This window comes from Embleya australiensis (assembly GCF_051903075.1).
In the GTDB taxonomy this organism is placed as follows: Bacteria; Actinomycetota; Actinomycetes; order Streptomycetales; family Streptomycetaceae; genus Embleya.
In genome coordinates this window covers 115343-173013 of sequence record NZ_CP182425.1, presented here as the reverse complement: position 1 = coordinate 173013, position 57671 = coordinate 115343, and the positions used below count along the sequence as shown (strand labels likewise).

40 protein-coding genes, 2 pseudogenes and 2 CRISPR repeat arrays (2 of these 44 running past the window's edge) are annotated in these 57671 nt (G+C 68.7%); of the genes and pseudogenes, 15 read left to right on the top strand and 27 right to left on the bottom strand.

Annotation, left to right across the window (positions count from 1 at the left end; all coding sequences use genetic code 11):
- Positions 1–791 carry the 5' portion of an outer membrane protein assembly factor BamB family protein gene (locus tag ACMXN5_RS50825; RefSeq protein ID WP_439681786.1) on the bottom strand. 427 nt of this gene lie to the left of the window's left edge, so only the first 791 of its 1218 coding nucleotides appear in the window; it begins with the start codon at positions 789–791; its stop codon lies off the left edge, out of view.
- Between the two features lie 1661 nt (positions 792–2452).
- Here ACMXN5_RS50825 and ACMXN5_RS50820 point away from each other — a divergent pair.
- Positions 2453–8677 carry a DNRLRE domain-containing protein gene (locus tag ACMXN5_RS50820; protein ID WP_439681785.1) on the top strand — a complete coding sequence of 2075 codons (6225 nt, stop codon included), beginning with the start codon at positions 2453–2455 and terminating at the stop codon, positions 8675–8677.
- A gap of 143 nt (positions 8678–8820) precedes the next feature.
- Positions 8821–9159 carry a hypothetical protein gene (locus ACMXN5_RS50815; RefSeq protein WP_439681784.1) on the top strand — a complete coding sequence of 113 codons (339 nt, stop codon included), beginning with the start codon at positions 8821–8823 and terminating at the stop codon, positions 9157–9159.
- Positions 9160–9602: 443 nt separating this feature from the next.
- Positions 9603–10425: a CRISPR direct-repeat array (repeat unit 29 nt; unit sequence CGGCTCACCCCCACCTGCGTGGGGACTTC).
- Between the two features lie 353 nt (positions 10426–10778).
- Here ACMXN5_RS50815 and ACMXN5_RS50810 read toward each other — a convergent pair.
- Positions 10779–11906: a hypothetical protein gene (locus ACMXN5_RS50810; RefSeq protein WP_439681783.1), complete on the bottom strand. Its 1128-nt coding sequence runs from the start codon at positions 11904–11906 to the stop codon at positions 10779–10781.
- Between the two features lie 143 nt (positions 11907–12049).
- Here ACMXN5_RS50810 and ACMXN5_RS50805 point away from each other — a divergent pair, with 143 nt between their 5' ends.
- The 3 genes and pseudogenes from ACMXN5_RS50805 to ACMXN5_RS50795 form a co-directional block, all read left to right on the top strand.
- A complete protein-coding gene (locus tag ACMXN5_RS50805) occupies positions 12050–12325 on the top strand; it encodes a hypothetical protein (protein WP_439681782.1) in 276 nt (91 codons plus the stop codon).
- Entirely contained in the window at positions 12322–12720 is a 399-nt protein-coding gene (locus ACMXN5_RS50800) for a hypothetical protein (protein ID WP_439681781.1), read from the top strand. Before ACMXN5_RS50805 ends, ACMXN5_RS50800 begins: the two co-directional genes overlap by 4 nt.
- Positions 12721–12859: 139 nt before the next feature.
- A pseudogene (locus ACMXN5_RS50795) lies at positions 12860–13694 on the top strand (site-specific integrase); the annotation flags it as partial.
- Between the two features lie 129 nt (positions 13695–13823).
- Here the strand turns inward: ACMXN5_RS50795 and ACMXN5_RS50790 are convergent.
- The 6 genes from ACMXN5_RS50790 to ACMXN5_RS50765 form a co-directional block, all read right to left on the bottom strand.
- Positions 13824–14870 carry a hypothetical protein gene (locus ACMXN5_RS50790; RefSeq protein WP_439681886.1) on the bottom strand — a complete coding sequence of 349 codons (1047 nt, stop codon included), beginning with the start codon at positions 14868–14870 and terminating at the stop codon, positions 13824–13826.
- Between the two features lie 379 nt (positions 14871–15249).
- Entirely contained in the window at positions 15250–16359 is a 1110-nt protein-coding gene (locus tag ACMXN5_RS50785; protein WP_439681780.1) for an MrcB family domain-containing protein, read from the bottom strand.
- Positions 16360–16651: 292 nt separating this feature from the next.
- Entirely contained in the window at positions 16652–17956 is a 1305-nt protein-coding gene (locus ACMXN5_RS50780; protein WP_439681779.1) for a DNA sulfur modification protein DndB, read from the bottom strand.
- Between the two features lie 384 nt (positions 17957–18340).
- Entirely contained in the window at positions 18341–18511 is a 171-nt protein-coding gene (locus tag ACMXN5_RS50775) for a hypothetical protein (protein WP_439681778.1), read from the bottom strand.
- Between the two features lie 84 nt (positions 18512–18595).
- Positions 18596–18982 (bottom strand): hypothetical protein, encoded by a 387-nt coding sequence (locus ACMXN5_RS50770; RefSeq protein ID WP_439681777.1) that lies wholly within the window; start codon positions 18980–18982, stop codon positions 18596–18598.
- On the bottom strand, positions 18975–19439 hold the full coding sequence (locus ACMXN5_RS50765; protein ID WP_439681776.1) for a hypothetical protein: 465 nt from the start codon (positions 19437–19439) through the stop codon (positions 18975–18977). The genes ACMXN5_RS50770 and ACMXN5_RS50765 overlap by 8 nt, the downstream gene beginning before the upstream one ends.
- Before the next feature lie 1817 nt (positions 19440–21256).
- Here ACMXN5_RS50765 and ACMXN5_RS50760 point away from each other — a divergent pair.
- Both ACMXN5_RS50760 and ACMXN5_RS50755 read left to right on the top strand, forming a co-directional pair.
- Positions 21257–22702: an ATP-binding protein gene (locus ACMXN5_RS50760; protein WP_439681881.1), complete on the top strand. Its 1446-nt coding sequence runs from the start codon at positions 21257–21259 to the stop codon at positions 22700–22702.
- Between the two features lie 362 nt (positions 22703–23064).
- A complete protein-coding gene (locus ACMXN5_RS50755) occupies positions 23065–24021 on the top strand; it encodes an IS630 family transposase (RefSeq protein WP_439681775.1) in 957 nt (318 codons plus the stop codon).
- Positions 24022–24029: 8 nt separating this feature from the next.
- Positions 24030–25096: direct repeats of the CRISPR family, unit length 29 nt; unit sequence CGGCTCACCCCCACCCGCGTGGGGACTTC.
- 1107 nt (positions 25097–26203) lie between these two features.
- On the opposite strand, the gene ACMXN5_RS50750 is transcribed toward ACMXN5_RS50755, so the two are convergent.
- The 11 genes from ACMXN5_RS50750 to ACMXN5_RS50700 all read right to left on the bottom strand — a co-directional run bounded on the left by ACMXN5_RS50750 (position 26204) and on the right by ACMXN5_RS50700 (position 39845).
- Positions 26204–27571, bottom strand: a complete 1368-nt coding sequence (locus ACMXN5_RS50750) for a hypothetical protein (RefSeq protein WP_439681774.1) — start codon at positions 27569–27571, stop codon at positions 26204–26206.
- A gap of 308 nt (positions 27572–27879) precedes the next feature.
- Positions 27880–28230, bottom strand: coding sequence for a type I-E CRISPR-associated endoribonuclease Cas2e (gene cas2e, locus ACMXN5_RS50745; RefSeq protein WP_439681773.1), 351 nt, complete (start codon positions 28228–28230; stop codon positions 27880–27882).
- On the bottom strand, positions 28227–29228 hold the full coding sequence (gene cas1e / locus ACMXN5_RS50740) for a type I-E CRISPR-associated endonuclease Cas1e (RefSeq protein WP_439681772.1): 1002 nt from the start codon (positions 29226–29228) through the stop codon (positions 28227–28229). The genes cas2e and cas1e overlap by 4 nt, the downstream gene beginning before the upstream one ends.
- Positions 29225–29869 (bottom strand): type I-E CRISPR-associated protein Cas6/Cse3/CasE, encoded by a 645-nt coding sequence (gene cas6e / locus ACMXN5_RS50735; RefSeq protein ID WP_439681771.1) that lies wholly within the window; start codon positions 29867–29869, stop codon positions 29225–29227. Before cas6e ends, cas1e begins: the two co-directional genes overlap by 4 nt.
- Complete coding sequence (gene cas5e / locus ACMXN5_RS50730; protein WP_439681770.1) at positions 29866–30699, bottom strand: type I-E CRISPR-associated protein Cas5/CasD; 834 nt, start codon at positions 30697–30699, stop codon at positions 29866–29868. The genes cas6e and cas5e overlap by 4 nt, the downstream gene beginning before the upstream one ends.
- Positions 30696–31886, bottom strand: a complete 1191-nt coding sequence (cas7e, locus tag ACMXN5_RS50725) for a type I-E CRISPR-associated protein Cas7/Cse4/CasC (RefSeq protein WP_439681769.1) — start codon at positions 31884–31886, stop codon at positions 30696–30698. The genes cas5e and cas7e overlap by 4 nt, the downstream gene beginning before the upstream one ends.
- Positions 31887–31978: 92 nt before the next feature.
- Positions 31979–32731, bottom strand: a complete 753-nt coding sequence (gene casB, locus ACMXN5_RS50720; RefSeq protein ID WP_439681768.1) for a type I-E CRISPR-associated protein Cse2/CasB — start codon at positions 32729–32731, stop codon at positions 31979–31981.
- A 107-nt stretch (positions 32732–32838) separates the two neighbouring features.
- Positions 32839–34332 (bottom strand): type I-E CRISPR-associated protein Cse1/CasA, encoded by a 1494-nt coding sequence (gene casA, locus ACMXN5_RS50715; RefSeq protein ID WP_439681767.1) that lies wholly within the window; start codon positions 34330–34332, stop codon positions 32839–32841.
- A 262-nt stretch (positions 34333–34594) separates the two neighbouring features.
- Positions 34595–37516: a CRISPR-associated helicase Cas3' gene (cas3, locus tag ACMXN5_RS50710; RefSeq protein WP_439681766.1), complete on the bottom strand. Its 2922-nt coding sequence runs from the start codon at positions 37514–37516 to the stop codon at positions 34595–34597.
- Between the two features lie 221 nt (positions 37517–37737).
- Complete coding sequence (locus tag ACMXN5_RS50705) at positions 37738–38487, bottom strand: hypothetical protein (protein WP_439681765.1); 750 nt, start codon at positions 38485–38487, stop codon at positions 37738–37740.
- Positions 38484–39845, bottom strand: coding sequence for an AAA family ATPase (locus ACMXN5_RS50700; protein WP_439681764.1), 1362 nt, complete (start codon positions 39843–39845; stop codon positions 38484–38486). The genes ACMXN5_RS50705 and ACMXN5_RS50700 overlap by 4 nt, the downstream gene beginning before the upstream one ends.
- Before the next feature lie 246 nt (positions 39846–40091).
- Here ACMXN5_RS50700 and ACMXN5_RS50695 point away from each other — a divergent pair, with 246 nt between their 5' ends.
- The 8 genes and pseudogenes from ACMXN5_RS50695 to ACMXN5_RS50660 all read left to right on the top strand — a co-directional run.
- Positions 40092–41567, top strand: a complete 1476-nt coding sequence (locus tag ACMXN5_RS50695) for an AAA family ATPase (RefSeq protein ID WP_439681763.1) — start codon at positions 40092–40094, stop codon at positions 41565–41567.
- 320 nt (positions 41568–41887) lie between these two features.
- A complete protein-coding gene (locus tag ACMXN5_RS50690; protein WP_380030828.1) occupies positions 41888–42424 on the top strand; it encodes a DUF4365 domain-containing protein in 537 nt (178 codons plus the stop codon).
- Positions 42421–43584, top strand: coding sequence for a hypothetical protein (locus ACMXN5_RS50685; RefSeq protein ID WP_439681762.1), 1164 nt, complete (start codon positions 42421–42423; stop codon positions 43582–43584). Before ACMXN5_RS50690 ends, ACMXN5_RS50685 begins: the two co-directional genes overlap by 4 nt.
- Positions 43585–43889: 305 nt before the next feature.
- Positions 43890–44801 (top strand): hypothetical protein, encoded by a 912-nt coding sequence (locus ACMXN5_RS50680; RefSeq protein WP_439681761.1) that lies wholly within the window; start codon positions 43890–43892, stop codon positions 44799–44801.
- Complete coding sequence (locus ACMXN5_RS50675; RefSeq protein WP_439681760.1) at positions 44798–46270, top strand: hypothetical protein; 1473 nt, start codon at positions 44798–44800, stop codon at positions 46268–46270. The genes ACMXN5_RS50680 and ACMXN5_RS50675 overlap by 4 nt, the downstream gene beginning before the upstream one ends.
- Positions 46271–47012: 742 nt before the next feature.
- A complete protein-coding gene (locus ACMXN5_RS50670) occupies positions 47013–48488 on the top strand; it encodes an AAA family ATPase (RefSeq protein ID WP_439681758.1) in 1476 nt (491 codons plus the stop codon).
- Between the two features lie 850 nt (positions 48489–49338).
- Positions 49339–49746, top strand: coding sequence for a hypothetical protein (locus ACMXN5_RS50665; RefSeq protein WP_439681757.1), 408 nt, complete (start codon positions 49339–49341; stop codon positions 49744–49746).
- Positions 49747–49894: 148 nt separating this feature from the next.
- Positions 49895–50200: pseudogene (locus ACMXN5_RS50660) on the top strand (DUF6245 family protein); the annotation flags it as partial.
- Between the two features lie 97 nt (positions 50201–50297).
- Here ACMXN5_RS50660 and ACMXN5_RS50655 read toward each other — a convergent pair.
- From ACMXN5_RS50655 to ACMXN5_RS50620, 8 genes are all read right to left on the bottom strand, one after another.
- Positions 50298–51098: a hypothetical protein gene (locus tag ACMXN5_RS50655; RefSeq protein WP_439681755.1), complete on the bottom strand. Its 801-nt coding sequence runs from the start codon at positions 51096–51098 to the stop codon at positions 50298–50300.
- 131 nt (positions 51099–51229) lie between these two features.
- Positions 51230–52342, bottom strand: a complete 1113-nt coding sequence (locus ACMXN5_RS50650; protein ID WP_439681754.1) for a DUF262 domain-containing protein — start codon at positions 52340–52342, stop codon at positions 51230–51232.
- Complete coding sequence (locus ACMXN5_RS50645) at positions 52335–52934, bottom strand: hypothetical protein (protein WP_439681753.1); 600 nt, start codon at positions 52932–52934, stop codon at positions 52335–52337. The genes ACMXN5_RS50650 and ACMXN5_RS50645 overlap by 8 nt, the downstream gene beginning before the upstream one ends.
- A 371-nt stretch (positions 52935–53305) precedes the next feature.
- The gene (locus tag ACMXN5_RS50640) at positions 53306–53557 is read right to left on the bottom strand and encodes a hypothetical protein (RefSeq protein WP_439681752.1); all 252 of its coding nucleotides are present in this window, start codon (positions 53555–53557) and stop codon (positions 53306–53308) included.
- Positions 53558–53590: 33 nt separating this feature from the next.
- Positions 53591–55018 carry a peptidoglycan DD-metalloendopeptidase family protein gene (locus ACMXN5_RS50635; RefSeq protein WP_439681751.1) on the bottom strand — a complete coding sequence of 476 codons (1428 nt, stop codon included), beginning with the start codon at positions 55016–55018 and terminating at the stop codon, positions 53591–53593.
- A 192-nt stretch (positions 55019–55210) separates the two neighbouring features.
- On the bottom strand, positions 55211–55846 hold the full coding sequence (locus ACMXN5_RS50630) for a hypothetical protein (protein WP_439681749.1): 636 nt from the start codon (positions 55844–55846) through the stop codon (positions 55211–55213).
- Positions 55843–56412 carry a hypothetical protein gene (locus ACMXN5_RS50625; protein WP_439681748.1) on the bottom strand — a complete coding sequence of 190 codons (570 nt, stop codon included), beginning with the start codon at positions 56410–56412 and terminating at the stop codon, positions 55843–55845. The genes ACMXN5_RS50630 and ACMXN5_RS50625 overlap by 4 nt, the downstream gene beginning before the upstream one ends.
- On the bottom strand, positions 56409–57671 hold the 3' portion of the coding sequence (locus ACMXN5_RS50620; protein WP_439681747.1) for a type IV secretory system conjugative DNA transfer family protein. Its footprint extends 573 nt past the window's final position; 1263 of the gene's 1836 nt are visible here — the last part of the coding sequence; its start codon lies beyond the right edge, outside the window — the gene reads right to left on this strand; its stop codon occupies positions 56409–56411. The genes ACMXN5_RS50625 and ACMXN5_RS50620 overlap by 4 nt, the downstream gene beginning before the upstream one ends.

The window sequence follows — 57671 nt, the reverse complement described above, 5'->3', positions numbered from 1 at the left end:
CACGCCACCACGACCTGCTCGCCGACCCGGCCCACGACGGCGGGACGCATCCCGTGCGGGTACGCGTTCGGATCGCTGCCCGCCGGCCCGATGACGCCGTCGGTCGACCACCGTCGCGCTCCGGTCGCGACGTCGTAGGCCGTCACACGTCCCGGCGCGTCGATCTCGGGCCCGCTCTGGTCGGGGAGGAACACCGTGTCGCCCAGCACGAACGGCGACTCCGAGTAGGCCGAGGTCGGATCGCAGTTGCCGAGCGCACACGGCAACACGACCCCGGTATCGCCGCCGCCCGCCGCCGAGATGCGCACCGCGCGACGCCCCCGGTCGTGGACGCCGGTGACGACCCAGCCGTCCACGACCGCGACGCCGCCCGCGCTGTCCTCGTTCGGCGGCAGGTCCACCCCGCCGATCCGCGCGCCCTGTTCGTCGTAGGCATCGACCCGCCAATCACGCTTCTCCCGCGTCAGCCCCTCGGCGGGGATGACGCGGCGGCCGCGCACCACGATTGCCGGACGTCCCCGCCACGTCTCCGCCGACACCGCCCCGAAGACCGCGAAGCTCGCCCGCACCACGCCGGTCGCCGCGTCCCGCAACTCGGCCCGCTGCGGCCGAGTTGCCCGTCGTGGGACGCCGTACTCGTATCCCCCGGACGCCGGACCGGTCGGCGTCACCACCACGACCGTCGCACCCACGACGACGACCTGCGGCGCGTCGTCCTCGTACCCCTTGGGCGGCATCGCGATCGACCAGGCCGCCTCCCCACCCAACCCGGGCAGGGACAGCGGCGCCACACCGGATCCCGGCCCCGAATCCCGAACCGCCGACCCCCGCGAAGCAGAAGCCGCAGACACACCCGTACCGGAGCGCCCCGGCACGGAAGGCCCACCGGAGTCACATCCCCCGACCAACCCAGACCCCAGGACGACGAACGCCGACACCACCGCAACCCGCCTCCGCCACCCGCGAGCAGCACGCGGCGGACGCCGACGAACGCCCAACCCCTCACCACCACACCCCCGGCGATCCGACACACCCCCACGGGCAACGACCGAAACGACACCCGCGCCGAAACGGGACCCAGGACCGCACCCCACCCCCGAGCGAAACGGCTTATCCCCGCGCCCCCATCGCTGCACATCCATACGAGCGAAGGTGCGGCCGAACGCACCGGTGTGACCAATGAAAGCCACCCGCCCCGGACGCGCCCGCAAACAGGGGTCACATGTCCCACAGCCGAACACTTCTCGTGTCCGCCGCCCGGCAGCGGACACGACCGGACACCCGGCTGACAACAGCACGAAAGGTCGAACTGACGAACCCTGCCAGGTGGTTGGTCGAGCGGAACCACTCCATGGCCCGGTGCGGCAGCCCCGCATCGGGCCCACCCTCACCAACCGCTTGTGCACACTTGTTGGAGCCCGCAGGACCGATGTAGAGGCGCCACCCGTGACCGTGCCGACGGCGGCACGAACCAGCCCCCCAACCTGACTACGGCTTCTCCTGGTCGTGCTCGCGGTTCCAGATTCCGGCCGGCTCACCTGCACCAGCGTGGGGACTTCGCGGCTACGGGTGCCCGATCTCGCGTCGAGCGAGAAGTCCCCACGCGAGTGGTGTGGACGCGGTGTCGATTCAGCGGGAGTCCCTTCCGCGCGGGTCGCATCAACTCGGGCCCAACACTTTTCCTCGTCGGCGACCTTGAACGGATTCACCGCCCTATTTGGCAATATCCCGCCCGCCGGTGGCCATGGGAAACGGTTCGCGATGCCCCATCGCGACGTGGACTCGGCTTGCGACGGAACACCTGCCTTCACGCCCGTTGCCACTACCGGCTGTTCCCTTTTTGCCGACGCACCGCCCCGGGACGTATCGATCGGCAGGCAACGCTGTTCGTGTCAAAGGATTTGTGGGCGCACCGGTGAGCACATTCGACATATTCGGTGCGCCCGCCGATCCGATGTGATCGTTTTGAACTCGCCGACCCCTTTCCGATCATGAATGCGGCCATGCTCGTCGGATCGAATGTGTGCCGAGCAGCAGCGGGTGTGCTGTCCCCGGAGGGCTCAGGCCGGGAGCAGGCGTAGGGCGCGCACCACCGCGTCGAAGCCGCCGAAGAAACCCCGACCACTGCGGCCTGCGGCGCCACCACGGTTGACGCCGGGAGATGCGGGGCGGCTTGATTTCGACGGTTGTATCGATCGTCGAATTTCTTCGTGACATAGATCATGTCGGTCTTCAATGCGCATGAACTGCCTTTATGGGGCCTTCGGTTGATGTGCGGTCGTGGTCGGTGGCGGGCCGCATTCATATGCTTTCGCGGGACGTGGTCGCAGGTGATCACGCGCCTGAGAATGGATGGTAGAGCGTGTCTGCACGCTTATCCGGGGCTGCCCGGAAACGGAATGCCAACGTCCGGGCTCCCAGCCCTTCGCTGGGAACCCGATGGACCGCGGTGGTGGTCGCCACCGCCATGAGCGTCACGTTGTTGGCCGGGAGCGAATCCGCACTGGCCGCTCCCGTCGTGGGCGAGGCGCCGACCGCGTCCGCGCCCGCGACGGACGCGCCAGTGCAGGATCTCGCGTCCGCGCGCCTCGCGGCGAAACTGCGCGACAGGCCGGTGGAGGCCCTCGGCGCGCGTACGGAGACCTCGACGACGTGGGCGAACCCGAACGGGACGCTGACCACCGAGACATCGGCCGGCCCGATCCGCTTCCGCCGCGGGGCCGACTGGGTGGACGTCGACGTGGCGTTCACGACGCGGCCGGACGGATCGGTGGCGTCGAAGGCGCACCCGCGCGAACTGACTCTCGCGGGTGAACGGGGCAATCGGGCCCGGTCGTTCGCCGAGTCCGCGCAGGCGCAGCCGCAGGCTCTGCTCACTCTGTCCGCCGGGGGCAAGAGTTTGACGATGCGGTGGCGGGGCGGGCTACCGGCTCCTCGACTGGACGGCCCGAAGGCCACGTACGTGGACGCGCTCCCGGGCACCGACGTGGTGATCGACGCCACCCGCAGCGGATACGAACAGTCGCTCGTCCTGAAGAGTCGTCCCTCCGAGGCGGCGACGTTCACCCTCCCCCTGCGGGCGTCGGGCGTGACGGCCCGTCAACAGGCGGACGGCGGTGTCTTGTTCACCGAGACGGCGACCGGACGCGAGCTGTCCACGATGCCCGCGCCGGTGATGTGGGACGCGACCGTGGATACGAAGTCGGGCGAGCACACCCGCAAGGCGCCGGTGGACCTGAAGGTCGTGCAGGTCGGGGACGACATCGAGCTCCGGCTCACCCCGGACGCCGGCTTCCTCGCCGATCCCGCGACGACGTTTCCGGTGACCGTCGACCCTTCGGACACCACGCTGTCCGACGTGTTCGACACGTGGGTCCAGCAGGGCGAGACGATCGACGCCTCGACGGCGACCGAGTTGAAGGTCGGCTGGCCCGGCGACTACGCGGACGCCCCCGGCCGGACCAAACCGCGCATCGCGCGCTCGTACATCTCCTGGAACATGGCGCCGATCAAGGACGCCATCGTCTCCGCCGCGAGCCTGTCCCTGTTCAACTTCCACTCCTGGGACTGCACCAAGCCCACCGCGTGGGAGGTCTGGGACGCCAACACCGCCAACACCGCGACCCGGTGGACGAACCAGCCGGCCTGGCTGCAGAAGTTCGCCACCTCGACCGAGACCAAGGGTCAGAACTGCGCGAACGGCGGCTGGGTCAAGGCCGACGTCACCTCCCTCCTCCAGTACTGGGCCGGGCAGAGCTCGGTGACCAAGCAGGGCATGGGACTTCGGGCCGGCAACGAGGCCGACGTCAACGGATGGAAGAAGTTCTACTCCGGCGACGCCGCCGCGTCCCAGATCCCCAAGCTCTCGGTGACGTACAACTATCGGCCGCGCCCCGGGACGGACCAACAGGCCGGGCCGCCGTTCTTCGCCTACAACGGCGCCTACGTCGTGAACACCCTCACCCCGACCCTGCGCGACACCTTCGTCGACGCGAACAACGACAGGATGACCGGCACCTTCCAGATCTTCGACGCCGCGACCGACACCCAGGTCGGAAACGTGTTGGTCTCCCCATGGGGCTCGTCGGGCGCCCCCGTCGAGGCCACGGTTCCCGCAGGGTTGCTGCAGAACGGGAAGCAGTACAGGTTCCGCACCAACCCCTACGACGGCCTGCACTACAACCTCGGCTGGTCGCCGTGGAAGACCTTCGTCGTGGACACCTCGCCACCCTCCGCACCGACATCGGTGAGTTCCACCGACTATCCGACCGACGCCTGGGTCAAGGGCATCGGGCAGATGGGAACGTTCACCGCCACCCCACCCACCGCGGACCACCAGTGGCTCGAATGGTCGCTGGACGGCACCACCTGGTCGAAGGTCGTGACCAACGGCGCCAACACGGCGCTGAGCTTTCCGGTGACCCCGACCAAGGGCGGGACCAACACCCTGCGGGTCCGGTCGGTCGACCGGGCCGACAACAAGTCCGAGGCCACCTCGTACGTCTTCCACGTCGGCGCGGGCGGCATCACCAGCGTCGCCGACGGTCAGCGCACCCCGGCTCGCCTGCCGCTGGTCGCCGAGGCCGACGCCGCCAGATTCGACACCGTCGCCTTCTCCTGGCGCCGCTCCGACGCAGACCCCTGGACCCCCGTGCCGGTCGCCGACGTCACCGCGGCCGGCCAACCGCTCGCGAACTGGCCGGTGGCCCTCACCGCCGGGGTCGGCCCGCAACTCGTCTGGAACGCCACGAAAACGGTCGACCCCGACGGCGGCGCGCAGATCAAGGCGGACTTCACCGGCGCGAACAACGCGGCCGGTTCCTCGGACCCGCTCAAGATCGTCATCGACCGCACCGCCGACGGCGCCGCCACCGAGACCGTCGGCCCCGGCTCGGTCAACCTCCTCACCGGCGACTACACGATCACCGGCACCGACGTCACGATGTTCGGCATGACCGTGTCCCGCACGGCCTCCTCCCGAAAGCCCGACGCCGGCACCAAGCAGGAGGGCCAGGCCGCGATCTTCGGCGGCGGCTGGGTATCGGGCACCGCGGCCGAAGTCCACGACTCCGAGTACACGGCGATCCGCCGGACCTCACCCAACTCGCTCGACGTCGTACACACCGACGGATCGCTCCTGCACTTCACCGCGAACGCGGCGAACAACGGCTGGGTCGCCGAGACCGGGGCCGAAGAACTCACCCTCACGGGCTCCTTCGCCACCGGCCTGACGCTCGCGGACAACGACGGCACCGTCACCACGTTCGCCAAGAACGATCCGGCCGCCACCTCCTGGCCGGTCGTGAGCACCCTTGCCGACGGTCTCGCGCACTCCACCACCAAGGTCGTCTCCGAAACGATCACCACGCCCGACGGCGGGAAGCAGGCCCGCCCGAAGCGGGTGATCGCCTCCACGAGCGCGGTCGACCTCGCGACCTGCGAGGCGAACCCCGCGACCAAGGGGTGTCGCGTCCTGGAGTTCGCGTACGCCACGACGACCACCGCGACCGCCGGCACGTTCGGCGACTTCACCGGGCAGGTCTCCACCATCCGGCTGTGGGCCACCGCCCCCGGTGCGCAGGTGTCCACGTCGACCGACGTCGCCGCCTACACCTACGACGACACCGGTCGACTGCGCGAGTTCTGGGATCCGCGGATCAGCCCCGCGCTGAAGGTCGGCTACACGTACGACGCATCCGGACGCGTCGTCACCCTCACCCCGGCGGGCCAACTGCCGTGGTCGTTCACCTACGGCCAGGCCGGCGGGTCCGCGGCCGCGGGCGACGGCATGCTCCTCGCCGCCTCCCGCCCGACGCTCGCGCCGGGCAGCGTGGACCAGGTCGACGGCAACGCCACCACCACCGTCGTCTATGGCGTCGCGGTCACGGGCCCGACGGCACCCCACGACCTCGGCGAGGCGGCCGTCGCGACCTGGGGCCAACGGGACCCGGCGAGCGACGCCACCGCCGTGTTCCCGGCCGACCAGGTCCCGGCCTCGAGCAACGGCCAGAATCTCCCCGCCGCGGGCTACGGTCGCGCCTCCATCCACTACCTGGACGCCTCCGGTCGCGAAGTGAACACCGCCGAGCCCGGCGGGCACATCTCCGCGACCGGGTACGACAAGTTCGGCAACACCGTCCGCACGCTGACCGCAGGCAACCGAATCCTCGCGTTGGGCACCACCGACGCCGACAAGGCGATCCTGACCTCACTGGGCATCAACAACCTGTCGAGCGCCGAGCGCGCCCAGCAACTCTCCACAACACAGCGCTACAACGCGACCGGCACCCGGGAGACCGACACCCTCGAACCCCTGCACCACGTCGTCCTCGCGGGCGACCTCGTCGAGGGCCCGAACGTCGTCGCCGCGGCCGGCACCCGGATTCCCGCCCGCAGGCACACCGTGAAGGAGTACGACGCCGGTCGCCCCACGGACGGCACGGCCAAGGTCGAGAACAAGGTCACCAAGGAGACGGTCGGCGCCGAACCACGCGCGAACACCACACTGTTCGCCGACACACGGGTCACCACCACCGCCTACGACTGGCCCAAGGGCGTGCCAACGAGCACCACGCGCGACCCCGGCGGAGTGAACCAGACCACCACGACGGCCCACGACGCCCAAGGACACGTCGTCAAGGCCACCCAGCCCGCGTCCAACGGCACCGACGCCGGCGCCACGATCACCACCTACTACACCGGCACCGGCGCCGGACCGTGCGGCAACAGGCCCGAATGGGCCGACGCCGTCTGCACCGTCGGACCGGCCGGCAACGTCACCGGCGCGGGCGCCAACCCTGCGGAAACCGTCACCAAGACCATGGAGTACGGAGCGTACGGCGAGACCACCAAGGTCAGCGAGCACGCCAACGGCGTCACCCGCGTCACGACCACGGACCACGACGCGGCCGCCCGCCCGACCACCGCCACCGTCTCCGGAGGCATCGGTACCGCGACCCCGGCCGTCACCACCGGCTACGACCCGACGAGCGGCCAGATCACGACGACGACGTCGCCAACGGCCGGGACGATCACCAAGGCGTACGACCGACTCGGCCGCGTCGTCTCCTACACCGACGCGGACGGAGGCGTCACCACCACGCGATACGACGCGCTGAACCGCCCCGTCACCATCACCGACAACGTTCCCTCGACGACCACATACACCTACGACACCGGCATCGACCCGCGCGGACTCGCCACATCGACAACCGACTCCGTCGCCGGCACCTTCACCGCGCGCTTCGACGCCGACGGCACCGTGACCACCGGCGGTCTCCCCGGCGGCTACACCATGAAGCAGGTCAAGGACCCCGCCGGCGCGCTGACCGCCCGCACCTACCTCCGGGACACCGACAGCACGATCCTCCTCAACGACACCATCGGCGAGACCGTCCACGACCAGTGGGCCGTGCACAGCGGCACCTCCGGCCCGTCGTCCAACCAGGCCTACACCTACGACGCCATCGGTCGCCTGACCCGAGTCGCGGACACCGCGAACGGGGTCTGCACCATCCGCGGCTACACCTTCGACGGGAACACCAACCGCACAAGCAAGAGCACGGCCACCGCCGGCCCCGGCGCCGACTGCACGACCGCCGGAGCCGCGGTCGAGACACACGCCTACGACAGCGCCGACCGTCTGGTGGACCCCGGCTACGTCTACGACGCCTTCGGCCGAACGACCGACCGACCCGGCAACACCGCCACGGCCTACCACACCAACGACCTCGTACAACGGCAGACCACCGGCACCAACCGCCAGACCTGGAGCCTGGACCCGGCCCTGCGCTTCCGCGCCTGGACCACGGAGACCGCCACCGCCGGAACGTGGACGCAGAACGGCGCCAAACTCAACCACTACGCGGCCGACAACGACAACCCTCGCTGGATCGTGGAGAACACCACCACCGGGGAACTGACCAGGAACATCACGACACCGGCCGGAGGCACGGCCACCACCGGCAAGACCGGCGGCGTGACCCTGCACCTGGCCAACCTCCACGACGACGTCGCGGTCGCACTCCCGCTCGACCCCAATGCCGCACCCCGGGTGACGGACACCGACGAATTCGGGAACACCAGGTCCGAAACCACAGCCAGATACGGCTGGTTGGGCGACAAGCAACGTTCTGCGGAGACCCCGACCGGCGACATCCTGATGGGCGTCCGGCTCTACAACCCCGCCCTGGGCCGATTCCTGTCCGTGGACCCCGTCGCGGGCGGCAACGCCTCCGCCTACGACTACTGCGCGGCGGACCCGGTGAACTGCACCGATCTCGACGGCCGGTTCAGCTGGCGCCGGACGGGCCGTATCCTCCTCACCGTCAAGCCGGTGCGATGGGCCGCCGCGCAGAGCTCCAACGTGCTGGGCGGCGTGCTCTCCGGCTTGGCGCGCGCAACCGGGTACCGGTGCGACTACCGCTACGGAATGCGGGTTTGCAGCGGCGGATGGCTCCCGATGTACAGCCGGGGCGGCACTACGCTCGGAAATACATTCTTCACCGGCAATAAAAAGGTGGATCAACCACTCATGACCCATGAGAAGGTGCATCGCGCCCAATGGCGGAGATTCGGCATCCTCTTTGGGGCCCTCTATCTCAGAGCAGGATTGAACCCATGCAGGAACAAGTGGGAGCGGCGAGCGGGTTGGGCCGACGGCGGCTACAGATGCTGAGTGTCGGTTGTGCCCTCCTGATGGCCTCGAGCTGTCGCTTCATGCCGTCTGATCCCGGTCCCACGCCCATAGGAATCCGCTGGGAAGGGGATCATCTCGTCGCTTTCCTACCGATTTGTGCCGATGACGAGGTGCAGTCTGCAGTGTTGTACGACGAGACGGGCGCCGAGACCGCCAAGGAGATTCCGCCCCCGGTCTGGACTGCGTCGAGGCCGACCGAGGAGCAGGTCAAGGCAGGTCGCCTCGTCCTGGGCCAGGGAGGCCAATTCGCCGAAGTCGCCGGTCCGATCGAGAATGCGCCACCTGTCGACTTCGCGATCGGATACCGGACGTCGAAAAACACCGGATCATCGAATCGCTTCGTGGTCGCGGAAATTCCACGCCAGGGCTACGGACCCGACGACTACTGGACGTCGAACGACGGAATGAAGACCCGATCGTGGTTGATCAACCAGTTCTCGTGCCCCGGTTCCGCCTCCTAGCGAAGCCGAAGTCCCGCCACCGATGAGGCGCGAGTACGGCGCGGCACCCAACGACGCCGCGCCGTACTCGCTTCACACGAACCGGCGCCGGGGGCGAGCCGCACGCAAGTACGGATCCTGGTAGGAACGGACCTGTGAGACCAGGGTTTGCCGCAGGCCACGGCCTCCGGGTCCGCTGCGATCACGCGCGCAATCGCGACACCGCCCGCCCCGATCGCGTGCGAGCGCGTCGGGGTCGCGGCGGCGCGGCGGGTCATGGGCGGCTCACCCCCACCTGCGTGGGGACTTCAGCGCGGCACGCTGTTCCGCCTCCTGCTCAGCCGGCTCACCCCCACCTGCGTGGGGACTTCAACCAGCGGGGCGGGTTCGCGAGGGTGCGGAGGGGCTCACCCCCCACCTGCGTGGGGACTTCCCTCCACGCAGTTCTCAGCCGCCGTGTAGCTGCGGCTCACCCCCACCTGCGTGGGGACTTCCGCGTGCCGGAAACACTGACCGACCTAAACGCCGGCTCACCCCCACCTGCGTGGGGACTTCCGTGACGGCCTCGCCGACCGACGGGTGGACGCCGGCTCACCCCCACCTGCGTGGGGACTTCAACATCCCGAGTACCGCGCCGACGGCGACCGACGGCTCACCCCCACCTGCGTGGGGACTTCATTTGCTGTCCGGCCGCCACGGTCGTGGTGTTCGGCTCACCCCCACCTGCGTGGGGACTTCGCGATCACCCGGCGGACCCTGCACAGGCGGGTGGGCTCACCCCCACCTGCGTGGGGACTTCGGATCCGGTACGAACGGATTACCGTCCGGCACCGGCTCACCCCCACCTGCGTGGGGACTTCGGTCGCCCACCCCGAACTGCTGCGGCAGCACCCGGCTCACCCCCACCTGCGTGGGGACTTCGTCAAGCTCACGGAGAACGAACTACGGCGGGGCGGCTCACCCCCACCTGCGTGGGGACTTCATCCTCGCGATCCTGGGCACCGGCAAGGTGTGCGGCTCACCCCCACCTGCGTGGGGACTTCCGCCGCCCGGGAGATTTCGAGCAGCCGGCGCGCGGCTCACCCCCACCTGCGTGGGGACTTCTCCGGCAGGCAGCCGGGCCGGAGTTGGACGCGCGGCTCACCCCCACCTGCGTGGGGACTTCGACGACTGGGGCATCTCGATCAGCGGCATCGGCGGCTCACCCCCACCTGCGTGGGGACTTCCTGATCCACCCTCGATCGTGTGACGAGCATCACGGCTCACCCCCACCTGCGTGGGGACTTCCCTTGCTGACCTGCAGGTTCTTGAGGGCTTTGCCAAGTCGTGATCTATAGAGGGCCATTGCGGCAAGATCCTTGCCTGTATTCGGTTTTGGGGTTCATAGTTGCCCAAGGATAAGGATTTAAGGCCGTTGGATCCTGAGTTGGTCGCTCGACGGTGGTCGGGGGACAGAGTAGAACGCTGCGGCTGGGCCCAAGTGACGAGAACGACGTCCACCCCCGTAGTTCGGCGGGGCGGACGTTGCCGGTTCCCTCGGATGAGGCGCAGGGGCATCCAGACACCAGCCTCGGGCATGACGTCGCCCAGTCACCTTCTCGGCTGTGGCCGATGTACGTCGTTCAGCCATCGAACGTGATTCAGCCGATACCCAACTCACCCAGAGGCCGCAGCAGGCTGCGGTGTTTGGCGCCGATCCAGATGGTGCCATAGGTGTGGTCGTCGGTCTCGCCTTGGATCATGGCGATCAGGCCGGGGGCGACGTGGAAGGACGTGGGGTTGGTGTGCCATGCCCAGGTACGCAACGGCACTCGGGTCAGGGTGTCGAGCCATGTGTCGAGGAGAGGAACGGGTACGCGGTCGCACCAGACCGAGTAGGGCGCGCCTATGGCGGCTTCTTGGAGGGAGTATTGGAGCAGGAAGCCGCTGAGGGGTTCGCGTTCGGGGTACCAGTGTTCGAAGTCCTCGCTCAGCCAGACGGGCGGGTCCGGTCGGGTGGGGTCGAGGGCCCAGGCGAAGCCGCCCTGATTCTCCCGGCCGAACCACATCAATCCCGTGGCGGGATCGACACGAACCTCGCCCGGAGAATCGATGAAGTCCTGGACGCCCAGGATTGCGGGCCGGTCCTCGGCGAGCCGGTGGAACTCGACCAAGGCCCGGGGCAGTTCGACGGGCGGGTCGGCGGCAGGTACGAGAGGTGCCGTACGGGGACTTCGCGGGTGCCAGTCGGTGATGAACATGTGCAGGGCTGCGGCACGGTCGTTCGGCATGTGGTCCAGCCACGCCACGTCGGGTAGTGCGACGGGTGGTGGGCCCGGTGGGCGAACCTCGTCCAGGACGTCACGATCCAGCGGACGCTCGATCCGCAACGTGCATTCGATGAGGCCCTCCTGGCGCGACCCTCCGGCGGTGACGCTGCCGGTTCCAAGGTCGATCAGGCCCTGTGGGGTGCGCACGAAAAGATGGATCGGCCGACGGTCGGAGAAGCCCCAAAAGCCCGGAGCGTCGGGACTCGGGCCCAACAAGCGCTCAGTGACTTCCTGCGGGCCGATGTCAACAAGTTGGAGAGTCCACTCGTCTCGCACACCAGTGGTCGCAAGATCGTCCCCCACCTCGGCGATCACCACGACAGCGAGGGTTCCCAGAGCGACCATCGCGCCGCCGACGTTGTACACGCGGACGTCCGCCCCGGCGCGGGCTACCGCGTTCTCCTCCTCGACCAGGACGACACCCCGGTCGGACGACGGTACTCGCGACTGATCGTTCATCCGCGCATCGTCCCGAACACCGGCTTGCCGACCCCACTCGGGGCCGGCAATCGAAACCGGGTGGCGTTCGCGGCGGCACTCCGGCCGGAAGTCGCGAGGAACGATCTCGAACACGCGCCCTGTAGTAGGTCTATAGTGATGCTATGACATCGACGACGATCCAGGTCCCGCGGGAGACCCGCGATCATCTCGCGCAGTTGGCCAAGGAGCGTGGGCTGAGCATCGGACAACTGGTCGAGGTGCTCGCTGCCGAGCAGCCCACCGCCGCGCAACGCGCCGAGCGTCTGGCCGCCGACCGGGAAACGGTGCGCTCGGTGATCGGCGTCCCGATCACCGACGAGGAATTCGAGCAGGCCCCCGATATCCTGGCCAACATCCACCGGATCGCTGCGGAGAAGGCCCGGAAACCCCTCGCGTGATCATCCTGGATACCGGTGCCGTCCAAGCCCTCGCCGCAGGCCACAAGACGCTCAACCTCCTCGCCGGAAACATGGCCCGCACGCCCGGGGACCACCTCGTGATCCCCGCCCTGTGCCTGACCCAGGCCGAAGCCGAGGAACAGGATGTCTCCCGCCGAGTCCTGGCCCTCACCAGCGTGAACGTCGACCCCCTCGACACGGTCGCGGCGATCGGCGTCGGCACCATGATCCGCGACGGACTCGGCGGCCCGGACACCTGTCACGCCCTGTACTGCGCCCTCCCCCGCGCCGAATTCACCGGCATGTCCATTCTGCTCACCCCGCACGAGGACGCCTATCCCCCCGGCATCATCACCGTCGACATCGACTCACCCGGCATGCTCGGCCACTGGTAGATGTGCGACATCCCGTGAGTTTCCCTGAGCTCTCCCGAGTCGATAATCCCGTGGCCAGGCGGTTCATACTCCTTCAAGTGCTTTGCGGTCCGGTGACGTAACTTCGGGATTCTTGAAGCGTTCTCACCTCGCCCGACCGATCCACAGTCCCGGTCGAAAGGCGAGGAGGCTCGGGTCGGCAGCGCTGGCGGTCGTACAGGGCCTGCGTGAGCACTGGGCGCCCGCGTCGGGTGAGGAACTGGAGCGGTTCAAGACCGACGTACTGTCCGGGTTCGTTCCTGCCCAGGCCTCGGCGGGCCTGGCGGATGGCACCATCTGCGGGGACGTTGGACACCTGGACCGGATCAGGACCTGGTTCGAACGGCCGCTGTGGGACATGGAACCCGCTGACGCGGACGTGTACTTCGGGAAGGTGCTGCGGAGTTCGCCGAGTGGCACCCGTTTGGGCCGGTCGCAGGCGCTGACCACGTACTTCATGTTCCTGGAGTTGCGGCACAAGGTCGAGATCCACCGGATGACCGGCCGGGTAGTCAAGTGCCCGATCGACGAGATGAATCCGCCGCGCGGGGAAAGGACGCCCAGTTGCGTATCCCGCCGAGCGAGCGGGAGGTCGGAACGCCGTTCGCCGGGTGGGGCGGCGAGCCGGCGACCTGCCGGAAGTTCGCTCCGACCGCCCGGAACCACACCGCCTCAAAGCTGATGTCCCGGGTCGGTCGGCAGGTGAGCGAGACATGCAAGCTCGACCTGGACGACATCAAGCGGGGCCTGGGCCGCCTCGGCAAGCTCCACGTCCGCCACGGCAAGGGCACCCGGGACTCGGGGTCGCGCGAGCGGATGGTGCCGCTGATCAACGGCGCCGACCGGACGCTCCGGTGGTTCATCGAGGACGTCTGGACCAATTCGAGAACGACCACACCCGACCGGGCGCCCCGTTGTTCCCCGCAGAGCGCAAGAACACGGACGGATCCTCGCTCGGCAGCGTCGGACGCAGGCGCGACGGACACGAGGCCCCAACGTTCGCGAGACGCGGGAGCACTGTCTTAACGCACGAGGGAACACCGCCCGAAACCGGTCGTTGCACCACGTTCGGCCCGGCACCGCAGTCACAGTACGCCGTCGAGTACATTCTCGTGGAACTGCCTTGCGCGGCGCACGTATTCGTGGACGACCGGCGAGTTCGGGCTCCAGCGCCCGTGGACCGCGATGTCGTGCACGGAAGCGCCACCGTCGGCAGCGGCGGTGGCCCCTCCGGAACGCAGGGAGTGGGTGGTCACCAGGTGCGCGGAGGGCACGGCGGCCAGGACGGCGCGTTTGCGGACGATCTTGTTGGCATGGTGGTCGCTGAGCGACGCGCCGATGCTCGGACGCGCGCCCTTCCCGATCGAGCGCACCAGCCGTCCGGTGGTGACGCCGTGTTCGGCGAGCGCGGTGCACCAGGCGGAGACGGCGCGGACCGGGTCGACGTCGGGATGGCGTCCGCGCGGGATGGCGACGACGACGCCCTCGGCCTTGCGGTCCGTCTTGGAACTGAGGATGCGTACCAGCAGGCCGCGTTCCTCCACGCTCACGTCGTCTATGTCCAGCGCGACGAGTTCGCTGCGGCGACCCATCAGGGCGAAACCCAGGACCAGGATCACCCGGTCGCGCAGGCCCGCCAGAGTGTCGGTGTCACAGGTCGCGACCGCGGCCCGCAACGCGTCGACTCGCAGGGGCGGGGCCTTGCGCTTGGCCAACCCCCGGTCCGCGCGCTCGCGTTGGTGGTCGTCGATCACCTTGCGCGCGGTGGTGGTGTCCGGGATCGGCACCCCGTCCGCCCGGTGTCGCGCGCACACCGCGTACATCGCCCGCCGGATGGTGGAGGGCGCGTAGTCGGCGACGACCAGGTGGGTGACGTACGCGGCCAGCGTCGCCCACGTGGTGGGCAACGCGACCCGCGGCGCGGGCCGCCCCGCGCGGTCCCGGGCCGTCGCGCACCAGCGCTCGAACGCCTCCCAGTCCCGTGTGTAGGCACGTACCGTCTCCCCCGAGCGCCCACGCAGAACCCGCCGGATGGTCTCCTCGGGCAACTCGAAGTCGGCCGCGCCGTACGCGGGAACGACCTCCGCCTCCACCAACGGCCCACCACGCGGCGCGAGTTCGGCCCCGGTCATCGGATCGCCCCCGGCCGCCCACGGCGCAGATCCACCGACCGGCCGCAACGCACCCCGGACCCCCCGCCCCGCCGACGCCGGGCCCAACCGTCGCCGCCCGCGGTTCGATGCCACCGGGACGCGACTCGCGTCTCCCCCGAGGCGGCACGACCGGGCTGCCCCGCGGACCGTCCTTCCTGATCGACCTCCACGCACATCCCGCGCCCTCCGATCGACCGCCCGACAGTTCAGGTCCGGTAATGCATGTTACCGGACCCAAAGATCGCGACGCGATCCCGAAGAGTCGAATCGATTCGAGCTCGAACGACTTCTCCCAGAAGCGACGAGAGCTCCGGGGCGATACGGGCGCGGGGTCGGTTCCGGCCCTCGCGCCGCTCGGCTACAGCCCCGTCCGGTAGATGTAGGACACGACGGTCAGGTCCTCCTCCGCTATCTCCCAGGGAGCGACGCAGACCAGGGTCCCGCCGTCGGCGACGGGTTTTCCCGGGCCGCGGACCAATTCGATGGAATGCACGATCACCAGGGCGTTCGCGGGGGCGAATTCACGCTGTTTCTCGACCTCGCGCCGGGTCAGGACCACCTGGGCGCCGTGCGAGGTAGTTCCCTTCACCTCCGCCCGCAATGTTTCCCCGTCGCGGGTCATCAGGAGATCGAAGGGCTCTTTCAGGCCGACGTCCTGAACGTGCCAGCCGCGTTTCTCGTAATATCGCGCGGCCATCGCCACGGCGTGTCCTTCGAGGGCCTTCCTGTCGTCGGACGTCAGGACCCCGAATCCCTGGCCGGCCGCCTTCTTGACGGGCTTTCGCTCGGTCGTCTTCGCCGCCTCCTTCTCGGCCGCGACGATTTCGGGGGCGATGTCACCAGGAATGAACGGCATGGCCGTTTCCGCCCGATAGACGAGTCCCAGCAGTCCCGCCATGAACAGGAGGTCGCGGTACAGGACGTCGGACGGTGGGAGGTTGTCGCGCTCGTACGTTATGGCGAGGACGTTGCCCCGCTCGTAGCCGACCGCCAATTTCTGGCGGCCGCCCTGGAGATCGATGGTCTCGACCAGGTCCGGGCGACCTGCGGCGGCCTTTGCGACGACGGGGCGGGCCCACCGGACGCGGGCCGCCAGCTCCGTCTGGCTTCGCCCGCGCAGGGAGGGGCCGTCCCAGTTGTTCGTTCCCTGGTTGAGCGAGAGATGTATGCGGCGGCCCGGTACGTCGAACAGGTAGACCACGTACCATCCGACTGTCGCCGTCGGGGACACCTTTTCCGAATGTATCCGAGCCCAGGGCACCCGGGCGTTCTTGGTGAGGCCGTTGCTCGCCTTGACGCCGAAGTCCGCGAAGGGTATTTGGATCGCCTTCGCGAGTTCGCTGCCCCACTTCTTGATGGTCGGCTCGATCCCAGCGGACAGAATTTTGCCGCGTCGGCTCATCTCGTCGGTGACTTCGGAGTTCCAGAACCTTTGCAGATCGCATACTTGCCTGAAGAATTCTTCCATACGCCCACCCCAAAATGAAGGGGGCGCTTCCCGGCGCCCCGAAGTTCCTCTCGCGGAATCCCGATGAACCCGCCGTGTGGCGGGACGGGAAATCGCCCCGGGACCCGCCGGTCCCGGGGAATTGGCATTGACGACGTTCGCGTTGGACGACGCGCCGAGGGGTTCGCCGCGTAGTCGATCGACACGTCGCGCCCTTACTCCCGCCCGGTCCCCGGCGCGTCTCGCCCGCGGCGCGGCGTCGGCGGCGCCCGGCGGAGGGCGGGCCGGCCCCGGACGCCCTTCGCCGAGACGGTCACAACGCGGCCGGGGGCCTGGCGTACCAGCCGCTGATGACGCCCACCAAGTGGATGATGTTCTGCGTCCTCATGATCGGCGCGGACGCGTTCGGCTCGAAGTCGACGCCGGTGGCACTGGTACGCCAGATGCCGCCGTCGGCGATCGGCGCGTCCATGTGCGGGTCCAGACGCTTGAAGAACGCGGTGATGTCGTCGAGCGACGCCGGGTTCTCCCCCGAGCGCAGATCCCTGAAGACGCCGCCCAGGACGCGGAGCATGCCCACGGAGCCCAGCAGCGAGGTACGCCGCAACTGTTGGGACATGGTCAGCTCGCCGACCCTGGACTCGGCGTCGGGATCGTCCTCGGTAAGGGTCGCGAGGTCCTCGAACGCGGTGGAGATGACGTCGAGGAAGTCCTTCACCTTCTCGATGACTTCGCCGTCGGTGAGGGTCTTCTCGGCCTTCTTGCTGATCTGGCCGCTGGGTCCGGCGATGACGGCGCGGGTGATGTCCGCGACGTGCTTGGCGCCCATGAGGTTGGGATTCTTGAGCGTCATGCGGTCCTGCTCGGGGTCCACACGTCCCTTGAGCAGCGGGTGGTCGATGACGTCGGACAGCGTGCGGTTGGCGACCTTGTAGCTGTCGAACCGGGCACGGACGGCGCTGCTGATGCCCTTGGCGTTGTCGGCGACGTCCACGAACATCTGTTGGGCCTTGATCGGGTCGGGCTCGACGTAGATGTCGAGACCGACGTACTCGGCCTTGAGACGCTCCATCCGACCGACGAGCCTCGTCCGGTCCGCCTCGATCTTGAGCGCCTTCTCGGGACTGACCCGACGCGAGAGCTCCCGATCGAGCCCGGCGATGGCATCCGTGATGCGCAACTTCTCGATCGAGACGCCGAGCACTCGGTGTTGACCGTCGATGGTACGTAGCGGGGAGATCCCGCCCAGGGCCCACGGGACGGTGAGATACCCGACGGCGCCCTGCTCGTCGACCTTTTCGAACAGGCACCCGCCGCTGTCGCGGGCCAGGAGGGCCGGGGCGATCCAGTCCTGCTTGCTGTCGAGGTACTCGCCGAAGTGCTTCGCGTGCAGGCGGTCGACCTTGCGGTTGTCGGGGTCCACGTTGGCCGGGTCGGGCACGGGCAGGATCGTCGGCAGGTCGAGCAGCGGCACCCGGGTGCTGTACACGACGCGACCGCCCTGGACGGTCCGGATCGCCAGGTAAGTGCTGGAGTCCTGGGGCTTGGACAGACGCAGCGGGTCGACGGTGATGCTGATGGCGAACTCCCGGTAATAGTGCGACAGTTGACCCGACACGGGGTCTCGTCCCGCCGAAGCTAGCACCTGGGTGTTTGGGATTCGCGAGAAATTCGTGCCCGGGGTCGATTTCTCGCCGCACGGATTTCGGGCAACGGGACATGTCGACCCGTGATCGTCCCTCAACCGCCCCGGACACGGGCGAATCCGCCGCGATCCGGGCGTCCGACGAGTTGCGGAGGGTATCGAGGGCGGACGACCGGACGGTCGATCGCTGTGCGTGACTCAGCCGTGGGGCCGGTGAGCGGGTATGCCGGCGGGAGCGGGGACGACGAAACGCGAACCGCGAGCGGCGGCCGGTCGGCCCAGAGTTCGCCGGACGACACCTCCCGCTCGACGACGCGATCCGATGACGACTGTTCCGCCTGGGTGTTACTTCGCGTGTCACCCCCTCGCTCGGACCCGCGTGGGAAGGGCCTCCCGCAGACCGGTACCCGCCTCGTCGGGAGCGGTGTCGTCACGGATCCCGGATTCGATCGCCTCGAGGAATCGGCGGAAGTCCCATGCGCCGGAGGCGAGAAGGTCCACGTACTGTGCGACGGCGTCATCGGCCATGAGGTCTCCTGGTCGTGGTCTTCGACACCACGCACCCATGTAGTCGAGCCACGACGGACAGATGGCATCCGGGCGCCCCGGGCGTCAATGACTGCTGTAGTTGATCGTACGGATGGCGATCACCGGATGGGCGTCGGCGCCCGGGCAGGTGCGGTACTCGTCGCAGTACTGGTAGTCGACGCGGGCGGCGCCGGTGAGTTCGTAGTGGACGGTCCTCGACCACCCCGGGCCCTGGGGGCGTCCGGCCTTGCCCTTGAGGATGCAGGTGGACGCGACCGGGGCCGGGTTGCCGGGATCGTGGGCCACGTGGTCCCAGAACTGTTGTGCCTGCTGGAGACCGACGCGCGTCACCAACTCCTCGTACTGGCGACGGAAACGCTTGTGGACCAGGACGCGGTATTTGGGCGGCGCGTCCGGCTTGCCGCCGGGCCGTTGTGCCGGGCAGAGCGGGTCGTAGGCGCTGTCACTCATCGACGGGGCGGGGAGCGGACACGAAATCCGACGGTTCGTGGCGACCCAGCAGGACGGAGCGCCTGAGAGGGTCCTCCAGTTGCTTCGCCGTCGTGCGCCAATCGTTCAGGCAGTCCTCGAGTACCTGTGGATCGCCGTCGGCGTGAGCGGCGACGAGACACTGCTTCATGTCGCTTACGAATTCCTGGAGATCCTCGTTGTCGAAGGCGCGCAGCCACGCGAGTTCGCCGAGTTGGTCGACGGTCGGCCGTTCGACGCCCTCCGCGAGGGTCGTCAGGCGCATCAGGTGCCGGGACCAGTCGGAGACGGACTGCAGCAGCAGCAGCTGACTCTCGGGAAGCATCACCAGACTCGTGCCGTCCTTGTCGCGGACTCGGGCGACGCCGCTTCGGGCGGCGGACAAGAGTTCGGTTCGCTTGTTCGCGAGATCGCTGGCCTGGAAGATCGCGTCGTTCATTGTTCCTCCTGTTGTTAGGATCGTACCCACGATCGTGGTTGTCAATGTGCCAATCACGCGGACAACCTGGCATCCGACGGGATGCTCGGAGGTGGGCATGAACCAGACGCGAGCTTTCGACGCACGCGAGGTGTGGCTCCGTCGGAGCGACACCGATCCCGACGGGCGGTGGTGCGTCGTCAGCCTCGTCACCGGGCTGCGAGCCGTTCTGTCCCGGGGACCGGATGCCGGGGATCTCGAGTCGTCGGCGCGCCTCGCGGCGGTCCGCAGGATCGCGGACGAACTCGGGCGTCGCGGCCTGGACGCGGATTCCCTGATCCGGTATGGAATGTGCCCCGAGATCATTTCCCCCGTGATCGGAGGCGTGATCATGGACCGCCTCCGATCACGATGGAATGTGCCCCGAGATCATTTCCCCCGTGATCGGAGGCGTGATCATGGACCGCCTCGCCGCCGCGGAGAACCGCGACACCGAGGCCGGCGCACTGCCCCACCTCGGGACCTGGGTTCGTCTCCTCCCGATCCGGGGCCCCTTCCCCGCGGCGTCCGAGACGTCGAGCGAGGAGTTCCAGGACGCCCTGGCCGACTCGATCACGTCGGTCAGCCCGCTGCTCGTCGCCTGGGCGTTCTCGGCACGCCTGTCGGATCTCGTGGATCTCCTCCCGCCCGGCGGCGAAGAGCTCCGCGCCTTGGTCGACGAGCCCGCCCCGGACCCCGACACGATCGAGCGCTACCGCTGGATCGTCGACCGATTCTCGGAGACGTTCCTGCGCGACTGGTCGACCTCGTCGCTGCATTTCGAGTACAGCTGGATCCTGGGGCGCGAGGTCTCCCCGTGCAACGGCTTCCTCATGACCGGCCGAGAGATAGCCAAGGCGGACCTCGAGGCCGAGATCGCCCGCCGGACGGTGTTCCCGTCCCGGCTTCCCGCGTTGGCGTCGCGGATCGACGCGGGCGGGCACCTGGTCGTGGAGATGGAGGGCCACGCGCTGACCCTTCTCGCACAGGGCCGCCACCTCGAGGCTGCGGCTCTCTTCGAATTCGCCGGGAAGAGGCGCCCGGACGATCCCACCGTCCTCAACGACCTCGGCTTCTGCCTGCTCCCCGTCAATCCGCAGACCGCCCTTACGCATCTCGTCCGCGCGGCCGAACTCGGCTACCAGCACGTCGCGACCAACGTCTACAACACGATGTGCGCGATGATCGAACTCCGGGACGTGCGGGGCGCGCTCGAGGTCGCCGACCGCTTCTGGATCGAGGGCTCGGACGCCCGTCCCAAGGGGGCGGCCCTGTGGCACCCCCAACCGGACGGCGGATGGGCGCTCCGAGGCTCGTCCGACACCCGGCGCTCGGTCGCGAGTTGGCCCACCGGCTTGCCCGCGCCGAGGGATGGAAGGAGGCCGAGAACCTCTGGAGCGGACGGCTTCGACCCTCGGAGCCCTCGGCCTGACACATCGCATCGTTCCCTGCTGATCCTTCCACCCACAACGGGTGGTCGTCGCCGAGACGCCGACCGAGGGGCGCCGCGTCCACGTCGAGGGCATCCCCGTTCCTCGGAGCCCGACGGGCTCGGCGACTCCATGCGCGGAACCCGAACCACGTCCGCCCTCGGGCAACCGACCCGTCGGACGTCGCGCAGCACGCCTCCCCGTGCCCGGTCCGAACGCGCGCGGGCGGCCCCATTCTCTGTCCGGTTCCACGCGGAGGCCCGAAGCGAAGGGGCCCCTCCGGGAAAATTGGTAGCATGGATCTACATAGTTCGAATCTACGTAGGAATCATCTACATAGACTTGGGTCGCCGGGCCACCTGGAGCCATATGTCATTCGTCGGTCGACGCCTTGAGCTGGCCCTGCTGACCAAACGCCTCGAACGGGTCGCCGCCGGCGGCACAGGCACAGCGCTCGCCCTGCGCGGTCGACGACAGGTCGGAAAGTCCCGACTGGTGCAGGAGTTCTGCGACACGGCTGACGTGCCGTACGTATTCTTCACCGCGACCAAAGGCGCCTCTCCCGTCGAGGCGGTCGCGGACTTCCTGACCGAACTCGCCGAATCGTCCCTGCCCGGCGCCGGGGAGCTTGTTCCCACCGGCGGAGCGGGCAACTGGCCCGACGCCTTCCGGGCCCTCGCCGCGGTCCTGCCCGATCGACCCACCGTCGTCGTCATCGACGAACTCCCCTGGCTCGCGGAACAGGACACCCTGTTCGACGGAGCCCTGCAGACCGCGTGGGACCGACTGCTGTCCAAACGCCCGATTCTGCTGCTCCTCCTGGGCAGCGACCTGCACATGATGGAGCGACTGACCGCGTACGACCGGCCGTTCTACGGCCGCGCGGACAACCTCGTCCTCGGCCCGCTCAACCCGGCCGAGACCGCGGACGCGCTCGGCCTTGAGGCCGCCGACGCCATCGACGCGCACCTGGTCTCCGGCGGCCTGCCCGGCATCCTGCGCGCCTGGCCCCACGGCACCCCCTCACTAGCCTTCCTCGAGGCGGAGTGCGCGGATCCGGCGTCACCGGTCTTCGGCATCCCGGAATCATCGCTTCTGGCAGAGTTCCCCGCCCCCGACCAGACGCGGCGCGTCCTCGAGGCCATCGGCGGCGGCGATCGCACCCATGCGAACATCGCCGCGACCGCCGGCGGCAGGAGCGGCGCCATCCCTTCCGGCTCGCTGTCCCCCGTGCTGCGCCGCCTCGTCGAGGAGAAGCGCGTCCTCGCGATGGACGAGCCGGTCTCCACCCAGCCCGGCAAACCCGCGCTGTACCGGGTCCAGGACAGCAACCTGCGTCTGTATCTGGCGGTGCTGCGCACGGCGCAGGAGCAGGTACGGCGAGGCCGCCCCGAGGCCGCATACCGTCTCGTCGAGCGCCGCTGGTCCGCGTGGCGCGGCCGCGCCGTCGAGCCGCTGGTCCGCGAAGCGCTCGAACTTGCCGCCGGTGACGGCCGGTTGCCGTGGGACGACATCGAGGCGGTCGGCGGCTGGTGGAACCGCCGCTTCGACCCCGAGGTCGACCTCGTCGGCGCCGACCGCGCGCCCGTGGCCCGCCACGTACGCCTGATCGGCTCCATCAAGTGGCTGTCGAGCCCGTTCGACCACCACGACATGACCGCCCTCGCCACCGCCGCACCCCAGGTCCCCGGCTTCACCCTCGGCTCCACCACCCTCGCCGTGGTCTCCCTGTCCGGAATCGCCCCCGACGTCCCGACCGAACCGATCGGCCTCCGCTGGAGAGCCTCCGACCTCGTCGCTGCATGGCGTCGATGAACGAGGGAACACCGAGCCCCGAAGCCATTTATCCACCATGACCGGGGAGTACTGATCCGAACCGCATCCACCTGCGGGCGAACGTAGGGAAGGGCAGACCCCGAGATCCACTTCCCTGTGCTGGTCGAGTACGCAGGACGCCTCCCCGTGGCGGGCCGTTGTCGTGCGCGGTAAGCGCCAAGGCGACGAGGCCGATCACCGCAGCCAGGCTCGGCAGCGGCCAGCGCGACTGCTCCAAGGCCCTGATTCGGGCCTTTGCGCCGTCCGGCCAGCGGCTCACCCCCACCCGCGTGGGGACTTCCACCGCGCCGTCGCCTAGTGTCCTGCGCCGGTAGTTGCTCGTTAGATGTTGTGTAACTTCTGTGGTTGGTGCGTCGGTTCCTCGTCGTGGTCCGAAGTTGGAGCCGTTGCTGCTCTCCGACGAGGAGAGGGTGACGTTGGAGCGGTGGACTCGGCGGGTAACGTCCGCTCAGGCGTTGGCACTTCGCTCGCGGATCGTTTTAGCGTGTGCGGGGCCGGAGGTGCCGCCGATCGTCGCGGTCGCCCGGGATCTACGGGTCGCCGCGGACACGGTCCGCAAGTGGCGGCGACGTTTCCTCGTCGACCGGTTGCACGGTCTGGTCGACGAGTCCCGGCCGGGCTGGCCACCCACCATCGACGTCGAACGGGTCGAGGCCGTCGTGATCGCCACGTTGGAGGAGATCCCCAGGAATGCCACCCACTGGTCGCGGAAGTCGATGGCCGACCGCAGCGGCCTGTCGAAGTCCACCGTCGGCAGGATCTGGCGGAGGTTCCAGCTCAAGCCCCATCTCGCCGACACGTTCAAGCTGTCGACGGACCCGTTGTTCGTGGAGAAAGTCCACGACGTGGTCGGGCTGTATTTCAACCCGCCCGAGGGCGCCGTGGTGCTGTCGGTGGACGAGAAGTCGCAGATCCAGGCGTTGGATCGTTCCCAGCCGGTTCTGCCGATGATGCCGGGAATGCCCGAGCGGCGCACCCACGACTATCTCCGCAACGGCCTGACCACCCTGTTCGCCGCGTTCGACGTCGCCACCGGCGAGGTCATCACCGCCCTGCATCGCCGACATCGGGCGGCGGAGTTCAGGAAGTTCCTGATCAGGATCGAGAAGGAGGTTCCCGCGCACCTCGAGATCCATCTGATCTGCGACAACTACGGCACCCACAAGACCCCGGCGATCCGAGCCTGGGTCAAGGACTGGAACGAGAATCCCAAACCGTTCATCTGGACCAAGACGGCCGAGGACATCCTCGAATCCCTCGCCCGATTCTGCCGACGAATCTCCGGCGCAGGACACTAGCTCATCTCCGGCTCACCCCCACCCGCGTGGGGACTTCCGGGCGGTCAGGGTGTCGCCGCCGGTGAGTGCCGGCTCACCCCCACCCGCGTGGGGACTTCATGGGGAGCGTCACAAAAAGCAAGGGCCCGAACGGCTCACCCCCACCCGCGTGGGGACTTCCGCAGGCAGGCCACACAGCGAGCGCTCAACAACGGCTCACCCCCACCCGCGTGGGGACTTCCCGACCCGGGACGGGGGCACCGTCGACGCACGCGGCTCACCCCCACCCGCGTGGGGACTTCCGTGGCGTACCCCGGTCGTAGTCCCGAGAGGACGGCTCACCCCCACCCGCGTGGGGACTTCCGTGGCGTACCCCGGTCGTAGTCCCGAGAGGACGGCTCACCCCCACCCGCGTGGGGACTTCAGAAGCTCGCCGAAGTACAGAAAGCCCAGCGACGGCTCACCCCCACCCGCGTGGGGACTTCGGCCGTTGCTTCCCGATCCGGACGGAGACGTGCGGCTCACCCCCACCCGCGTGGGGACTTCCGCCGCCGCGGCAGCCCGTTCGGCCGGTCCGACGGCTCACCCCCACCCGCGTGGGGACTTCAGATCAGCCGCAGCTACGTACAAAAGATCGAGCGGCTCACCCCCACCCGCGTGGGGACTTCCCGACGTACACGCCGGCCGGCACGATCCACGCCGGCTCACCCCCACCCGCGTGGGGACTTCTTCGCGCCTTAACGTGCTCCCATGGCGAGCATCGGCTCACCCCCACCCGCGTGGGGACTTCCCGGAGCGACCCGCGACGCCGCCCGCGCGGAACGGCTCACCCCCACCCGCGTGGGGACTTCAGAAGGACGGCCAGAAGCGCACCGTCGTGGAGCGGCTCACCCCCACCCGCGTGGGGACTTCACGTGAGGGGCCCCGCGCCGCTGGAACTCAAGCGGCTCACCCCCACCCGCGTGGGGACTTCCTGACCTTGCTGACCAGCCCGGATTCCGCCGCCGGCTCACCCCCACCCGCGTGGGGACTTCCATGAGCAGGTGCACGAGTGGTACAGCGAAGTTCGGCTCACCCCCACCCGCGTGGGGACTTCTCTTGCTGACCTGCAAGTTCTTGAGGGCTTTGCTAATTCGTAATGCAAAAAGCATCATTGCGGCAAGAACCTTGCCTGATTCGCTTCGAGGGCATGGTTGAGGTCCTTGAAGACAGTTTCGAAGGTCTCGCCTGCCAGGTGGTGTTGAATCTCGGCTCCGTACTCATGACCAAACGAGTGCATGCGGCCCGAGTGCCGGAAGCCGCCAAGGGCGGTACTCTCCCGCCGTGTTGGGCCCCAAGAGGACGGGGCCCAACACTTCCGCTTCCCTGCGTGCGCGCGCGCCCCTCACGAACGGCTCACCCCCACCTGCGCGGGGAGAACTCGGCGCTGTCCGAGGCGGCCACCGCCGAGAACCTGCCATGGTGTTGCGCGACGCTCCGTCGACGACGGCGCCGTGATGGCTACACGAGACTCGACAGGATCAACCCTCTCACGAACCCATCATCGCGTGTTGATGCGGGCCCGTTGGGCGCGAAGGAGAGTAGGCCCTTCCCAGTACTCTCATAAACGAAGTTCGTCAGGGCAGCGCGAGCACGAACTTACCTCGCCATACGGGTAGTTCGAGGAGTACGATGACCCTCGTCGACCGACGGGTTCTCGGCCTGTCCTGCACGACCAACCTGACGGCCTCTGCGCATGCACAGAGCCGCCGAGCCTGGAGAAGCGCGTGGCAGAAAAAATCCTACTTATGGCCTTAGTGCTGTCAGTGGGCGTAAATGGCGGACTCATCGCCGTTGTGGTAAAGCAATTCGTCGGCGCGCCCAAGGCGCTGGTCGCGACAGCCGGGGGGAGTGCGCTATTGGCCACACTGGTGGCGGCAGCGGCCGTGGCGTCGCTCCTGCAAATATAGAACCTGGCAACATCGATCGTTTTTCAGAGCGGACGAGATCCCCGTCGCACAAAGACGATCAATGCGTGGAAGCTGCATGGGGATCGGTTGCCCGATCCCCATGGTCTCGTTGAGGGACCTTCCTCTCACTGCCGTGGTTCCGCAAGCGACTGCGAAGGCCGAGGAGGTCGCCCAGCCTTCCGATGGCCTGCGAAGACGATGGATCGGCCGGCTTCGAAGAGAGGCCGTCCCAGGCCCACCCAGGACTGCACGTGTCAGCGCAGGCTTCTCTCCGGGAGCAGGCGTATTCCCAACACCGATCCATCCGGGTGGATGGAGACCGGACCGTCCCACTCGGGGGCCTCAGGACTCGTGGGGCGTTTCGCGTTCCAGGCGGGGAGAGCGTCGCGGTACTCGCGTACCCGTCGGGCGGCGAGGTGTTCGAAGAGGTCCTCCGCGAAACCGGAGAAGGCCTCCACGCGGCGCCTGTTCAGGCGGAAGACGTGGTCTGTCCCGAGGAACTTGATGCCGTGGATGGTGTGGTCGATGTCTCGGACCACGCCCGTTCCGGCGTGGGTGTAGCGCTCGAAATGGGCTTTGCCCTGGCGCTCGGTGAGGTATTGGGCGGTGGATGCGCCGACTCCGGCGAAGGCCATCAGCGCCGCGGCGTCGGTGCGGGCCAGGACGTCGCGGAACCAGTCGTACTCGTCGGGCTTCACCTGGTAGCCGGACAGGGACGCGGGCGGGTCGTCCGGTCCTCTGGACACTCGTGTCCCGGTTGGAAGGTTCTGCTGCTCGGGGCTCGACCGCAGGTTCGTGATCGGGCGTGTTCCGTACAGCGTGCCGTCGCCGGGGGCTTCGAGGATGTGGAGGACCAGGCCCGCCTTGCTCAGTAGTTCGACGCTGGTCACCAAACCCGAGACGGCGTTCCAAGGGCCTATCTGCACCGATTCCAGGTGAGAGGAGGCAGTCGACAACTGATTGGACACCGTGCTGCGGCGACTGTGATTGCCCTTGCAGGCAATCAGGACCACCCTGGACGGCTCCCCAGCCTTCCAGAGTTCAACGAAGAAGTGCGGACGGTGCCGCGTCCAGATTCCTTGTACATCCTTCGCCTTCTGCCGGGCCTGGGCGGCGGTCAAGGCCCAACCCGCCTGGAGCGCCACGTCGGCGTCGACGACGGATATCGCGTGATCCGGATAGCGTTCGGCGAGCACCCGCTTGACCACCGCGAGCGTGAATCCCACGCTCAGTTCGCCCGATTGCACCGCCCGGTAATGGCGTTTGGGGTCCTGTCCCTCTTCGGACAGGGTCAAGAAGCCGCCGTCATTCCCCAGCGCCTGACAGTACTTGAGGCAGCCCCAGTGCTCGCCGACACCTCTGCCCGCTCCCTGACGTGCCAGGACTGTGCCCCGGGCCAGGTTGTGCAGAATGTCCCAAGGCGTCACCGTGACCAGAGTCGCGGCCTCGCGCACGGGCAGAAGCTCCCGCTTGCGTTGGAGCGGTTCGAGATCCTTCTTGGCACGCGCCCGGTCGATCCTCGCCGAAGCCTTCTCGACCCTTGCCGCCAGAGGCGGCGATGACTGGATCTGCAGATGCCACGGCTGCGCCAGATCCTTCAGGACGTCTGCGGTTTCCTTCAACGCGTTCCCCCAATGGGTCGCCCCAACGTGCACAGACCAGGCGGACGCTACGTTGTGGACGGAACCGCAACAAGAGGGCAAATACCTATCAGCCACAGCCTTATACGAGGTCACATCCCCGCAGTGGGACCGTCGACCTCCGGAACATCCAGTGAGTGCCGGAGGTACGCGATCCCCTGACCAGGGGCAAGGCCGGACCACGCGTCCGGAGACAACCGGTCCGGTCGTGCCCATGAACGCGATCCGACGCATGTGCGCGGGCGATGACGCAGTGCGAGATCGGCCGAACCTCGTGTGGTGTCGGTGGGTCAGCGGCTGTGCACGGGCCAAGATCCTCCGGCGGTCTCTCCCGGCTCGACCTCACCTCGGTTCTCCATCGGGTTGAACGCCATCAGGGTGAGGCCGTCGAAGTCGACCGGGACGCGGCGGCGTTCGCCCGCCGTCGCGATCGCGAAGCCCTGTTCGGTCTGGGCCGGGTGGATGAGCACGGCCGCGCCCTGGCCCACCGACTTGCTGACCAGGTCCCATACCTCGTCACGGGCACGAGCGCTGAGCAAGCCGACGTACGTGCCCGGGACGGTCTCGATCATCCAGCGGCTGATCCCGCCTCGGACGTGGTCCGGGACGGCGGTGGTGGTGAGTACGACCAGGGAGGTCATGATGCCTCCGTCCCGCCGTAGTTGACGCCGCCCGCGACCCATCCGCGCTCGGGGTCCCACAGGTTGGCCATCTCGGCGACCGAGTCCTCCGCGTCCTCGAGGCGTTCGCGGGTGTCCGCGTCGGGGTCCAGGAGGTTCTGGACGTCCGCGACGATCCGCGGCAGCAGCTTGACCAGGCGCAGCTTCTCGCGGAAGGAGCGGCGCGCCTCGCCCTCGGGGTCGTCCGAGGTGTGCAGGGAGAACGCGAGCGGGAGGGTGTGTTCGGCCTTGTACAGGTCCGCGATGTCGCGGACGAAGGACATCGTGGTGCCGGTGTGCACGAAGCCGAGGCCGGGCGAGCAGCCGAGGGCGTTGATCGCCGCGTGGGCGATGCCGTACAGGCACGAGTTGCCGGCGGACAGGGCCCGGTTGACCGGGGTTTGGGTGTCCCAGTCGTTCGGGTCGTACGAACGGCGGAACGCCGGGACGTGGTGGGCCTGGGCAAGGGTCTTGTACAGCGCCTTCATGCGGTCGCCCTCGTGGCCGCGCAGTGCCTCGATCGTGGTGGCGTCGGCGGGCGGAGTGCCGAAGCGCAGTGCGTACATGCGCTTCGCGACCGCCAGACGCGTGGCGTCGTCGGCCCAGCCACGGGCCTGGAGTTCGAGCCAGCGGCTGGTGGTGTCGGTGGGCGCGATCGCGGCGTAGCAGCGCACGCCGCCGACGCCCACGCACAGCACGGTGGTGCCGTGTCGGGCGAGGGTGCCCAGGGCGCGGGCGGTGATGGAGGTGCCTGGCCCCAGGAGCAGGCAGCTGAGGGCGGCGGTGGGGATGGCGACGCGTTGTTCGCCGCCGCCGGGGGCTTCGATGACGGCGTCGACGCCGGTGTCGTCCTGGACCACGCGCATGATGTCGAGGTAGAGGAAGGACAGCGAGTCGCCGAACCTGGGGAGCATGATCGCGGTCGGCTTGTTCCAGCGTTGGCGGGCGGTGGCCTTGGCTCGCGGGCCGGTCGCGCTCATGCGGCGGGCGCCAGGGTGAGCAGGCCGCAGCCGTAGGACTTGCCGCGGCCGAAGCCGGTGGCCATGCGTTCGGTGAGTAGGGCGGGGTCGGTGACGGTGGCGATGCCGTCGAAGCGGGTGCGGGCGTGGCGGATCAGGGTCTTGGTGGGGCGGCGTCGTCCTGCGGCGTCGTCGAGTTCGAAGCCGTGGACGGTGTGCAGGGTCAGGCCCGCCGAGGCGGCCCGCTCGTGCCACCAGGCGACGGCTTCCTCGCCGTGCAGCGGCAGGATCTGGCGGGGGCGGCCGGCGGTGGTGTGGGTGCCGAGTTTGCGGGTGGCGTTGGCGGTGATCCGGTAGTGCACGCTGTTGCCCGCGCGGAGCTTTTCCAGGAGCGGGGTCAGGTGGCGGCGGGCTGCGGAGCCGTAGCCGTCGGGGAGGCGGGAGAGGTCCGGTTCGAGGACGCTCTGGACCAGGATGACGCTGCCGCGTGGGGTGTCGTCGACTCGGAACAGGACCCCGGCCTCGTGGCGGGCGTTGGTGTCCAGGTCGTCCGGGAAGAGTTGCATGACGCGGTGGTGCAGCGCGACGGCGTCGCCCGTGTCGCGGCGGGCGTCGCGGTTGCGGGGGTCGGGGATGATGCGGGTCAGCCACAGGGGTGTCATCGCGGTCCTCGGGAGGCGGTCGGCGCGGTGGAGTCGGTGACGGCGTCGGCGGGTTCGGGGTTCAGGTGCGCGATTACCGCCGACAGGTGGGCGAGGCCCACCCCCGCGCAGCGGGCGGCGGGCAGTCGCAGCGTCGTGCGGTGCAGGGCCCGCACGCCGTAGCGGCGGGCGAGCGGGTCGAACGAGCGTGGCTCGTCCTGGATTTCGGACGCGACGGTCGTGGTGCCGCCCAATTCCGGCAGGGCGTGGTCGGAGACCACGTCGACCGTGACGGTGGCGTCCGGGTCGTCGGTGCGTCCGGGACGGCGGCGGGCGAGGGGCAGTTCCAGAAGGCGGGCGATCGGGTCCGGGTCGACATCGCCCAGGAGCATCGGGGCGTTGGGCGGGCATGAGCGGCGGCCCAGGTACGGCGGCCAGTGTGGCGCGCGCAGCGCCTGGGCGCACGTGCGTACGAGGTCCTCGTCTGGGGCGGTGACCGCGACGGTGAAGGCGGCGTCCTGGAGGTAGAAGCGGTGTCCGAGCACCGTCGTGGTCTCGCCGGAGCGGCGTTTGCCCTCGGCGGTGGCCACGGTGAGCCGGCGGGGCATGCCGCCGCCCACGGTGTGCAGGTCGCGCAGTCGGCTGCCGGCGCGGTCGACGCGGATGACGAATCGCAGCCGGGCGAGGTCGTCGAACGGCTTGTCGCGGGTCAGTCCCTGTGCGGCGGCGATCATGCCGATCAAGCCTGAACGGGTGGGCTCGGAGGAAGTGTCGCGCTGGTGTGGGAACTGCGAGCGCTCGCCCCAGGATTGCAGCGGCGCGGCCAGGTGCAGCAGGAAACCGACGCTCACGCGCCCGCCTCCGTGGCGCCCGTGGGCGCGAGCGCGGCGTCGACGGCGGCCCGGACGAGGTCCTCGTAGGAGTCGGCGCGCGCGCCGAGGTGGGTCGGGTCCTTGGTCATCGACGAGGCGTACGCGCTGTGCCGCGCGGTGGCGCTGCCCAGGAGGCGGGTGACCGCCCCGGCGTACTCGTCCAGCGCGGCGATGGACGGCTTGGCGTAGCCTCCGCCGCGCGGGCGAACCACCGGCTCCTCGAACGCGCCCGCGTAGGAGACGGGGCGGTCGGCGCGCACGGTCAGGTGCACGAGTTCGGGGATGCTGTGCGCCGCGGTGGAGTTCTTCTTGGCGGCGGGCAGCGACATCACGGCCGCCTCCAAAAAGGCGGTGCCGATGCGGCGGGCGTCCTCGACGGAGCCGTCGCCGCCGAGGTTGCGCAGCAGGTCGGCCAGGTCCAGGACGTGGTAGCGGTACAGGGTGCCGGCGGTGTGCTCGGCGTGGCCCATGTGCGCGCTGCCGGTCTCGTCGCCCCAGCCGGCGGTGACGTCGTCTACGGCGGAGAAGTAGTCGATCTCGGTGTCGGTGGCGTGGGTGGTGAACGCGTGCGCGACCTGGGCGGCGCCGTCGACCTTGGCGTCGTCGATCTCGGCGAGCATGCGCCCGAAGAGGTTGATCACGCCGTTGCGCGAGCGCAGCACGGCGTCGATGCGGTCGGCGGGCAGGACACCCTTGTCCTTGGGCTTGATGCTCTTGCCGTCCTTGGCGCCCTCGAGTTCGGCACGGAACTCGGCGGCGATGGCGGCGAGTTCGCTCACGGCGGTGCTGGGGATGTACACCATGGCGTTGGTGTCCCAGGGCTCGTTCGGGTCCTTGGGCTCTTTGGGCTTCTCCGCGCCGACGCCGCACGCCAGCACGGTGTGCAGGCCGGCGCGGTCGGCGAGCGGGGCGGGCCACTCGTGTTCCTCCCGGAGCACCTTGGCGACGCGCTCGGCCAGGCGGCGGGTGCGCAGGGCCTCCTCGCCGAGGGTCTGCTGCAGGCGCAGGCGCATGGCGCGCTTCCAGGACTGGCTGGAGATGCGGGTGCGGTTGACGCCGCCGAACTGCACGGTCTTGACCGAATTGGTGTCGTCGCGGTTGAGGTTGGAGTACGGGATGGTCTGGATGACGTGCGCTTCGATGAAACGTCCGCGGATGGGGGTCATCGCTTGCTCCGTGAGGTGATGGGGCGGGCGTACGGGAACGGGGCCGAGACCGGACCCGGGGTGTCGGTGGGTGAGGCGGGTGGTGCGGGCGATCAGGCGGGGTCTCGATCGTCGGCCGCGCCGGGGCCGGGCTCCGGCCTGCTTCCGGTGGCGTCCTGGTTCTCCTGGTCGTCGTCCTTGCGGGCCTTCTCGCGTTCGGCCGCGAAGCGCACGCGGTAGTACGACTGGAGCCAGCGGCGCGCGATCTCCTCGCGGTGGTCCTCCCAGGCGCGCAGGTCGCGGAGCAGGGTCACCCAGTCGATCGCGTCGGGGTTGACGGCCAACTGGCGTACGGTGGCGGGCAGATGCCGATGCAGGCCGTCCACGCTCTGGCGACACAGAAGGCCCAGGCGCGTCTCGGCGGTGGTGGACCGGATCGTCCCTCGGCCGACCGCCTCGGCCAGGCAGACGCCGAGGTCGCGGCGGCGCCGGCGAGGCGGCGGCGCGGTGTCGCCGACCTCCGGGGTCCGCGTGCCGCCGTCGTCCTCCGTGGTCTCCGCGTCGTCCGACTCCTCGGCGCGGGTGCGGCGGGCGGCTCGGGGCAGCGAGGCGATCATGGCGGCGACGGCGTACCAGGCGCGTTCGCGGGAGTCGTTGCCGCGGTCGACCTGCGGCACCAGTGTGGCGACGATCGCGTGCATGCGGGGACTGCCGTCCACCTCGCGCCGCAGACCGCTGCGCAGTGCGGCGCGTTGCCCGGGGAACTCGCAGGAGCGGTGGATGCGATCGACGAACTTCTGGGCCCACGGCACGCCTTCGGCCTCGCGGGCGGTCGTCGGGGCGGTGGGAGTGGCGGGGCTGCTCATGGCGCACCGTGGTTCACAGTTATGGTCCTTTCGGACATGCGAGTGGCGTTCGAAGGCCTGTGTGCGCGGCCTGCGGGAAATGGCGCGGAGGCGGTCGCCGCGCGGCCCTACGCGGCGCGTTTGCCGCCGTACAAGGTGCTGCGGGCCCGTTCGATCGCTGCGGCGGCCGCAGCGGTGCGCGGCGCGCGGGCGGTGACCCGGTCGTACACGGCTTCGGCCTGGACCCGGAAGGACCGCCAGGCGCCCTCGTATTTGCGTTCGTGCATCCGGGACCAGAACTCGCGTTCGGCCTCGGGCCAGTACAGGGCCGCAGCCTCCTCGGCCCACGCGCAGGGTCCCATCTTCTCGTTGAGGATGGTGGCCCAGGCCCGTTTGACCGCGAGAGTGACGCGGAAGCCGTACATCTCGCCGGCCACGCGGAGCGTGCCGATCTCGCGGGCGCGGTGACTCTCGCCCGGTTTGAGCAAGTCGAGGATCGCCGGGGTGGTTCCGGACACGTACTGCACGTCCTTGGTCTTGCCGTCCTGCTCGAACCCGAGCGCTCGTACGCGCAAAGCCTCGGTACCGTCGGTCTCGTACACGGTGTCGAACACCGCCGGTCGGCGAGCCTGGTTCGATCCGAGCGGATCCTTCAGTAGGAGCGCGTCGACGTCGCGCCAAAGGGCACGAGCGGAGTCGGCGGGGCGCGCGTACGGGTTGCCCGCCTGGCTGATCTGCCAGATCAGGTAGGGGTCGGTGCGGGGGCGCTTCTCGCGGAAGGCCCAGGTGGCGTAGGCATCGACGACCTGGGTACCGGTGGCGTCAGGCACGAGGAGGAGGGCGTGTTGGCCGACGTCGGTCCAGCTCGAACACGGGCCCGGTGTGCGCGGTGGGGCTTCCTCGGGATTGTCGAGGTCCTTCTCCCAGGGGCACTTGTCCTCGTCGACGTCCAGGAAGCGGGCCGGGGGGATGAGGCCCGCCATGAGGGTGTGGAAGAGCGTCGCGCCCTCGGGGTGGTAGGACAACGCTCCGCGCAGCGGGCCGGCGGAGACGTCCGCGGCCGTGGTGGCGCCCGCGGTGCGGCTGGAGCACCGGCCGGAGGGCCCGTAGTAGATCCACATCAGCAGGTGCGCGACGGCCTCCTCGGCGTCCAGCGGACGCGGATCCCCGTCGCGGTGATGACCAAACCACACGTGATTGTTGCCGGCGGGCCTGCCGAACACGAGTTTATTCAGGCCGGAGGGCTTGGGACACTGCGCGCGCAGCCGGGGGTCCTGGAGGAAGGGGCGCTCGCCGAACAGGTCGAACCGGCCGGGGTGTTCGGCGAAGTATCGGTCCACCTCGTCCTTGTCCAGATGACCCTTGTCCAGCCGCTCCTCGCGCAGTCCGTCCCAGTCGTCCTCACTGCCGTCCAGGCCGGTGACGCGGGCGGCGAGCGCGTACAGGACGCGGTAGAGGGCGGAGAGCGCGGGCGGCGGGCCGAACTCGAGTGCCTCGATCTCGTGGGCGTGGTGCAGGACGTCGCGCAAACCCACAACGGTGCCCTCGTGGGTGGCTCCCGCCGCCCACCGCACCGGGATCCAGTTCCGCGTGACGAGATCGAAACTCGCCTCGCTGGCCATCGACAACGGTGGTCCTCTCTCCGAGTCCCTCGGATGTGTGAGCGTCATGGATCGCGACGAAGCCGACGAACGGTGGTACGTCGTCGACGACGTTTCCTGGGCATGCCGCAGCTCGGCCATAAACACGGCCGCGGCACCCAAGGGCGACGTCAGGTCACGCTACAGAAGCGCACCGACAACGCGGACCCGATTCGCGATTCCCCAGCAACCATGGGCTGTTGCCGGACGAGGATCGCCTCGTCCTCGCAATCCCGCCCCGCACCTACTCCTCCACCTCGCGCAGCCCCCGCTCGTCGTCGTAGGCAACGCGCCCGCGCGCCAACACCCCCCGCCAGGTTCCGTGGGCGGTGCGCCGCATCGGAAGCACCAGCCAGTACCGGGCGATGGCGCTGCGCTGCCACGACCGCGGCAGTTCGGCCAGATCCGCGCCGGCGGCCAGCCACGACCCCGGCGTGGGGATCATGAACGCGGCGATCTCCTTCTGCTGCGCGCGGGTCAACGGACGGGCCGAACCCCAGCCGGGGACCGGGACCTCACCGGCCTCGTCCAGGCTCCAGAGGTCATCACCCTGCTCGTACACGCAGACCAACTGCCCCGAGTCGGCGCCCAGGCGGGTGGTGATCAGGGCCTCGTCGACGAGTCCGGTGCCCGGGCTGAAGCGCTGCTGCAGGTCGCGGCGGGGCTCGTACGGACGTTTGACCGCGACCATGTTCGCCAGTTCGCGCTCGGCGGCCTCACGGGTGGCACGGCGGCGCTCCGCAGCTCTGCGCGTTGCCGCGTCGGACGCCGGTGAGGTGCCGGGCGGTGTCGCCGGGTCCAGGAGGAACGCGTCCGTGTAGACATTGTCGATCACCCGTTGCACGTCCTCGGGAACGGCGATGGCCGGACGTGCGCTCAGTTCGTCCCGAGTGCCCTGCAGCAGCGACGCGTCGTAGATCTTCTCGCCCCACGCCTTGGGCAACGCGAACGTGCCCTCCTCACCCACCGGATCCAGCACCACCATGGTCGGATCCTCGTGCAACCAGGGCGGCCGGAAGTCCGCGTGCAAGTCCTTGCCCTTGCTTGAGCCGTTTTCGTGCCGACGGCATCGGCCGCTGCGCTGGAGCAACTGCGCGGCGGGGGCCAGGTCGCTGATGATGAGGTCGAAGTCCAGGTCGAGGGACTGCTCGACGATCTGGGTCGCGACGACGATGGCGGACGTGGGGCGCGGGCCCGCCTTGCCGAAGGCGGTCTCGACGCGCTCGGTGATCCGTGCCCGATCCTTCATCCGAAAGCGCGAGTGCAGCAACCGCAGTTCGGGCCGCTCGCGATCGGCGGGCAGGGTCGACAACCAGGTCCGCAGGTCCTCATGGGTGGCCTGGGCCTCCGCCACCGTCGTGCAACAGACGAGGACGTTCCCGCCCTGGTCGACGACGGGCGCGAGCAGGCGACGGATCACGGAGGAGAGCCGATGCTCCGGATCGCCCTCGCTCTTCTTGTCCGGCCGCTGCACCGGAACCACCTCGAAGCGGAGGGTGCGTGTCCGTTCGCTGCGCACTGAGTGGGGTTCGGAGACGCTGCCCGTCCCGGCGTCCACATACGTCCACCCGGGATAAACGGGCGACCACTCCTCCGTCTTGGACGGCTTGTGCCCGCAACCGAGGCGATATGCCTCGACCATCGCCCGCGCGGCGGGCCCGGTGAGCGTCGCGGACAACAGGATCACCGGTGTCCGGAACGCGCCCAGCCACTCGACCAGGCGCAGCAGGAGCTCGTTCATCCACGCCCCGTAGGCGTGCGCCTCGTCGATCGCGACGACCTTGTCCGAGGCGCCGAACAGCCGCATCACGTTGTACCTCACCGGCAGTACTCCAGTGAGGAGTTGGTCGATGGTGACCACGGACAGCGGCGCGAGCAATCCCCGTCGCGCGCCGAGCAGCCACTGGGTGGGCTCGTGCGCGGACCCACTCGTCAACGCCACGTCCGGCCCGGCGTCCGGATCGCCGTCGGCGGCGGTTTCGCCCGGATCGGGGGTGCTCAGCCACGCGGTGCTGTGCACCTTGGTCAGCGGGGTCGGGCCGAGCAGTGTTCGGCCGGCGTACTTGGCTACGCGGGCGTGCATCGCGTCGGTGGTCGCCATGGTCGGCAGCGCGAACACCATGCCGCGCGCTCCCGAGGCGCGCGCCAGGATTCGCGACGCATACAGCGCCGCCTCGGTCTTGCCCTCTCCCGGCGGCGCCGTCACCAACAGCAGTCCTGGCCCGGTCACCAGGTTCGGCAGGTCGTCGATCAGCGAGCGCTGCAACGGATTCGGTGTCACGGGACGCCCCGGCTCGAACTCGAACTGCTCCTCGAACGCCATCTCGTGGAACTCGGCCCGCCCCAACCCCGCACGGACCACCAGGGCCGGGGCGTCGGCGACGGCGCGCTCCCAGTGCGCGCTCACCTCGTCGTCGGAGGCTGTCCAGCCGAGGTAGGGAATGCGCTCGCGGATGAAGTCGTCCTGACTGGCCAGCCAGTCCGCGATCATCACCAGAGCGGCGAGAACGACGGTCGGCGCCACGGGCAGCGGTCCCGGCGGTACCGCGTGGGCACCGGTCAGCGTCCGCAGGACTCGGGCGTGCGCGTGGCTCTGGCTCGCCCACGCCCCATCGCCGAGCCCGGCTCGTTCGGAGCGTGGCGCCCGCCGTTCGGCCGCGTTCAACGCATCCCAGAACCTGCCGTGATGCCCACCGAGCAGTTGCGCGATCTGGTGCCCGACGTCCGTACGGGCCCGGGCGGTCTGCGGATAACCGAGCGCGGCCAACACCTCGACAAGGATCCAGTGACTCGCCTGGCTGTGATGGAGGTCGTCCCGCCGTGCGTTGGCCCCGACCCGGTACGCGGGATCCCGGTCGAGGACGTCCGACAGTCGACCCACCTTGCCCTGGAACGGCGGACTGATCTTGCCGATGTCGTGAAGCCCGGCCCAGAAACCCACCAAGCACCGCAGCTCCGCCACCGAAACCCCGACCTCCGCCGCCAGGCGCAGCCGCGTCTCGTCCGTGAACAACGCGTCGAACAACGCCTGCGCGATGGCCGCGGTGTCGACGAGATGACAGACGAGCGGGTAGTACGCGTGCGGGTTCCCAGGAGACGCGAGCCCTTTCTCCTTACCCCAGACGCGGTGATCGAGGGCGCAATTCTCCACGAGCACAAGCCCCACGCTTCCGTATTCGAGAATCCGATGCCCCCACCGCCCCCGCCAACGCCCGAACCGGTCGCGCCGCAGGGGCAACGGTGTCCAGCCCTCCAACCGAGAGCGGCCACCCGGAAACGTCGGCGCGTCGGGATGCCACCGACTCGGCAGGTGGATGGTAGCGACCGTCGGCCGCCCCCACCCCGGCTTCCGATGAACGTGTGGACCTGTGTGGCGGTTCGGGGCCGTTACCCCAGCAGCGCGTGGCTCAACTCCGGGGTACGCAGCAGCTCGAGGACTCCTGGTGCATCGGCGAAGACGATGTCCGCCCCCGGGGCGCCGGCCTGGCGGAGCATCGATTGGCATACGTCGGCGAAGGGTTGCTCCCGGATGGTCGGAATCGCCGATGCCATTGCCGTTCCGTCGCCGCGTCGGAGGCCGTCCTCCCAGCCCCGCAATGACAGGTCGACAACCCGTCGGGCCTGTTGGCGGCCGCGGGTAAGCAAGGGGCGATTGAGACCGCAAACGGCGATCGTAGCGACGCCCTTGGGGGTCAGAGGGTGGTACTCGCCGAGGGCAAGAGTGAGGAGAAGATGGTCGAACGGGTCCTCGGCCGTTGGGTCGATGAGCAACGGGCGACCTGCGGCGTCGGTGGGATACTGACCACGCTTTTGGTGACTGTTGCAGTTCGAGCAGGCCAAGAGGTGATTCAGCCAATCGAAGGTGCGCAACGGATTGCTCGCCATCGGCTGGTGATGGTCGATGTCCGTGCCCTCGTTGTCACCGCAGTACATGCAGTGTTGCCGTCCCGGCGCCATCGACGCGAGCGTCTCGGCAAGCGGGCGTCGCACCTGCGTGCGGACGGTGGTGTTCCTCCACTTCTTCTCCGCCAGCTGCTTCCTCTCGTCGCCCGCAGGTTTGGCGGTGATGGCTGCGGTGAGGTCCTCCATGCGAGTCACGACATCCCGAGGCAGGTCGACGCGCTTGATGTGGATCAAGCGTCGTTCTCCTCGGCTCCCGAAAGACGGACCGCGACATCGTGCGCCCGGGTGGCGGGAGAACTCGTCAGCCTTTCCTTGAGTTCCCGGTAGCGCTCGGCCTGGACGGGATCGGCGTGACCGGTCACGACGGCGACCTCAAGGGCGACGAGTTCGCTACGGAGACGTCGTGCGCGCACGGAGTAGGGCGTATCCAGTCCGAAGAGTTCGGACAGGACGGCGTCGTCGCCACTTCCGAACACCACGCGTTCATACAGGTCGCGGGACACCGTGTGCGGTGGAGCGTCCTGGTCCGGTCCGGGGAGTTGGATCAGTCCGTTCTCGTCCGCGGCTTGGCAAATGTACGGACTGTGCGTGGTGACGATGAATTGCACGTTAGGGAAGTGGCTCTTGAGCCATGTGCCGATGCGTTGTTGCCATGACACGTGCAGGTGCGCGTCGACTTCGTCGATGATCACGATGCCGGGAGCGGTGACCACGACGTCCCCGCCCTGATCTTGAACGGTCAGCGCTCCGTACGCCTTGTGGATCTGCCGGAGAAGGTCGACGACGAGAGCGGCGACCGTTCGGTATCCATCACTCATCTCGCGCAGAGGAAAGGCGGTGCCTCCATTCTCGTCCTCGACCCACAGGCCTTCCGAGTCCACGGTTCGGATGCGGTAGCCGTCCGGGAGGAGTCCGTCGTCGAGCACGGCCATGGCCGCGGCTTTGAGGTCGGCGGCGCCGGTGCGGTTCTCCAAAGCGCGTAGGTGCTGGTCGATCAGCCATCCGACACCCTCAGCGAGGGAAGCGTCCTCGTGGAAGAGGCTGGCCATCCGGGCCACTGGTCCCGGGCTCAGCATCAGGCGCTGCGCCTCCCCCGCTCCGCCGACCAGCCGTCGGAATGGGCCGTATGCGGCACAGAACCATCCGGCCGGATTATCCTGCCACGGCCCCCGGGAGGGAAGCGTCCCTCCCTGCTTCTCCATGACCGGCGTCATGGAGGGCTGTCCACCTCGCGAGTCGGCTTCCGGAGTCTTCCATTCCAGACCGGCCGAGAATTCCGGGTTGGTCGGCGTGCGTCCTGCGGATGTGAACCGGTCGACGTCAGGGTTGTAGCTCAATACGACCTTGGCCGTTGCCGACGGCCGGCCGGACGACACCCAGTTGGTGAAGTCCGGTACCAGGTTCCGCGCAACGGCGGGCCCGCTGATCGCCAGCGCGATCGCCCGCAGCAGCGTGGTCTTGCCGGAGCCGTTGCGTCCCGCGATGACGGTCCACCCCGCGTGGCCGCCGTCGGTGCGCGTCAGGTCCAGCTCGACCGATCGTGCGCCGCTGAATCCACGGATGTTCACGAGTTCGACGCGGGACAGATACATGTGTCGCCTTGCTGCTCCGACGGGCAGGGACCGTCGTGACTTTAGTCGAGAGCGGCCGACGCAGTTGCGCGGACACCGCCTCGCTCACGTCGTCGGGACAGGGATCTACACGCGGACCCGATGGGCCGCCTAGCCCCGTCGCCGCCCCTGATCGCCTCCGGTCGGATGATGGCAATTGTTTGAATAGTCAATGATAATCGCAGTTATAATAGATGTACTCATCATTGCCGATCTTCGGGTGGGATCGTGCGCAAGCCGTCCGACATGTTCGGCCGCGACTTCGAGTGGTCCGAGCTCATGGGGTTCGCCGCCTATGCCGGGCGCGAGGCCACGCTCGGGGTGGTCTCCGGGCGGCGTCGCCGGGGCAAGACGTTCCTCCTGGATGCGTTGTGCCGCGAGACCGGCGGGTTCTACTTCTCCGCCACCGAGGCCACCGAGGCAGAGTCGCTGCGTCACTTCGGGGCGGCTCTCGCGCGACACACCGGCCGGCCTGCCCAGCACCGGTTCGCGCACTGGGAGGAGGCCGTCGAGACGCTGATGACAATCCCCGTACCCGACGGCCGGCCCATGCCCGTGGTGATCGACGAGTTCCCGTTCCTGGCCAAGGCCTCGCCCGAACTGCCCTCGCTCCTGCAACGCGCGCTGGGACCCAACGCCCGCCGCGACGGCGCCCCGATCCGGCTGCTGCTGTGCGGCTCGGCGCTGTCGTTCATGGGTAACCTCCTCACCGGAACCGCCCCACTGCGTGGACGCGCGAGCCTCGAGTTGGTGGTGCCCACCCTCGACTACCGCCTCGCCGCGCGGTTCTGGGACATCGGCGACCCGACCCTCGCCGTACTCGTCAACTCCGTCGTCGGCGGAACCCCCGCCTACGCCCGCGAGTTCACCCTCGGCGACACCCCCGCAAACCTGGACGACTTCGGCCCCTGGGTCCAGCGCAACGTCCTCAACCCCGGACGCCCGCTCTTCCGTGAGGCCCGCTTCCTCCTCGCCGAGGAACCCGACCTGCGCGACACCGCCCTCTACCACGGCGTGCTGTCCGCGATCGCCGACGGCAACCACACCCGCGGCGGCATCGCGAGCTACCTCGCCCGCAAGTCCACCGACCTCGGCCACGCCCTCGCGGTGCTCGAGGACACCGGGATGATCATCCGCGACCCGGACGCCTTCCATGGCAAACGCTCCGCGTACCGCATCGCCGAGCCCATCGTGTCCTTCTACCACGCGGTTATGCGCCCGGAATGGAGCGATCTGGAACGCCCCGGCCACGCCGCGGAGGTCTGGGAACGCTCGCAGGCCACCTTCCTGAGCAAGGTCGTCGGCCCGCACTTCGAACAACTCTGCCGCGCCTGGACCCGCTGGTACGCCTCCCCCGAAACCCTCGGCGGCCGGCGCGTGCGTGTGCAATCCGGCACCATCCCCGACCCCGCCGCCAAGACCCGCCTCGAAGTCGACGTCGCCGTCTTCGGCCGCGACGACCACGGCCGCGAAACCCTCCTCGCCATCGGCGAGGCCAAATGGAAGGCCCGCATGGGCCGAGCCCACCTCGCCCGCCTCGAACGCATCCGCGAACTCCTCGCCCACCGCGACGGCATCGACGCCGACCACACCCGCCTGCTGTGCTTCAGCGGCGACGGCTTCACCAACGACCTCCACACCGCCGCCACCGACAACCCCGACCTCCAACTCGTCGACCTGCAACGCCTCTACAACGGATCCTGACGGTCGGGCCGAACCGTGCTCGCACCGTTTTGGTCCTGCTCCGGAACACGCCTTCACGGAGAGCGCGGCGGTGTCCCGGGTATGGAGCACCACGGTTCGGGAGACCCGGCCCAGCGGAGGTGTCGGGCTCCGGCGCGCTCGCCTGATTGGCGGCGATCAGTCCCGCCCGCCGCCACTGTTGGTGACTTGAGGGGGCGCGTGGCCCTGCTTAGACCCCTGCCGATGTATCGGGTCTCTGATCCTGCCGAATTTCCCGAACGCCTGACCGAGACGTGTGGTCGGCGCTACGTTCGGCGTGCTGCCGGAGTCGGGGGGATGCGGTGGGTGACGAAATGGCGCGGGAGCGCGACGGATTGCCCGAGAATGCGCGGAAAGAGCACTTCAGTCTGGGCTTCGTGCAGGTCATAGCCGCCGCGGCGGGGTGTGGCGTGAAGTTTCACGCGGCAGACTACGACGGCGTGGATATGACCATTGCGTCGTCGTGCGACTACGGTAAGTACGTGGGGCCCGAGTTCGAGTTGCAGGTGAAGTGCACCGATCGTGCCGATCTGTTGCGGGACGAAGCGCTGGCCTGGGACATGGACGCGGGGCCGTATCGGCATCTGGCGAACCCGAGGCGGTTCAACCGGGCGTATCTGGCGGTGTTGCTCGTGCCGAAGGACGCGGAGACGTGGCTCGATCAGAGCGAGGAGCGGATCCTGTCCGCGAGTTGCATGTATTGGGCGGATCCGGCCGAGTGGCCGCCGCTCGCCGAGGGGCAGTCGACGAAGCGAGTCAAATTACCGAGAAGTAATATCTTCAGGCCGGCGACGGTGCTTGAGATGATGAAGGACATCGGCGAGGGAGGCTGGCGATGAGCGCCTCGACCATCGGCCGCTACGGCGAACTCGACCGGGTGCTCTCCCCCGCCGTCGTCTCCGGCCACCTCGCCGCCCACGGATGGACCCTCGAGGCCCGCCAGGCCCACGTCAAAGAACTCTGGCGACTCGAGGACGACACCGGCGGCCTCACCGCCCGGATCCTCCTCCCCCTCGCCACCGACTACGAGGACTTCCGTCGACGCTTCGACGAGGCCCTGTACGGCATCGGACGCGTCTATGGCTGGGACCCGGAAACACTCCTCGAACACGTATCCGCGACCCACGCCGACCTGTTCTACATCCGCCTGGACCAGAGCCTCCGCGACGGAACGATCTCGTTCGAACAGGCCGACGAAACCCTGAGGGGCATCCACAAGATGCTCGGCGCGGCCGCGATGACCGCCGCCGACCCCGAACACACCCGCTCCGGTGGCCGCCGACCCGCCGTCGTACGCGAGTTCCTCACCGACGACGTCCGCCTCGGCCACACCAAACGCGGCAGCTTCATCTTCACCATCGTCACCCGACTCGGGGAACCGGCCCCCGCGGACCCTCCGGCGGACGAGCGCCCGTTCCCCCGACGCGTCATGGAAACACTCGCCCGCGGACTCGAAACCACCCGCGACGCAGCCCTGTCGACCACTCGCGGCGACGCCCCCGGCATGAGCCTGGGCCTCGTCGAATCCCTGGAGGACCTGACCAGGGCTCCCGGACTGCGCGCCCTCGACCTGTCCTTCGAGTGGTCCCCGGTCCTCCCCTCGCCGCCCGCGATCCACCACGTCCTCATGGGCCGCGACGTCATCGGCGAACTGCCCCGCGTCCGCGAGGGCTTGGCCCGCCGCGAGGAACCACCCACCCGACAGACCGTCGTGGGCCCGGTCAAATCCCTCACCCGCGAGAACGCCGGCACGGACACCGAGGAACGCGGAACCGTCGTGCTGCTCGCGGACATCCCGGACAAGGGCATCCGCAACATCCACGTGACGCTCACCGGCGAGAACTACGACTGGGCCATCCGCGCACACCGCGCCAAACTCCCCCTCACCGTCACCGGAGACCTCACCCGCGAACGCCGCACCTGGCGACTCCTGGGCGATGTCACCCTCGACACGACGTTCCTCGCACACGTCCTCGACCGCCCGACGCACGAGGGCTGACACCCGAAGCGGTGGACAGGTGGGCGGGATTCGGCGCCCGGGCGGTCTCCCAGGACATCGACCCGCCCATGGACGACCGACTACGGGCCGCGGCACGACGGATGCTCGTCCGAACGGCGTTGATCCGGCGATCCGGGGTCGCATCGCCGACCGTCGGTCGGCCCGAAGGCCGCCGGCGGCGTCACGGTCGTCCGTACGGTCGGGCACGGAATATCGCAACAATCGGCGACCGTCGGCCGGTGCGCCACTAGGATCTCTCCGCCGAACAGCAAGGGGGAAGCGTGGCCGTTGCCATGGTCGACGCCGTGAGGCTCGCGAAGGCGAACCGACGCAGGTACGACCATCTGGTCGAGCGCCGGGAGGAACTCGCTCGGCGGGCCGCCACGGAGAACACCGCTCAGCGGAACGCGCGGCAGACGCTCTACGACGAGGCCCTCGTACCCTTCCGGGACATCTTTCGGCGGCTCAAGCGCGTCGAACTGGCCGACTTGGCCGCGATCGAGATGCCCACTGCCGGCGACGAGGTCCATGTCGAGTTCCGGCGGCTGCGCGAAGGGGCCGTCACGGCCGCCGTCGGCGCGCTGGCGGGCGGCGCCCTCGCCGGGTCCGGCGCCGGGGTCGGCACCTTCCTCGCCGTGGGAGCCTTCGCCACCGCCTCCACCGGCACCGCGATATCGGGGTTGTCCGGGGCCGCGGCCACCAGCGCCACACTCGCGTGGCTGGGCGGCGGGTCCGTGGCCGCAGGCGGTGGCGGGGTGGCGGCCGGGACGACGGTTCTGTCCCTGATCGTCGCGGCTCCGGCCGTGCTCTCGCTGGCCGCCATCGGCGAATGGCAGGGCCGCAGGGTCAGACGCGGCCAACAGGAGATGGCACGCGAACTGAAGCGAGCCGAGGCCGAGATGAACGAGGCCGAGGACGCGGCCTCCGCCGGGTGCGAGCGCAGCGAGGACATGCGGCGCGTCCTGCGCGACCTTCGATCCCTGATGGTCGGAAGGCTGCCGTCGTTCGCCGCCCTGGTCAAGAAATGCGACGACTTCACCCGCTACGACTCCCGTCAGCGAGCGGAGGTGGCCGCGATGGTCGATCTCGCCGGTCTCGCCGTCATGGTCATGAGTTGCCCGATCACCGACACGGCCGGCCGGACGACCGAGCTCTCCGGGCGCGTCGTCGCCGAAGCCGAGGCACGGCTGCGGGCGGCGAGGGACGCCGAGTCGTGAATTCCGTACCCGATCGTTTCCGGCGCTCCGCAATCCCCCACGGCGCCGACCTTGCCGCCTGGACGGTCGCCGACGCGGCCACCCGGCGATTGGCGGCGGCGACCGTCGAAACGCTGCGGACGCAGGAGACGGTGCGGAAGTTGGCGCAGCGCTACGCCGACATCGGCAACGCCCAACGCGCGGGCCACCTCTTCGAGGTGATGCACGAGTTGTCCTTCAACCGGCGTGCGATCGTGACCGGTTCCACGGTCCGGGCTCGGGTCACCGAGTGGATGACGGGCGGATCACCGACGGCCGCAGCCGACCTCCACCTCGTCGACGGTGGGATCGTCGTGGGCGAAGCCCAGGCCAAACTGCTGAATGGTGTCACGGCCGGCGCCCACCAGATCTCCCGCCCGCACTACGCGGGCATGACGCGGTTGGTGGCGGCCGACCGGGTCACCGCCGTCGACGACCTTCTGGATCGCCGACTGGCCATGAACCCCGACGGTGTGCGGTACGCGGACTACGCGGATGCCCGCGCCCATCTGTCGGACCGCCTCGATCACGGCGGCGTGAGCAGTACACCGGTCAGCCTCGCCGACGTCCATCGCGCCGCGCAGGATCCCACGGGCTGGGCCCGCGGGCAGGCCGTCCGGGCGATCGGCGGCGAGGCTCTGACGGCCGGAGCGACCGGAGCGCTCCTCGGTGGCCTGATGGGTGGGATCACCGACGCCGCGACGCAGGCCGCGCGCGTACGAGCCGGCGAGACATCCGCGGCCTGCGCCGCCTTCACCGCCTCGGCCGCCGCCGCACGGGCCGCGGTGCGGTCCGGGAGTGTGGCCTCGTTGGGCTCCCTCGTCCGAAGTGCCGCGCGGGCCGGCCGTCTCCCGGCCGTCTTCGGCGGCGGCGACCTCGCCTTCGCGACCGCGCGAGCCGCGTACACCGTCGCGGAAGCGGGGTTGGCCCTGGCCCGCGGCCGGATCGACACGGGGGACTTCGCCGCGCTCTCCTGCGAGGCCACGCTGACCACCGCCCTGTCATGGGGATGCGGCGCGGTGGCGCAGACGGTCGTACCGGTGCCCGTGGTCGGGGCGCTGGTCGGCGGGCTCGTCGGTCAGGCCGCCGCCGCGCTGGTCGTTCAAGGACTGCAAGCCGCTCTGGTCGCGGCCCGCGCGAGTGGGGCCGAGGACGACGCCACCGCGCTCCTGGAAGACGAACTTTTCGCCGCGGCCACGATGTCCGGCCTGCTCGGCGGTGCGATCGACCGGCCGGACGATTCGCGGGACACGCACGCCGCCGCCGTCGTCCTGCCCCGACTCTTCGACGTGCGGGAGGAGTTGGCGGGAAGCGATCCGGGCGGCGCGCTGTCGGCGCTCGCCGAGCTGACCGGTGCGGTCGGCGGCCGACCCATCTTCGTGACCCGAACGGAGTTCGACCGGTGGATGGCGGACGAGGACACAGTGCTGGTGCTCGACCCCAACTGGTGAGCGGGGACGCGAGTCGCACGCGACGCCACGTGCCTCGCTCCGGCGAACGCCCTTCCGGGCAACCGATTCATTATCCTCCCGATCCGCTCAACCGCCTTGGAACGGAAGACGATCGGCGGCTGGGCACGCGGATGCACAGAGGGCACGGCATCGCGAGCTCCGGCTCACGCATGCGAATCCGTACGGAGGGTTCGAATTCACATCGGCACTCACCTGAACTCGACCGACCCGCCGACGCCCGCAACCGCCTTCACTCCCGCAGTTGCCTCAGGTATCTCACGTTTGTCCATTCCGAGGACGCGACCGGGGCGGTGAACTCTCGGCTTCATCACATCGCACATTCTCTCGGCGCTCAGATCCGGTTGCCCGTGCAGCCCCTTCGAGCCCATTCGCATTCGGGCGCGTGCGCGTAGACGGGGTTCCCGCCTTCTTCGCATGGGAGCTTCCCGACTGGCGCACCGGCGGTCCCCCCCGGGAAGGCGTCGACGGCGCATCCGGAAGGTGATCGTGATGCCGCTGTGCGTCGGTCCGGATGATCCGGTCGACCCGGGGCGGTCCCGGTGACCAGCCCCCAGGGCAAAGGATGGCGTCGATCCACGCCCCGGGGATAGTCCGACGACGCGTGATCTTGCCGGACCTGAGAGCGAGGGCTCTGGAAGGTCCGACGCACAGACAACTCTCGAAAGGCGATCATTTATCATAAGCCCAGTTATCATAAGTGGATCCATGTCAGGGAGATCCCATGTCGAAGCTGGCCAGGCCCGACGAGATGTTCGACCGCGACTACGAGTGGTCGGCGCTGGAGAACTTCGCCACTGACCCGAAGCCCGGCGCCACCCTCGGGGTCGTCTCGGGCCGACGCCGCCAGGGCAAGACATTCCTGCTCCGCGCCCTGTGCCAGGCGACCGGAGGGCTGTACTTCGCAGCGGACGAGGGCACCGACGGTGAATCCCTGCACCGGATCGGACAGGTCGTCGCCGACTACCTCCGCCTCCCCGCCCCCCTCGTCTTCCACGACTGGCACGCCGTCGTCGACGCGCTGCTGTCCCTGGGCCGGGAACGGGCCGTGCCGGTCGTCATCGACGAATTCCCCTACCTGGTGAGAGCGAACTCGCGCCTGCCGTCCATCGTTCAGAACGCGCTCGTACCGCTGCGCGAGGAACGCGACGCCAGTCGCACCAGGCTGCTGCTGTGCGGGTCGGCGATGTCCTTCATGGGCCGCCTCCTCAGCGGCAACGCGCCTTTGCGCGGTCGCGCGGGACTGGAACTGCTCGTACCCACCCTCGACTACCGACTGGCCGCCGAGTTCTGGGGCATCGACGACCCCGAGACCGCCCTGAAGGTCAACGCAATCGTGGGCGGCACACCCGCCTACCGCCGCGAATTCGCCCGCGACGACACCCCGTCGGGACCCGACGACTTCGACGCCTGGGTGATCCGCACCGTACTCTCCGCGTCCAGCCCGCTCTTCCGCGAAGCCCGCTACCTCCTCGCGGACGAACCCGACCTGCACGACGCGGCCCTCTACCACTCCGTGCTCGCGGGCATCGCAGCCGGCAACCACAACCGGGGCGGCATCGCCTCCTACATGGGCCGCAAATCGGGCGACCTCGCGCATCCGCTGACCGTCCTGGAGGACTGTGGCCTGATCACCCGCGAACCCGACGTCTTCAAGGACAACCGCACCACGTTCCGCATCGCCGAACCCCTGGTCACCTTCTACCACTCCGTCATGCGACCCCTGTGGTCCGACCTGGAGCACACCCGCGACGCGACCGCGCTGTGGCAACGCAGCCAACGCCGCTTCGTCGGCAACGTCATGGGCCCCCACTACGAACAGGTCTGCCGCCACTGGACCCGCCACCACGCGGGCCCCGATCTCCTCGGCGACCACCCCTACCGAATCGGTTCCGGAACGATCAACGACCCCGCGCGCAAGACGAACCACGAACTGGACGTCGTCGCCTTCGGCCTCGACGACGACAACCGCCAACCGCTGCTGGCGATCGGCGAGGCCAAGTGGGGCGAGACGATGGGCCTGCTCCACCTCGAACGCCTGCGCCACATCCGGGCCCTGCTCACCGCCCAGAACCGCCACGGAGCCTCGACCGCGAAACTCGTCTGCTACAGCGGCGCCGGATTCACCGCCGACCTGCGCGAGCACGCCGCGGAGGACAGCGACGTACTCCTCGTCGGCGTCGACGATCTCTACCACTGACCAGCGGTGACAAAGTCGTGCTCGGCGCTCGGCAGCGAGTGGACCCGACGAGCGACAACCGGTGCGTGGCTATCGGATGCGCATTTTCCATCTGCACCTTTGGCCTTCCGGGCATCGGCCGCCGGAGTTGCCTGTGACGGGTGAGGCCGGGTCGCACACGGCGGGCCATCCATGATGGGAAGTTCCTGGTGCAGCCGCCGCTCGCGAGTGCATGCCGTCGCCACGACCGTGGTCCCGTCGGTCCGGACTTGGGCGTCTCGACGAGGCGGCGGGCGCTTCGTCTCCGGTGGTATTGCGCGGCTATCAAAGGAAGATGCCCGAGTTCACAGCCCCGGGTAGCAATTGACTCCGCGGTTGTTCCTGCGGGTCGCCCCGGTCAGTAATCCACCCCCGACCAGGTCCCCACGACGCCTGGTCGGGCGCGTCCTCAAGCGCCCGGAGGAACTCGGTGGCGCTCCTGCATGCGGTCGAACACGGGATAGCGGGCGAGTTGCGGCAGTTCCGCGCGCAACACCTCGCAGGCGTCATGCCCGGGGATCGACGTTTCTTTCGGGGCCTTTCCGTAGGCCCGGAAGGGGCTCCGCAGCCGCGTCGAGGCCGAAGCGGGCGCGCAGGTTCACCTCCGAACGCTGTCCGGGACATGTCCCGAACAGCGCGAAGGGTTGCCGAACAGTGTCCAAGACCTTGAATCTCGGTAGTGCGCTGCCCGTGCGACCGGCTTCCGTGAACATTTTCCCAAGGTGGCTGTGTGACGTTGGTGGCGGGAAAGCCCAGGAATTGGGCTGCTCAGGAATCAGTTCCGCGCCGAGATACTCGTCGCGTTCCCGTATGGATCGACAAGGAGTTTGTCGTGGCATCCAGAATTTCCCGTACGATCGCCGTCGCTGCCGCGAGCGCCGGCCTCGTCCTGTCCCTTACCGGCTCCGCCCAGGCCAATTCCGGCGGCGGCAGTTACAGTGCCCGCCTCGCCAACGAATGCGGCTCTACGAGCGGCACTTACCATTGGAAAGATTCCACCGTTTACAACGGCAAGAAGTCCTTCAAGATCGACTGGGATTTCGACCTCAGCGACTTGTGCTCCACCAACGGCTACGCCGTGAGCCTCTACCGGAAGTACGCCAAGTGGACCGGCAGCGCCTGGGTCAATGACGGGAAGTTCCACAAGATCGCTGCCTCAGGGGCCGAAACCAAGGTCGCCGACGTCTACATCTACCTGTGCGAGGTCGGCCGTCCTGCGGGCTGCGTGGGCATTTCCTAGCCCTCGCCACTGAGCGCGCTGAGCCCAGCCCGCCGTGGCCCTGCAGCGCCAACGAAAGATTGCGAGGCGTTACGCCCGAAGGGCGTAACGCCTCGCGCGTCGTTTCCGGGAAACGAGCCTCGCCTTCGAAGAGCTTCAGCAACATCGCGAAGCCGAGGACCCGGCCAGGATGATCGCGTTCGCGCAGCGACAGCTGCTGCGGGCCGCGATGCCGGTCCGGCGGATCGCCCGGTACACCGAGACCGGACCGATCCCGGTCGCGGCCGCCCACGCCATGGACGGCCTGCAGACGCTTCTGGGCGTCGTCGCGGTGACCCGGAACGGGGTGGCCACCGGCGACGTGGATGCCCTCGCCGCGCAGGCGGTCCACCTCCGCAAGGCGCGAGCCTCGCTGGAGCACGCGATCGCCAACGCGGAGATCCCGCCGGACATGCTCGGGTCGGTCGGCGTGTAGGCGGCCGACCCGAGCAACGACGGGGTTCGTCGCGAGTTGGCGGTCCCAGGGGTCGTCGCAGCACGACCACACGTTGCAACGACCCCTGGAACCGTCCTCAATCGCGGGTCAGCCCCACGCGTACGAGATGTTCGGCGAGGTCGATCAGCGCCTGTTCCCGGGTGCCGGCGCGGGTACCGGCGCGATAGACCGGCGTCGGGCTGTCGGCGGGCACGGCCTGCCAGCCCGTACGGCGGGCGCCGCGCCACGCGTGCTCGACGCGGCCCACCACACGGCCGTCCAGCATCGCCCGCCACACGGTGCCGCCGTCGGCCTCGCGCTCGCCGACGAGTTCGAGACGCTCGACCTCCGCCGGGGTGAACGTGTGCAGCCGCGCCCGACGGGCGGCGGCCCGCGCGGTGCCGACCCTCGTACTGGGGGCAACCGTGGTTGCCCCCAGTGGTGGAGATGCCGAGGGCGTGGCCTCCCGCGCGTCGTCGACGCTCGCGGCGGAGTGGGCAACAAGAGTTGCCCACTGCTCTGGGGAGTCGACCGACGGAGGATCGACGGGGGCGCCCTGAACACCGACGGGGGGCGCCGAAGGGGCAACCGGGGTTGCCGCGGTGGACGGACGCGGCCACTTCTTCGCGGCGCCCTGCTTGCTGATCCCCCACGCGGCCCCCAGGCGGCGGTCGCCGACTCCGGCCTCGCGGGCCTCGGCGACGCGCCGCGCGGTCTCGTCCTCGATCGCCGTCGTCAGCGCGCCGAGCGCGCGCACCAGGTCGACGTGGCCACGGCCCATGGGCCCGGCCGAGGTCGGGATCGACAGCCGCCGTGCCCATGACTCGGCGAGCGCGTGGACGTCCTGGGACAGTTCCGCGAGTTCGTGGTCGGTCGGTTCGCGATCCGGTGACCTCATGGGGGCAACTCTAGTTGCCCCATGAGTGTCGTGGCAATGACGACTGACAGCATGTCAGCCGCCTACCAACGGCAATCCGGGCTTGGCGCAGAACGCGTGGCTCACGACCTTGAAGGATAAGCCTATGCAGTTCAACTCTTGAGTTTCCTTGAGAGAACCAACGTCAACTGCTGCGAGCGAACCCGGCGTGAGCCCAGATCGGACGAGTTTCGAATTCCCGACATATACTCCTCGACAATCTGCTCGACTTCCTCGACGGTCATGTCAACCATGACTGCAAGGGATATCAAGAGACCGGCGGTTTCTCCGTTCTCGCCATTACGCTTCCTGGCCGAGACTGCGCGCTGGAACAGGTCCAAAAGATCCCGAACCCGCGCCATCTGGTCCGAGCTGGCATTGCGCAGCTCCTCGCGCAGCCCCCAAGAGACGTGAAGCAACGTAAACATGTCGACAATGTTCGACCATCTGGTTCGGCCGACCCACTTAATGGTATTGCCGAGAAGCGTCAGCAGTTCGAGGAATTCTGCCGAACGATCCTGGTAGTCCTCGAAATCTGCGGAGATCTTGTCATAGCGTTCATCGAGTTCGACTTTCTTGTTGGACAATCCGAAGATGCAGGTGCCGAAGACCTCGGCATAGAACTCCAGATCGCCGCCTCGTTTACGTCGTTCCCCGCTGAACACGCCGGACGACGCGCTTATCTGGTGAGCTGCACAGTCTTTGAGGAAGTCGTTGAACGGGCCGGGCAGCAAAGCATTTCGGAGCTCTTGTTCCGTCAATACCATGTTCACCCTGTTGACACGGGCAAAAACTGCACGCACAAACTCATCGGCAAGGTTGGACAGACGCCGAATCGGGAAACGGTATTGGAAGAACTCCTGTCGCACTTCATCAGGCAGCTCCTTGAAAAGTTTCCCCTCGAACTTCTCGCTTAGCTTCTCGTCCTCCAGCCCGTCCAGCGGAAACTTGTTGTTCAAAAACTCAAGCAGGGAGGTAAGACGCTGCTGGCCGTCGACAACGGATGCGGTCTGCTCTCCTTCCGGAGACGTCTCATACGAGAGATAGATTTCCGGAATCGGATATCCGAGAAGGATGGTCTCCATCAAGGAGACTTTGGCGCGTTCGGGCCAGACGGCCTGGCGCTGGTACTCAGGCTGGAGGATCAGCTCGCCGGACTTGTCCAGCGATCGGAACTCTGCCACCGTTTTCGACTCGATCTCAAACTTGAGTCCGTGATCAGCCATGATGCACGCCCTCCTCGATTGCGCGATCCCGCGCAATGCTTACACTTTTCATCTGGTAGCTTCGAAGCGACTTATGGTTGCGGTACAGTCGGTAATTGATCTCGCAATTCCTGAAGGCTCCGCCAAGGTCCTGAATAAAGAGATCTCTTGACCGTGACCACTGCTCGCCGAAAGATAGTCGCGGCAGCACGATATCGAGAGCGATGCATTCCTCGAAGACCAGCTTGCGAAGGTAATTTTTTTTACTGGAGAAGAGCTCGTCTTCGATTATCTGGCGTAGCTCACTCCATGCCTTGTCGAACAATTCTGGCGAGATCACTGCAATATCCAGATCCGATCCCCCATGAAACTTCCTGAAGTTCTTTTTCGGATTTATTGAATAACCCAAGCGGGCACTTCCGACCAGCTGCACAGCCATCGGATCCACGTCTAGCTCGGTTGCAACCAAGTGTCGCCATTTGACATAGTTAAATTCTTTGGGCCATACCGCAGGTATTCCGTCGAACAGTCGGGCAGTCACAAAGTAGTCGACTTCCTGCCCCAGGGAAACGAATTCCTTCCAAAATTCGGGTAGCCCTGAAACGTGGCTCATCTTTTCTCCCCGGCGAGCGTCGAGCTGAGAATGCACGTGCCATAGCCATTACATATGCGCCACAATAGGCTGCAAGTTAAACCGAAACCAACATCTCGGTCACGCGGGTGCCGTGCCCTCCCCTGTAATCGTGCGGGGATTCTAGCGCGTTTCATCACCTCGCAGGCCGGATCCGTTCGGGCTGTCCCCGTCGCCCACGACACCTCCTTCAAGGTCACGCATGCCTACAACGCGTCCCGCAACGATGGCTATCTGACGAAATATCGCTCTTGGGGTGCTACAGACAACCGGAGCGAAAGCCATGCAGGCGATCTTCGTCGCCCGTCACGCTCCGCAGCCCCAGGCACGGGAGCAAGTGGTTCGGAAGATTTTCACGAGCGGGCAATTTCCTGGGCCAAGGGGCCGTGGGTGGTGATGAGTTCCTCGAGGCGTTCGGCGTCGGAGGTGGGGAGGGAGCGGAGGGCGTGGGTGTACATGTTGGATTCGCGGGTCCAGTGGGCGATCGCGGGGTGGTCGCTGCGGTGTTGTGCGTCGGATAAGTGGGTGCGGGACCAGGCTTCGAGGGTGGTGAGGATGCGGGTGGCTTCGGCTCGGCGTTGCCGTAGGTGAGGGGCATTGGTCATTGCGGTTCTCCTCGGTGGTGGGTGGTGGGTTGGTTACGGTTTCAGGGCTTTGGTCTGGAGCCAGGTGTATGGGTCGATCGGGGCGCCGCCGCCCGGGCGGACCTCCAGGTGTAGGTGGGGGCCGGTGACGTTGCCCGTTGCGCCGACCTTGGCGATGGTTTCGCCGGGTTGCACGCCGCCCTGGGAGCGGACGAACGAGGAGAGGTGGCAGTACCAGGTCACGGTGCCGTCGGGGTGGCGCAGCACGAGGCGGTTGCCGTACGCGCCCGCCCAGCCCGCCTCGACGATCTCGCCGGCGCCCACCGCTCGCACGTTGGTGCCCTCGTCGGCCGCGAAGTCCAGGCCGGTGTGGTTGTTGGCCCAGCGGTCGCCGGACTGGCCGAAGCGGGCGGTCAGGGTGTACGAGGCCAGCGGGAGGGTCCAGCCGCCCTCCCCCTCACCGCCTCCCCCGTTCGCCGGTGATGGGGCGGTGGCGAGTTGGGCCAGGACCGAGGGGCGCACGACCACGCTCTTGGACCAGTAGCCGGAGTCGCGGAAGTGGGCGTAGCGCACGTTGAAGCCGGTTTTGGGCGCCTCGATGATCGTGTCGTCGCCGAATCCGGGGATCGAGCCGACGTACATGCCCACGTGGCCCGTGTTCGGGAAGACCAGGTCGCCCGGGAGCAGCGGCTGCCCGGTCACCTTCGGGCCGGCGTCGATCTGGCCGTATGTGTCCCGGGGCAGCTTCAGGCCCGCCCCGCGTAGGTAGGCCATCTGCATCAGGCTGCTGCAGTCGCAGTGGCGGGCCATGTCGGTTCCGTGTGCGTCGGTGCAGTCGCCGCCGTAGGAGTACGAGGTGCCCAACTGCTGCTGGGCCCAGGCGATGATCGCCGTGATGCCCTCGCCGGTCGCGGCGAGCGGTGCGGCGAGTTCGGCCGCGGAGGCCTTGATGATGCGCACGTACTCCTGGGTCTGCGCGTACGGCGGGACGCCCTGGTATTTCCGGACCGCGTTCGGGCCGGCGTTGTAGGCCGCCAGCATCAGGTCGATCGGGTCGCCGGGAATGCCGGCGACCTCCTTGACGACCACGCAGTCGTAGTTGGCCATCGAGTGGATGGCGTCGATCGGGTCGAACGGGTCCTTGCGGCCGTCGCCGTTGCCGTCGACGCCGTAGGAGGTCCAGGTGCCGGGCATGAACTGCGCCAGGCCCTGGGCGCCGACCTCGCTCACCGCGCGCGGGTCCCATGCGCTCTCCTGTTTCAGCTGGGCCGCGAGCAGCGCCGGGGTGAGTTGCGGGCACTGCTTGGCGGCTTGCTCGATGTGCGGGCGGTACTCGGCGGGGATCTTGGCGTCTTCGCGCAGGGCGCCCCCCGTACCCGCGAACGCCGCGCCGCCGCCACTGTCGTCGCCGAACAGCAGGACCGGAATCAGCACGATGAACAGCAGCATCCCGGCCAGCACGGACACCACGAAACGCACCACCGCGAACCCCCGAATCCATGTGCGAGCAAGCAGATGAGTAAGTGGTCGAGCGGTTCGGCGAGTGACCGTCGCACGAAGCGGATGAGGTGAGGAGCAAGGGAAAGAAGGGCGGCTCCTCCGGACACCCTCGCCACAAGGCGCGGGCCTCCGCGGCCGGTTCCCGGGTCTACGCCGACTTCGGTCCGGTCGCGCTCAAAGTGACGTGGCCCGCGCCACGCGCCATGTGCCGTCGCTCGCGCGGCGCAGTTCGACGCTCAGCGGTGCCGGGTCCTCCCGGTTCACCTCGCCGTCGCGGGCCATCACCTGCCAGGCGCTCACCTGGACGAAGACGGTGTCCGGGCCGTTCGGCGCGGCCGGGACCACCTCGGCGTGGTCGATGCGGACGGTGACCACGCCGCGTTTGGCGGCGAAGGCCCGCCACCCGGCGTTCCCCCGAGCGGAGGTCGCACCCGAGGGCGGCAGGCTCCGGAGGCAGGTCTCGGTGGCGAAACGCGCCAACTCGCGCTGCCACGACGGCGGGTCCTGATCCCAGCGGTAGGACAGGTACACCTCGGCGAACGCCCCCGCGACCGCGGCCGGGTCCGCGAAGTCCACGCCGGACCGCGCCGACACGGGCGGCGGGATCGTCCTGGTGGGCGGCAGCTCGGACGGGGTCGACGCCGGCGGGGCGGCTATCCCGGTGGACGCCGGGGGGCGGGTTGCCGCTGCCCTGGTCGCCCCGGCGGCGCCCCCGGGCCCGTTCTCCGGTGTACCGCCCGGAAACGCGCACCCGCTCGCGCACACCCCCACCAGCACGATCGCCGCCGCGACGGCGCGCACGCGCCTCACCCGCCCACCCCCGCCGGCCGAACCCCCGACGCCGCCGCCCCCGACTCCCGGGCGCGCTCGGCCCATCCCTGCGCCCACACCGCCTGCGCGTGGCCCGCCTTGTGTCGCCCAGCGCCTGCGCACTTGTGCTGGTCCCACATCCGCCACCGCCCGTGGGCCCGCTGCAGCGCCTCCATCCAGCCCAGCGGCGCCCCGCGCGGCGCGTCGGGCACCTCGTAGGCATCGGTGAACGCCAGCTGCAGCGCGGTCAACTCCCATACCAGCACCGGGTGTTCATACCAGCACCCGGGCAGCACGTCGGCCACCGGGAAGACCGAAACCAGCCACTCCACCCAGTCGATCAGGCGCTCCCACGCCTCCCGGGTCGCGTCCGCGTCCAGCACTCGCCAGTCGTAGTCCGCCGCGACCGGCCCCTCCCCCGCGGCCCCCGCGCCACCCGCACCCCCGCCGGCCTCCAGCGCCTGCAGCCGCGCCACCACGCTCTGCTGCTGTTCGGCCAATCGCAGCAGCAGGCTCTCGAGTTCCGCCAGATACTCCTCGTCCGCCTGCCCCGCCGCAGTGCTCATCCGGCGACACCCCCCGCGATGCCCATCCGGGCGTACATCGCGTCCCGCGACTCCGCGAGTTCCTTCGCGTCCTCGCGCTCCCACCACGGCGTCAACACCGTCTCGATCGGCGGCAGGTTGCGGGTGAACAACAGCGCGTGCCCGACCGGCAGTTGACGGATGTCGGACCGCTCCAACACCGGCACCCGGCGCACCGACCGGCTGAACGTCATCCGGCCCTCGGCGTAGCTGTCGCCCGGGGTGTACTCGTCGAACTGCCCGGACATCTCGGCCAGGTTCCCCAGATCCGCCGGGTCCGACAGGCCGCCCAGGATCAGCTTGACCGAACACGTCTCCCACATCGCCGCCGCGCCCGCCTCCTCCCACCGGGCCCGCGCCTGCCAGCGCGACTGCATCGCCGCGATCGTGGTGATGCCCTTGCCGCCGCCGTCCGACATCAGGTTCGGCAACGACGGGATCGGCGCGATGTTCGTGCACTCGTCCAGCACCAGCGACAGCGGCGGGTCCAGGCGCGAGCCCACCGAGCGCTGCGCGAGGTCCTGCGCGACGCGCACGATATCCTCGATGAACGCGCAGATCAGCGGCGCCACCGAGATCTGCGAGCTGCGCGAGCCCAGGATGTACAACGTCCCCTTGCGCCTGAGGAAGTCGGCCGCGTCGAACGCCTCGTTCGAGGCGACGTCGCAGCCGGCCAACACGCGCGGGTCGGCGAACGCGTCGAACGCGCGCTGCACCACCGCCCACACGCTGCCGCGCAGGCGCGGGTCCGACGCCTGGAGCTCGGCGAGTTGGTCGGCCCACATCGGCGCCGCGTCCGGGTGCGTGCGCAGGATGCTCACCGGGGTGCGGTCGTCCGGGTTCATCGACCACTCCAGGACCGCGCGCACGGTGCATCCGCCGAGGTCGGCCGCGTGCAGGTAGGCGCGCAGCACGGCGGTGGCCATGCCGGCGAAGAACTCGCCGTTCTCCACGTTCTTGCCCGCCACCCCCGATCCGGCGACGAAACCGGCCGAGCGCTGGATCGCCACCAGCGGGTCCGCGCAGCCGGCCACCGGGGACCAGCGCAGCCGGTCCATCCCGGAGGTGATGTGTTGCGGGTCGAACACGTACACCGGGCCCTTGCGGGCGCGGGCCGCGTGGGTGACGGGCAGGGTGTCCAGGCGGGTGCTCGTGGTGATCACCGCGCCGGGGGCGCCCAGGATGCGGTCGACGATGTAGTACATGGTCTTGCCCATGCGCTCGGCGGCCACAAGCAGTCC

Bases quoted from the DNA above. Each gene is read 5' to 3' on its own strand.
- ACMXN5_RS50810 (WP_439681783.1), bottom strand. From the start codon at position 11,906: ATGAACGATCAGTCGCGAGTACCGTCGTCCGACCGGGGTGTCGTCCTG.
- ACMXN5_RS50805 (WP_439681782.1), top strand. From the start codon at position 12,050: ATGACATCGACGACGATCCAGGTCCCGCGGGAGACCCGCGATCATCTC.
- ACMXN5_RS50790 (WP_439681886.1), bottom strand. From the start codon at position 14,870: ATGACCGGGGCCGAACTCGCGCCGCGTGGTGGGCCGTTGGTGGAGGCG.
- ACMXN5_RS50785 (WP_439681780.1), bottom strand. From the start codon at position 16,359: ATGGAAGAATTCTTCAGGCAAGTATGCGATCTGCAAAGGTTCTGGAAC.
- ACMXN5_RS50775 (WP_439681778.1), bottom strand. From the start codon at position 18,511: ATGGCCGATGACGCCGTCGCACAGTACGTGGACCTTCTCGCCTCCGGC.
- ACMXN5_RS50770 (WP_439681777.1), bottom strand. From the start codon at position 18,982: ATGAGTGACAGCGCCTACGACCCGCTCTGCCCGGCACAACGGCCCGGC.
- ACMXN5_RS50765 (WP_439681776.1), bottom strand. From the start codon at position 19,439: ATGAACGACGCGATCTTCCAGGCCAGCGATCTCGCGAACAAGCGAACC.
- ACMXN5_RS50760 (WP_439681881.1), top strand. From the start codon at position 21,257: ATGTCATTCGTCGGTCGACGCCTTGAGCTGGCCCTGCTGACCAAACGC.
- cas2e (WP_439681773.1), bottom strand. From the start codon at position 28,230: ATGACCTCCCTGGTCGTACTCACCACCACCGCCGTCCCGGACCACGTC.
- cas1e (WP_439681772.1), bottom strand. From the start codon at position 29,228: ATGAGCGCGACCGGCCCGCGAGCCAAGGCCACCGCCCGCCAACGCTGG.
- cas6e (WP_439681771.1), bottom strand. From the start codon at position 29,869: ATGACACCCCTGTGGCTGACCCGCATCATCCCCGACCCCCGCAACCGC.
- cas7e (WP_439681769.1), bottom strand. From the start codon at position 31,886: ATGACCCCCATCCGCGGACGTTTCATCGAAGCGCACGTCATCCAGACC.
- casB (WP_439681768.1), bottom strand. From the start codon at position 32,731: ATGAGCAGCCCCGCCACTCCCACCGCCCCGACGACCGCCCGCGAGGCC.
- casA (WP_439681767.1), bottom strand. From the start codon at position 34,332: ATGGCCAGCGAGGCGAGTTTCGATCTCGTCACGCGGAACTGGATCCCG.
- ACMXN5_RS50700 (WP_439681764.1), bottom strand. From the start codon at position 39,845: ATGTATCTGTCCCGCGTCGAACTCGTGAACATCCGTGGATTCAGCGGC.
- ACMXN5_RS50685 (WP_439681762.1), top strand. From the start codon at position 42,421: ATGAGCGCCTCGACCATCGGCCGCTACGGCGAACTCGACCGGGTGCTC.
- ACMXN5_RS50670 (WP_439681758.1), top strand. From the start codon at position 47,013: ATGTCGAAGCTGGCCAGGCCCGACGAGATGTTCGACCGCGACTACGAG.
- ACMXN5_RS50655 (WP_439681755.1), bottom strand. From the start codon at position 51,098: ATGAGGTCACCGGATCGCGAACCGACCGACCACGAACTCGCGGAACTG.
- ACMXN5_RS50650 (WP_439681754.1), bottom strand. From the start codon at position 52,342: ATGGCTGATCACGGACTCAAGTTTGAGATCGAGTCGAAAACGGTGGCA.
- ACMXN5_RS50645 (WP_439681753.1), bottom strand. From the start codon at position 52,934: ATGAGCCACGTTTCAGGGCTACCCGAATTTTGGAAGGAATTCGTTTCC.
- ACMXN5_RS50640 (WP_439681752.1), bottom strand. From the start codon at position 53,557: ATGACCAATGCCCCTCACCTACGGCAACGCCGAGCCGAAGCCACCCGC.
- ACMXN5_RS50625 (WP_439681748.1), bottom strand. From the start codon at position 56,412: ATGAGCACTGCGGCGGGGCAGGCGGACGAGGAGTATCTGGCGGAACTC.